Here is a 55767-nt window from a genome sequence, read left to right on the forward strand (position 1 = left end):
ACCCGGTTCAGATACATTGCGAGGATCTGGTCCTTGGTGAACTTATGCTCGAGCCAGAAGGACAGTAGAACCTCCTGCACCTTTCGTTCCAGCGTTCTTTCAGGCGAAAGGAACATGTTCTTGGCGAGCTGCTGGGTCAGCGTCGAACCGCCCTGCACCATGCGGCCCGAAACGAGATTGGTGGCGATGGCGCGCGCAAGGCCGAGTGGATCGATGCCGTAATGGGAATAGAAACGTCGGTCCTCGATGGCGATGACGGCCTGAGGTATGAAGGGCGACATGTCCTCGAGCGCCAACGCCTCGCCCCCGGTCGCGCCGCGATTGGCAATCACCGTGCCCTCGACGGAGACGATCTTGATGTTCGGCGGACGCTCGGGGATCGACCAGGAACTCGCGCTCGGCATGCGTGCGCCGTAGTAGAACACGATGCCGGCGACCCCGATCGCGCCCCAGATGCCGAGCACGATGCACCAGTAAACCATCCGGCTGATGAACCCGGTCAGTCCGCCACCGCTCGAACGCTGTTTTTCCTTGCGTCTGCCCCGGGGGTCGCGCGGCGATGCTTCGGCCCTGCTCGCGGGAGCCTTCGTGCGCTTGCCGCCTCTTGCACCGATCCGGTCGCCAGCGTCGATGCGAATCTCGCTCTCGTCCTCGTCGCTTCCTCCGAAGCTGGGTTCGACACGTTCGCGGGATTTGCCTTTGCTTGCCATCGGCGGCGATCTTGCTCCAGAACCTTTTGCGCCCTCGATGCTCGATCTTGCCGAGCCCGTTCCGCGCGGTGAATGACAGCCGCATGACAAGCGGAAGATGCGACTGAAGCACTGAACATTAATTGAGGCGATTTAAAGGGGGGTTAAGATGCGGTAAACGCCTGTATCCACACCCGGAATGCAACTGCTGCGCCGCCCGTTACTGGCAGAGGTCGGCCCACTCCGCATCCGTCAGTTCCGCCAGCCGTCCGGGCGCGATCCGCACCGCCGAATTGGTGGCGCCGGCGGCGGGCACGACTTCATCGAAGGGCTTGAGCGAGATATCGCAGTAGATCTTGAGGTCGGACGGCAGGCCGAAAGGGCAGACGCCGCCAACCGGATGGCTTGTCGCCTCGACCACTTCCTCGGCGCCGAGCATGCGTGGCTTGACCCCGAAGCGATCCTTGAATTTGCGGTTGTCGAGACGCTTCGTGCCGGCTGCAACGACAAGCACGACCTCTTCGCCGATCCTTAGGCAGATCGTCTTGGCGATCTGGTCGGGCTCGACGCCATGGGCCTCGGCTGCAAGCGCGACCGTCGCGGAACTCGCTTCCGTGACGATGACGGAGATGTCGGGGGCATTTTCGGAAAAGAAGGTGCGGACGGATTCGAGGCTCATGGCATCATCTAAACGGATCGGCGGAAGCCGGGCAAGGGCAAATGCTGTCGGGATCGGCCGGCCCCCGGGGGGGGACGCCTTTCCAGCCAGAGGGCTGCGCTGCCGGACTTGAAGATGCAGGAAAGGCCACCCATATGGAGATCAACCAGTGCAGCGGCGCCTTCAAATGGCTGCCGCAACATTTCGGGGCAAAGGGATCAGCGGCGTTAAGCTGCTGTTAAGCACTTCGCGCGATCCTCTTTGTCGAAGGGTGATGTGAATGGCCACAGGGCCGTGATCGCACACTTGGAAATGCGCATTGCCCGTTTCCGCCCCTGACCACGGATGTACTGGCAGGGGCGTTGAAACGGGAGACGAAAGGTCGGGCTTGCCCGGCCTTTTTGTTTTTTGGCTCATCCGCGCGCCGAAAGGCGGCGCGCGGGTCCCTCTCTTGCCTCAGCCTGCGGCGAGAGCATCCAGAATGCGGATCCATGAGCGGATGCCTTTGTGGAAGGACTGCAGTTCGTACTTCTCGTTTGGCGAATGGATGCGGTCGTCGGTCAGTCCGAAGCCGACCAGCAACGAATCCATGCCGAGCATCTTCTGGAAGTCACCGACGATCGGGATCGAGCCGCCCATGCCGATGACGACGGCGGGTTTCGGCCATTCCTCGGAAAGTGCATTCTTCGCCTTGGTCAGCACCGGAGAGTCGTAGGAGAGCTGGATGGCCGGGGAGCCGCCATGCGGGTGGAACTCGACCGAGCAGTCCGCCGGAAGCTTCGAGCGCACATAGGCATGAAAGCTCTCGCGGATCTTCGCCGGATCCTGATCGCCGACGAGGCGGAAGGAAACCTTCGCGGAGGCCTGTGCCGCAATGACGGTCTTGAAACCCTCGCCGGTATAGCCGCCGGTAATCCCGTTGACCTCCGCGGTCGGCCGCGCCCAAGTGAGTTCGAGCACGGAGCGGCCCTTTTCTCCAGAGGGAACTGAGAGGCCGACCTCGCCGAGAAAGCTCTCCGCCGTCCGGCCGAGCGTCTCCCAGGAGGCCTTGATGTTAGCCGGCGTCTCCTCGACGCCTTCGTAGAAACCGGGAAGCGTGATGCGACCGGTCTCGTCATGCAGGCCCGCGAGAATGTCGACCAGAATATGGATCGGGTTTGCCGCAGCGCCACCGAAGAGACCGGAATGCAGGTCGCGGTCGGCGGCCTTGATGACGATTTCCTCGCCAACGAGCCCGCGCAGGGCGGCCGCGATCGCCGGCGTTTCCCGGTCCCACATGCCGGTGTCACAAACGAGGGCGAAATCGGCCTTCAATTCCTTCTCGTTTGCGGTGAGGAAGGGTTTGAGCGATGGAGAACCCGATTCTTCTTCACCTTCGAACAGGATGGTGATGTTGATCGGCAGACTGCCATGCACGTCCTTGTAGGCGCGGCATGCCTCGACGAAGGTCATGAGCTGGCCCTTGTCGTCGGCGGTGCCGCGGCCGGTAATGACCTTGCGGCCGGGCTCGATCTCCTTGATCGCCGGGGCGAAGGGGTCGTTTTCCCAGAGGTTCAGTGGATCGACCGGCTGCACGTCGTAATGGCCGTAGAACAGGGCATGCGGCGCACCGGCGCTTGCGGCGGGATGGTGGGCGACCACCATCGGATGGCCGGGCGTGTCGCGCACCGAGGCCGTAAAGCCGATCGAAACGAGATCCGCCACCAGCCATTCCGCAGCATTGCGGCATTCGGCCTTGTAGGCGGGGTCGGTGGAGATCGAACGAATTTTCACGAGATCGAAAAGGCGGTCCAGGCTCTGCGGAAGTGCCTTGTCGGCGCTGGCGAGAACGGCTGAAATATCGGTCATGGCATAGATCCTGCGCGGTTCAAATCGGCGGGACGATAGATCAAAGGCGCGCCGGTTTCGACCCCGCGGAAACGGATATTTTAAGGTTCGAGCTTGCGGGCGGTGTCGATGGCCCAGCGGATATATTCCAGCATCAGTTCCTTTTCGAACCGGCGGAAGCCCACAAAAAGCGCTTCGTCCGCTTCGCTTGCCGCATCAAGCGCTTCCTTCCTGAGACCACGCGCCTTGTCCGTCAGGAAGATCAGTTGGGCCCGTCTGTCCTGCGGATGCGGCCTGCGCTCGATCAGGCCGTCCCGCTCCATCCTGGCGAGCGTGTTGGCCATCGTCGCCTGTTCGACGTCGACCCGATCGAGGAGCTGCCTCTGGGTGAGACCTTCCTCGTTCCAGAGTTCGAGAAGAATGGGGAACTGGCCGGCGGAAAAACCGAGCTTCGTCGCCCGGCTCTGCAGGGCGCGGGCGAAACCGCGGGCAAGCTGAGCGGTGAGGTAGGTGGCAGAATCTGAACGATCGAAAGCCATAACGAATCGATAGGCGCGTTTTGCCGTCCCCTCAAGATAAATCGCAGGCGATCTATGCGTTCGGCCGATGTTTTCGGGTGATGCAGGGGCGTTCGAAAAGGGGCTAAAACGAAGAGGCCGCCGTGGCTGGAGGCGGATGCCACGGCGGCTTCTTCAAAAGAGGGACAAAGGCCCGGAGAGGGGGGATAAGGCCTTTGTCCAAGTCTGAAGCGGCGGGGGACGGGCCTCTTTCAGACTGCGGCGTGATCAGGCGCCGGTGACTATGAAATGAGAGGCCGATTGTGGTTTTTCAAGGGAAGACGTGATTACAATTTCGTAACGTTTCCGTGTTTGCCGCTTGCCGGCGTTACAGAACTTTATATGGACGCACTGGCCGCCCCGCGCTATCCATGCCCCATGAAAAAAGGCGATCATCTCTTCCTCATCGACGGCTCGGGTTTCATCTTCCGGGCGTTCCACGCATTGCCGCCGCTGACCCGCAAGTCGGATGGTCTGCCGGTCGGCGCTGTCTCGGGTTTCTGCAACATGCTGTGGAAGCTTCTGACCGATGCGCGCGATACAAGCGTTGGTGTGACGCCAACCCATCTGGCGGTCATTTTCGACTATTCATCGAAGACGTTCCGCAAGGAGCTCTACCCGGAATACAAGGCAAACCGTCAGGCTCCGCCGGAAGAACTGGTCCCCCAGTTCGGCCTTATCCGCGAGGCGACCCGCGCCTTCAACCTGCCCTGCATCGAGACCGAAGGTTTCGAGGCCGACGACATCATCGCAACTTATGCCCGCGCGGCCGAGGCGATCGGTGCCGACGTCACCATCGTTTCCTCCGACAAGGACCTGATGCAACTCGTTACGCCGAACGTCCACATGTACGACAGCATGAAGGACAAACAGATCGGCATCCCCGATGTCATTGAGAAATGGGGCGTGCCGCCGGAAAAGATGATCGACCTGCAGGCGCTGACCGGCGATTCGACCGACAACGTGCCGGGCATTCCGGGCATCGGCCCGAAGACGGCGGCGCAATTGCTGGAGGAATTCGGCGATCTGGATACGCTTCTCGCCCGCGCTGAGGAAATCAAGCAGGTCAAGCGCCGTGAGAATATCGTCGCCAATGCCGACCGTGCTCGCCTTTCGCGTCAACTGGTGACGCTGAAGACCGACGTGCCGCTCGAACTGCCGCTCGATGCGCTGGTGCTCGAAAAGCAGGACGGGCCGAAGCTGATCGGCTTCCTGAAGGCGATGGAATTCACCACGCTCACCCGCCGCGTCGCCGAAGCCTGCGACTGCGATGCCGGCGCGATCGAGGCCGCGGTTGTGAAGGTCGAGCGGGGCGAGACTGCTCATGGTCCGGACGTCGATAAGCGGGAACCAGCGGTGTCAGGCGAAGCTGGTGCCGTCGCATCGTCTTCCGTAGCGACTCCGACGACTGTTGCCGCCTCTGCGGGAGATCCGACCCCCGCCGATCTTGCCGCCGCTCGTGCCGCTGCCTTTGCCGCACAGAAGATCGACCACTCCGCCTATGAAACGATCCGCGATCTGGCGACGCTGGAGCGCTGGATTGCCGCCGCCGGCGAAACCGGCCTTGTCGCCTTCGACACGGAAACCACGTCGCTCGACCCGATGCAGGCTGAATTCGTCGGCTTCTCGCTGGCGATCGCCGATAACACCCGTGCTCCCGGTTCGACCGATATCCGCGCGGCTTACGTGCCTCTCGGCCACCGGACCGGCGGGGAGGATCTGTTCAGCGACGGGCTGAAGCTTGCCGAAGGCCAGATCCCGATGCCGGACGCGCTTGCCGCCCTGAAAAGGCTGCTGGAGGATCCCTCCATTCTCAAGGTCGCGCAGAACCTCAAATACGATTACCTGCTGATGAAGCGCTACGGCATCGTGATCGAAGGTTTCGACGACACCATGCTCATTTCCTACGTGCTCGACGCCGGCAAGTCGAACCACGGGATGGATGGGCTTTCGGAACGTTGGCTCGGCCACACGCCGATTGCCTACAAGGACGTTGCCGGCAGCGGCAAGTCATCGGTGACCTTCGATCGCGTGGCGATCGACAAGGCGACGGCCTACGCGGCTGAGGATGCCGATGTCACGCTTCGGCTCTGGATGGTACTGAAACCACGTCTCGTCGCAGAAAAGCTGACGCGCATCTACGAGCGGCTGGAGCGGCCGCTGGTGCCGGTTCTCGCTCGCATGGAGGAACGCGGCATCACCATCGACCGGCAGATCCTGTCGCGTCTCTCGGGCGAACTCGCCCAGAAGGCGGCCGCTTTCGAAGACGAGATCTACGAACTCGCCGGTGAACGTTTCAACATCGGCTCGCCCAAGCAGCTCGGCGACATCCTGTTCGGCAAGATGGGCCTGCCGGGCGGCTCCAAGACCAAGACCGGCCAGTGGTCCACCTCGGCTCAGGTGCTCGAGGATCTCGCCGCCGAAGGTGCGCCGCTGCCGCGCAAGATCGTCGACTGGCGCCAACTCACCAAGCTGAAATCCACCTACACGGATGCGCTCCCCGGTTACGTCCATCCGGAAACGAAGCGCGTTCACACCAGCTATTCGCTGGCGGCGACGACCACCGGCCGTCTTTCTTCCTCCGAGCCCAACCTGCAGAACATTCCGGTCCGCACGGCCGAGGGCCGCAAGATCAGAACCGCCTTCATTGCCTCGCAGGGACACAAGCTCCTTTCGGCCGATTACAGCCAGATCGAGCTTCGCGTGCTCGCCCATGTCGCGGAGATCCCGCAACTGCGTCAGGCGTTTGCGGATGGCATCGACATTCACGCAATGACGGCTTCCGAAATGTTCGGCGTGCCGGTCGAGGGCATGCCGTCCGAGGTTCGTCGTCGCGCCAAGGCGATCAACTTCGGCATCATCTACGGCATCTCCGCCTTCGGTCTCGCCAATCAGCTCGGCATCGAGCGGTCGGAGGCCGGCGACTACATCAAGAAGTATTTCGAACGCTTCCCCGGCATCCGGGATTACATGGAAAGCACCAAGGCGTTTGCCCGCGAAAACGGCTATGTCGAGACGATCTTCGGCCGCCGTGCCCATTATCCCGAGATCAAGTCGTCCAACCCGTCCATGCGGGCCTTCAACGAACGAGCGGCGATCAACGCTCCGATCCAGGGCTCGGCCGCGGATATCATCCGCCGGGCGATGATTAAGATCGAGCCGGTGCTGGCGGAGGCCGGGCTCAACGAAAAGGTCCGCATGTTGCTGCAGGTGCATGACGAACTCATCTTCGAGGTGGAGGACGAAGCGGTCGAGTCCGCAATGCCGATCATCGTCCAGACCATGGAGCATGCCGCCATGCCGGCGGTTGCGATGCGTGTACCGCTCAAGGTCGATGCCCGCGCCGCGATGAACTGGGATGAGGCCCACTAGCCGGCGGTCGGCCGTACGGTAGTTCGGCAACCGGGTGTATTCAGGATTCGGCGCTGCGCTTCAACACTCCCTCGAGGGTTTCGAGCAGTTGCCGTCCGGCATCGGCGAGGTCGCCGCTGTTGTCGATCGTCACGCAATCGAAGTTCGGCGGGATCTCCAGCGATCCCCGGCTGAGCCGGGCAAGGATATCCTCGTGGGTCTCCCGGCCGCGCTGTTCCAGCCGTTGCGCCAGCACGTCGGGCCGGGCGGTGACATTGATGACGAGCAGCGGTGAGAACGCCAGCGCGAAACGGTCGAGTACCGAGCGCGAGCCGTTGGCGACGACCAGATGGCCGAGCGCCAGCTTCTCGTGGACGGCCGCCGGAATGCCGTAACTCAGGCCATGGGCATCCCAGTCCACCGCGAAGGCGCCCTTTTCCCTGAGGGTGTCGAATTCGTCGGCCGACACATCCTTGTGTGCCTCGCCACCGGCGTCCGCCGGCCGGGTAATCACCCGCTGAACGAAATGCACGTCCGCGCGGCCGGCGAAATGGTCCATGGCGATCTGGATGAGGCTGTCCTTGCCGGCGCCGCTCGGCCCCACCACGACAACCATGGTGCCGGTGGCTGCATTGGGGTGAAGCGCTGCGGTGCGTCCGTCCATCACGCGACCCTGTTTCCCTCGCGCCAGACCGAACGCACCACGGGCACATCCTTCTGGCGACGTACCCGAACCAGATCGGCGCGCAAGCCGGGCGCGATCCGGCCTCGGTCGTCAAGACCCACGGTGCGTGCGGGTGTCGACGTTACCATGGCGATCGCCTGGGGCAGCGAGATGTCCTCGAAATCGTCGGCCAGCACGAAAGGCGCATGCAGCAGGCTGAGCGGCACGTAGTCCGACGACAGCACATCGAGCACGCCGCGGGCGGCGAGGTCGCGTGCCGCGATATTGCCGGAATGCGATTTGCCGCGCACGATATTCGGCGCCCCCATCAGAACGCTCATGCCCGCCTTGTGCGAGGCCTCGGCGGCATCGAAGCTGGTCGGGAATTCGGCGAGCTTCACCCCGTGGCCCTTGGCTTCCTCCACATGCGCGAGCGTGGCGTCGTCATGGCTTGCGACGGTAATGCCCCGTTCGGCGCAGATCCTGGCCAAGGCATCGCGATGAGGCCTTGAATACTTGGTCGAAAGCGCAAGCCGCTTCTCGACGAAACGGGCGAAGGCTTCGTCGGAGAGCCCGCGTTTGGTTTTGTAGTAAAGCGTGTACTGTTCCATCGTCTGGAACTGGCGCTGGCCCGGCGAATGGTCCATCAGCGAGACGAGCCGCACATGCGGGTCATTCTCGAAATCGGCGAAGTGGTCGAGCACGTTGTCCGAGGCGACCTCGCAGCGCAGGTGGATGAGATGGGTGGCGCGCAGCCGGTCTTCCCTTTCGGCGGCCTGAATGGCGTCGGCCATCTCGCGCATTTCGCCATGTTCGAAGCCGCCATCCTCGTCCGCCCCCATGCGAAGGCAGTCGAAGACGGTGGTGATGCCGGAAGTGACGACCTGCGCATCATGCGCCTGGATCGCCGATGTCTTGTTCCAACGCACGCCCGGGCGGGGCGAATAGTGCGATTCCAGATGGTCAGTGTGAAGTTCGACGAGGCCGGCAATCAGATAGTCGCCACCGAAGTCTTCGCCCATTCGGATCGATCCCTCCGAAATATCGGCGATATGTCCGTTGCGGATCAGGACGGAGCCGGAGACGATCTGGTCTTCCAGGACGATGAGGGCATTGCTGAGAACGGTTTCGGCGGACATTTTCCAAGGCTTTCAAAAGGGTCAGGCGGCCGCGAGCGGCTGCCAGTCGTGGACGATGAAGGGCGCGCCGCGTTCGGGTTCCATGAAGAGGGCGAGCCCGGAGATGCGCAAGGGGCGCCGGATGAAATCGGAAAAGCGGAGCTCCAGCACCGCGTTCATGGCCTGGGCCTGTTCTTCAGGGACCGGGCCGGTCAACGTCATGTGGAAGCGGAACTCCTCCATGACATAGGGATAGCCCCAGCGCGTCAAATAGGCGCGCTGGGCCTCGTTCAGCCGCTCCGGTCGCCGCCGCGCGATGTCGGCCTCACCAAGCGGTGCGCGAAATTCATCGAACGTTTCGACGACCGAGGCGGCAAAGGCCTGTAGCGGCGGGTGAAGCTCTGCCGGCACGAGTGCGAAAAAGGGACCGATGCGGGCTATCGTCGTTGACGGAATGTCGAAGGCTGCATTCGTCGCGCAGAAGTCTCTGAAACGTTCGATCAGCGCCCTCTCACTGACGCCGTCCGCAAGCGCGAAAGGAGCCTTGAGCGTGGCGTGGAAGCCGTAGCGACGAGGGTCCGCAGTAAGTTCCGCGCGTTCTTCCTGCGAAAAGTCTCCGACCGGCTGTAAAGCGCCGTCAATGCCGCTGAAAGCGTTGCGCCCGAGCCAGTCCGCCGCTGCAAGCGTCAACGGGTGATCGGCTTCCGGAGTGAAATAGACGGCATAGCGCAAGAGAGCATTCCTCGGATCGACGGACGGGCCGCCACCATGGGCTGCTTCGCCGTCCAAAGGCAAGATCGGCTGGCTAGCCGATCCGCGTGACAGTTTGATGATGCCGAACCCCGTTCGGCAGAATTTCATTCAGCGTTTCGTCCCCATCAGCCGCGAGCGCAGAGCGTTTGAAATGGAATCGAAGATGAAGACGACGAGCAGGATCAGCAGCACCATGTAGGCCACGTTCTCCCAGTCGGAATTTGTCCGCATCGCTTCCCAGAGCTTCAGGCCGATGCCGCCTGCGCCGACGGCGCCGATGATGGTTGCCGAGCGCGTGTTCGATTCCCAGAAATAGAGTGCCTGCGATGCGAAAACCGGCAGCACCTGCGGCAGGATGCCGAAGCGATGCACCGCGACCGGCGCCGCTCCCACCGACTTGACGCCCTCACGCTGCTTGTCGTCGATGTTCTCCAGCGCTTCCGAATAGAGTTTGCCGAGTGTGCCGGTATCTGTGAAGAAAATCGCGGAAATGCCGGCGAGCGGTCCGGGGCCGAAGGCGCGGGTGAAGAACAGCGCCCAGATGAACATGTCGACCGACCGCTGGAAATCGAAGAAACGTTTGGTGGCCTGGTTCAGCACGCCGTTTCTGGTGATGTTGCGCGCCGCGATGAAGGAGAGCGGGAAGGCAACGACCATGGCGAAGAGCGTGCCGACGAAAGCCATGACAATCGTCTGCAGAAGTTTGGTCCAGACGTCCAGATGCTGCCAGGACGGGTTGTAGAGGATGTCGTTGATCGCGAGCGACAGATTGCTGCGCGACGGGTCGAGCCGTTCGCCGGACGCAATCAGGCTGGCAACTTCGCTGAACGATTTGCCGAAGAAAGCGGAATTCGTGTCGAAGATGAAGTTCGCCCAGCCGAGGAAACGCTTGTGGATTTTGACCACGTCGTCCCGGATTTCGGCCCATCCGGAAAACCCGAAGGCAAGCACGATCTTCTCGCCGGGCGCTCGCTGGCTCGCCCATGTCGGCAGGGGGGCGTCGGCAATGACGCCACCTTCTGCCCGAAGCGTGGCCGAAAGGGTCTCGCCTCCGCGAACGACCTCGACGCGTTCCGGCGTCACTTCGATCCGGTCGGTCGAATTCATCTTAACGGTTGCCCGGGTCACGACTTCTTCGGTGCGGGTTTCGCTACGGGCGGCGTTGCCGTCCTGACCGTTGCCGGTCGCAGCGTTCGGCGCGAGGAAGGAGAAGGAGGATGTCGGTTTGGCAATGGTCGGCTGTTCTGCCGCCGGAACCTCGATCCTGCGGGTCACCATCTTGCGTTCGGCAACCAGCCAGTCCGGGTTCGGATTGGGGCCGATCGGGTCGAAACGCGGGTAGGAAATCTTCATGTGGCCGTCGGCTTCGACTTCGATGTCCGGGCGGATTTCATAGGAAACCCAGTCGGCGAGATAGGTTCCGGCAATGCCCCAGTTGGCGGTTGCAAGCGTCTGACCAATGGCGAAGAACCACCAGCAGAAGATGAAATAGACAGCGACGCCGGCGCCGATGATCGGGAAGCGAAAACGCATCCAGAAGCTCGGTCTGAGCAGGTTGCCGTGACGGGCGGCTATGGCGTCCATTTCGGCCGGATTGAGCGTATTCATCGGCGGCTCCTCACACGACGGCCTGGAATGCATGGTCGCCGACCAGTTTGCGGCGCAGCCACGCCGAGAACTGGTCCACGGCGATGATGGTCACGAACAGCAGAAGCACGATCGCCAGCGTCTTGGCCTCGTGCCCGCGGCTGATCGAAAGACGGAGCTGCTCGCCGATGCCGCCGCCGCCGACGGCGCCGATGATGGTCGAGGCGCGCACGTTGATTTCCATGCGCAGCAGGAAATAGCTCACGAAATTCGGCATCACCTGCGGCACCATACCGAACCAGGCGCGCTCCACCCAGTTGGCGCCGACCGCCTTCAGACCCTCGTCGGGCTTCATGTCGGCGTTTTCGATGACCTCGAAGAAAAGCTTGCCGAGCGCGCCGATGGTGTGGATCGAGACCGCGATGATTGCGGGAATGGGGCCGAGAGAAAGGATGGCGAGGAAGAAGCCGGCAAGCACGATTTCCGGAAAGGCGCGCAGGACTTCCATGAAGCGCCGGACGGCTCCGCGCATCAGCGGATTGCGCGTCATGTTCTTGGCGGCGAAGAAGGAAAGCACACCGCCGAAGATGAAACCGATCAGGGTCGACAGGATGGCGATGTTAAGCGTTTCCGCCATCTTGTAGAAATATTCGGGAATGTAGAGCGTATCGGTAACGTAGTAGCGGCCTTCCGTGTAGTCGTATTGGAGACTGCCGTCGTAATAGGGTGAGGGCAGGTCGAACATCGCCCGCCAGATCTCCATCCCGTCCCGCGGCAGAAGATCGCCGACGAAATCGAACAGATGCGGCAACCGGTCGATGAATTTACCCGAATTGGTTTCGTTGGCGAACCAGAGCGAGGCCGCAAGCGCGGCCATGAGCACGACGATGCTGATGGTCGTATAGAGGCGCCGGCCGCGGGCAAGTTCCTGCCAGTGACGCTCGACGATGGCGCCGCGTTCGCTGAGGCCTGACTGCAACAGGGTGGAGTTCATGAAAACCGCCTTTTGAGGCCGCGGGATCGGAAGGATACGTCCAAGTGAAACGCCGCCGGATACAGCCCGTATCCGGCGGCGCACGAAAATGGCTTATCAGCCGCCGATCGTTGCCTTGCGGGCGTCGATGATCGGCTTGTAGAAGTCGACGTTGACTTCGGTGAAGCTCTTGAAGTCACCGCCCTGTACGGCCGAGAAGCAGGCCGGATCGTTGGTCGGCATGTCCATCATGAACTTCTTGAACTTGGCCTTCATGTCGTCGTTCATCGAGGTACGGACAACGACCGGACCGTTCGGGATCAGTGGGGACTTCCAGAGTTCTACGAGGTCGTCCATGTTGAGGACGCCCTTGTCGACCATCTTCCTCAGGTTGCCGGAGGTGTAGCCGTCCTTGAAGTCGCCGACGCCGGAACCGAAGGTCGTGCCGGCATCGAAGGTGCCCTTCAGGACTTCGAGAACGAGGTTTTCGTGGCCGCCGCCGAAGCCGGTCTCGGCAACGAATTCCTTGACCGGCACGCCGCCGAGGGCTTCCGGCAGGGTAACCGTCGGGATCAGGTAGCCGGAAGTCGAGTCCGGATCGGCGAAGCCGAGCTTCTTGCCCTTGATGTCGGTGACCTTGGTCATGCCGGAATCCTTGCGGGCAACCATGATCGAGTAATAGCCCATCGAACCGTCGGTCTGGACCGTGGTCAGGATCGGCTCGACGGCCTTGGGATCGGTGAGGTAGATCTTGGCGAAGCCGGAAGCGCCGAGTTCGGCATAGTCGAGCGTGCCGCCGAGCAGGCCCTGGATGACGCCGTCATAGTCGGCCGCCGGGAACAGCGAAACCTTTTCCACGCCGAGAACGGCGGGAAGCTTGTCGACCATGCACTGGTAGTTGCGCAGGCGGTCGGCTTCGTTTTCGCCACCAAGGATACCGATGCGGAATTCCTTGAGGTCTTCGGCATGAGCCGCGCCGACGAGCGAAACGAGCGCAACGGCGGCAAGAAGGGTCTTCTTCAACATGTTCATCTCCTGTTTTTCCGGGCGTGCGGAAAGCGTTCTGATGGATTGCCCTTCACGCGGGCGAACGATCGTCGCGGTTTCAGGCTTCGGCGACCGCCAAAGTGCCGACACCGGCTGATGGGGTTGCGCTCGCCAGGGGCTTCGCGCTGGCAATGTTGATGCTGGTCGATGTCATGCTTTCGTCGATGCCGGCGCCGTCCCTGTCGGAGCCGTAGATGGCGTGCACGGCTTCGGCCGTCAGTTCGTTCGGCGGTCCGTCGAAAACAACGCGGCCGCGCGCCATGCCGACGATGCGTTCGCAGTAGTTGCGCGCGGTGTCGAGCGTGTGCAGGTTGGTGATGACCGTGATGCCTTCCCGCTCGTTGATGTCCTTCAGCGCATCCATGACGATCTTGGCGTTCAGCGGATCGAGCGAAGCGATCGGCTCGTCGGCGAGCACCATCTTGGGCGACTGCATGAGTGCGCGTGCGATCGCCACGCGCTGCTGCTGGCCGCCGGAAAGCGTGCCGGCCGGCTGTAGCGCCGCCTGTTCGATGCCGAGGCGCTCCAGCGCGGCAATCGCCATGATGCGCTCTTCGCGGGTGAAGATGTTGAGAATGCTGAGCGCCGTCGAACGATGATTGAGCCTGCCGAGCAGTACGTTGGTCAGGACATCGAGACGCGGCACCAGATTGAACTGCTGAAAGATCATCGCGCAGTCGCGCTGCCAGTTGCGCAGACCCTGGCCGCGCAGAGCGGAAACCTCGGTGTCGCCGAAATGGATGGAGCCGGAGGAAGGATCGACCAGCCGGTTGATCATGCGCAACAGGGTCGACTTGCCGGCACCCGAACGCCCGATGACGCCAACCATCTGTCCGGCCGGAATTTCGAGAGTGACGGAATCGACGGCGACATGCTGTCCGAATTGCCGCGTTACGTTTTTCAGGTGAAATCTCATATCCGCTCTTTCGACATCATGTCCTACCGGGTCGGCACTGCTCTAGCGTCCCTTGATGAAGTGCGAATGTCAGTAATATGTAGGAAATATTATAAGTGCTATAATATTGATATTAATAGATAATTACGTGTATTTCGCGACGAATTCGTTCGCCGGAAGGGCGCGGAAGTCGCCAAGCGCAGCAAACAGCCGGTCATGATCCCAGTCCCACCAGGCAAGCTTTTCCATGCCGGCTGCGGTTTGCGCATCGAAACGCTCGCGGATCAGTTTCGCAGGCACGCCGCCGACGATCGTGTAGGGCGCGACATCCTTCGAGACGACGGCTCCAGCGCCGATCACCGCCCCGTTGCCGATGGTCACGCCCGTGAGGACGGTGGCCCCGTGTCCGATCCAGGTATCATGCCCGATGGTCACGACCTTGCTGCGCCTAGCGGCAAAATATTCGGCCTCTTCCGGTTCCTGATCGGCCCAGTAGTCACCCGGTCTATAGGTGAAGTGATGCAGCGTCGCGCGCTCGACGGGATGGTTGGTGGCATTGACGCGCACAAAAGCCGCGATGTTGGAGAACTTGCCGATCTTGGTGTTCCAGAGATGGCCATGCTCCATGATGTAGGAATAGTCGCCGATCTCGCATTCCCGGATGCGGCATAGTTCAGTCACCTTGGTGTAGCGGCCAAGCGTGGTCGCCTCCACCAGAGCCGTCTCGTGGATCATTGGCGTTTCAGACAAGAGGCGGGTCATGCTGCAGCCTTTCGCGGTGAAAACTGGGAAACGTCCAGAATGCGGTCCGCGACGAGTTCGCGCACCTCCTCGTCGTGGAATATGCCGAGCAAGGCAACGCCGTCTTTCTTCTTGGCGCGGATCATCTCGACGACGACGGCACGGTTGGTTGCGTCGAGCGAGGCTGTCGGCTCGTCCAGCAGCAGGACGTTGTGATTGGTGATGAAGCCGCGTGCGATGTTCACGCGCTGCTGCTCGCCGCCGGAAAATGTGGCGGGCGGCAGTTGCCAGTGTTCCTTCGGCAGGTTGAGCCTCGACAGCAGCTCCGCCGCTTTGTCACGCGCTTCCACGGCTGGGACGCCGCGAGCGACGAGCGGTTCGGCGACCACGTCGAGGGTGGAAACGCGGGGGACTGTTCTGAGGAACTGGCTGACATAGCCGAGCGTCGAGCGGCGAACGTCAAGCACCGCGCGCGGATCGGCGGTCGCGATGTCGATGATGCGGCCGAGGTGATCGATCAGGATCTGCCCGGAATCGACGGCATAATTGCCGTAGAGCATCTTCAGGATCGAGCTCTTGCCGATGCCCGACGGGCCGCCGAGCACGACGCATTCGCCGCCGGCAACCGAAAACGAAACATTGGAGACGACCGGCAGCCTGAGGCCGCCGCGCAGATGCATGGTGAAGCTCTTCGAGACTTCGGAAACGACGAGAGGCGTGGCCATGGTTTTTCCTGTTCTCAGACCTGCAGGATCGAGGAGACGAGCAGTTGGGTGTAGGGTTCGCGCGGGTCGTCCAGCACCCGGTCGGTCAGGCCGTGCTCGATCACATGTCCATCCTTCATCACCATCATGCGATGGGAAAGAAGGCGGGCGACGGCGAGGTCATGGGTGACGACGATGGCTGCAAGGCCGAGATCGTTGACGAGACCGCGCACGAGGTCGAGCAGGCGCGCCTGTACGGAAACGTCGAGGCCCCCGGTCGGCTCGTCCATGAAGACCAGCCGCGGGCCGGTCACGAGATTGCGGGCAATCTGCAGGCGCTGGCGCATGCCGCCCGAAAAGGCGCGCGGCTGGTCGTCGATGCGGTCCGTGGAAATTTCAACGCGCTCCAGCCACTCCGACGCCGTCTGGCGAATGCGGCCGTAGTGCCGGTCGCCGACCGCCATCAGCCGCTCGCCGACATTGGCGCCGGCGGACACCGTCATGCGTAGGCCGTCGGCCGGGTTCTGGTGCACGAAGCCCCAGTCGGTGCGCATGAGGAAGCGGCGCTCGGCCTCGTTCATGTGGTAGAGGTCGCGGTATTGGCCGTCGCGCATGTGATATTCAACGCTGCCGGTCGTCGGCATCAGCCGGGTCGAGATGCAGTTGAGCAGGGTGGTTTTGCCCGAACCGGACTCGCCGACGATGGCTAGAACCTCTCCCGGCCAGAGTTCGAAGGCGACATTGCTGCAGCCGATGCGGCTGCCGTAGAATTTCGACAGGTTTCGAACCTTGAGAAGCGGTTGGTCGGTCATTGCGAAACGTTCCTTACATTGTGACGGAAGACCCCCTCTGGGCTGCCGCCCATCTCCCCCACAAGGGGGGAGAACACCGGTGGCGATGCCTCTGTCCCATTCCGACGCGGGTGCGGCAGATTAAGCCCCTCCCCCCTGTGGGGAGGGGTTGGGGAAGGGGCTTTATCGGGAATGAAGTTCATTCCGCCGCCTCCTTGTCCGGTGCGAGCAGATGGCCGGCATGGCCGTGTTCCCGGCGTTCCTCGCAATGGTCGGTGTCGGAGCAGACGAACATGCGTCCGCCCTTGTCGTCGAGAATGACCTCGTCGAGATAGACGTTCTCTGCGCCGCAGAGCGCGCAGGGCTTGTCGAAACGCTGGATCTCGAAGGGATGGTCCTCGAAATCCAGGCTGACGACTTCGGTAAAGGGCGGAATGGCGTAGATGCGCTTCTCGCGGCCGGCGCCGAAAAGCTGGAGCGCTTCCGACATGTGCATCTTCGGATTGTCGAATTTCGGCGTCGGCGAGGGGTCCATCACGTAGCGTCCCGCGACCTTGACCGGATAGGCATAGGTGGTGGCGATCCGGCCGTTGCGGGCGATATCCTCGTAGAGCTTCACATGCATGAGCCCGTATTCCTCAAGCGCATGCATCTTGCGCGTTTCCGTCTCGCGCGGTTCGAGGAAGCGCAGCGGTTCCGGGATCGGAACCTGATAGACGAGCACATGGTTCTCGTTGAGTGTCTCTTCCGGAATGCGGTGGCGGGTCTGGATGATCGTCGCCTCGCGGGTGTGGGTGGTGACCGCGACATTGGCCACCTTCTGGAAGAAGGCCCGGATCGAAACGGCATTGGTCGTATCGTCGGCGCCCTGGTCTATCACCTTCAGCACGTCCTCGGGTCCGAGGACCGAGGCCGTGACCTGCACCCCGCCCGTTCCCCAGCCATAGGGCATGGGCATTTCGCGGGATGCGAAAGGCACCTGATAGCCGGGTATCGCGATGGCTTTCAGGATCGCGCGGCGGATCATCCGCTTGGTCTGTTCGTCGAGATAAGCGAAATTATAACTCGCCAGGTCGCCATACTGCGAAACTTCTTGCGTCATCGGGCGTTGTCCTTGCTCTGAAGGAGGTGCTGGGTATGGAAGTCAGCGTGATACTTACGATCATCATCGCGACCATGATCGCCGCGACCGTTGTCAGCGCATACTGGTTCCAGGAGGAAAGGGACTAGGCTGACGCGCGTCATTCCGCAGCCTCGGCGCGGGCGTTGGCGTCCGTTTCGCCGCGTGCGGCGTCGAAGTCGCGGCGCATGCGGCGGACGAGATCGAGTTCGGCCTGGAAGTCGACGTAATGCGGCAGCTTGAGGTGTTCCACGAAGCCGGTCGCCTGCACGTTGTCGGAATGGGATATGACGAATTCCTCGTCCTGCGCCGGAGCGACGATGTCCTCGCCGAGTTCGCTCGCACGAAGTGCGCGATCGACCAGCGACATCGCCATGGCCTTGCGTTCGCTCTGGCCGAACACGAGCCCGTAACCGCGGGTGAATTGCGGCGGAGCCTTGGCCGAACCCTTGAACTGGTTCACCATCTGGCATTCGGTTACGCGGATAGGGCCAAGCGATACGGCAAAGCCCAGTTCCGGGACCTCGATCTCCACATCCACTTCTCCGATCCGGATTTCGCCGGCAAAGGGGTGGGTGCGGCCATAGCCGCGCTGTGTCGAGTAGGCGAGCGCTAACAGAAAGCCCTCGTCGCCGCGCGCAAGTGCCTGAAGGCGCAGGTCGCGCGCCATGGGAAACTCGATCGGCTCGCGGGTAATGTCGCCCGCGATATGATCCTCCGGCATGTCGCCGTCAGCCTCGACAAGGCCTTCCTGAGCGAGAATGTCGGAAACGCGCATGACCTTTTCATCGCTGGCCGGGCGAAGAGCGGGCTCTTCCACATCCGCATCCTCGAGCATGGAGACATCGAGAAGCCGATGGGTGTAGTCGAAGGTCGGCCCGAGCAGCTGTCCGCCCGGCAGGTCCTTGTAGGTCGCAGAAATACGCCGCTCCACGCGCATGCGGCCGGTGTCGATCGGGACGGAATAGCCGAAGCGCGGTAATGTCGTGCGATAGGCGCGGAGCAGAAAGATCGCCTCGATCATGTCGCCCCGCGCCTGCTTGACGGAGAGGGCGGCAAGCGCCCGGTCATGCAGCGACGCCTCGGCCATGACGCGGTCGACCGCGAGGCCGAGTTGTTCGACGATTTGCTCGATCGTGAGCGAGGGCAGCGAACGGTCGCCTCGGCGCCGGTCGGCGAGCAGGCGGTGAGCGTTTGCGATGGCCGCCTCGCCACCCTTTACGGCAACATACATGGTCTCACATCTCCCTTGCGGTGATCTTGCATGTCCGCGGCAGGCCGAGCATTTCGCTGCCCGCCGTCAGCACGACGTCGACGCCGCGCGGGAAAAGCGCCCGGTTGTCGGCCCATTGCCTCAGAAACATCTCCGGCAGGCCCTTTGGCGCGATATGCGTTGTTTCCCTGATGCCCGGACCGGTGAGCGCGAGACCCGGTCCGCCATCGAGGCTTGCGACTTCGATGACGATGGTCGTCGAACGGTCCGGATATTCCTGGGTCCCGGAAGAAAAGAGGCCGAAGGAGGCGAGTGTCGTGCCGGCTTCCGCAAAAGCGAAGCGGGCTTCGACCTTTTCGCGGGTCAGCGGAGCGCCGGTGTGGAAGGCGATCCAGTCGCCGACTGGCGATTTTGAAAGCCCGGCCGTGAGCCAGACCGGGGTATCGTGGTCGCAAAGGGTCAACGCAATCGCTCCTGCGGCCGGGCCGAGGGGCGGCGGCGGGCTGACCTGTGGCGCGACGGTACGGATGCTGCCCGGGCGCGCCATGCAGTCCATCAGGGTGCGAAAGACGCTCTGGGCATGGAAAACCGGTTCGGTGAAGCCGCCGGTCAGGGCATCGGTTTTCGGGTCCATCAGTCCTCTCCCCTTACCATGGTGAAGAAATCGACGCGGGTCGCCGCCGTCTCTTCCGCCTTGCTGCGTTCCGCGGCTTCGATGCGGGCGGCGACCGGCTGGAGCAACTGCGCTTCGATGAAAGGCCGGTGTTCGACCTCCTGCCACAGCGCATCGAAGATCGCGGCAAGCCGGGCCCGGCTGCGGTCGGTGCCGAGTACATGTCCGTGGCCGACGGTTCCGGATGAAAGCCGGACCGCTGCCCTGCTGACGGTTGCCTCGCCGAGATTAAAGGCCGCGCCGCCGCCGCCGATGCGTCCGCGCACCATGACGAGGCCGGTCTCCGGTCCGCGCAGCGCCTCGACAGCGGGTTGCGGTTCCAGGGCCTCCCAAACGGTTTTCAGTTCGGTGACAGTCGCCCTGGCCAGCAGGTCCGTCACCCTCTTTCGCTGCGGCGAACCGGTCGCCCTGTCTTGTTCTGCGGTGTCCATTGCCAAACCTCGAAATGTCTATTAATATAGACAACCATACAAGTTAAATTATAGCTACCAATCGAGCGTGACAAGCGTGTGACATGACGGACGTGGCAACGGTTCAGAGGCAGAAGGGCGTGGCGCTTTGGCGCCAGATCGCCGACAAGATCAGGGCGAATATCTCTGCGGGCGAATATGACTCGACCGGCATGGTGCCGCCGGAAACAGTGCTGGCCGAGCAGTTCGGCGTGAATCGCCATACGATCCGCAGCGCGTTGGCGGCGCTCGGGCAGGAGGGCATCGTTCGCGCCATGCAAGGCCGCGGAACGATGATCGAGGTGAAGGACCGCTTCAATTTCCCGATTTCCAGGCGAACACGCTTCACCCAGGGCATAGGTCGCCAGGCGCGTGATATCGAGGGATTTCTCCTGTCATCGGCGCGCGAGATTGCCACGGCCGAGGTCGCCCGCTGGCTGAAGCTTGCGCCCGGAACCGAGGTTATCAGGCTAGAAGCGGTGCGCAAGGCTGACGGCCGCGCTCTTTCGCGGGCAACGACCTGGTTTCCCGCGGCCCGCTTCGAGGGCATTGCGGAAGTCTTCGCTAAGACGGGTTCGGTGACAAAGGCGTTGTCGGAGTTCGGCGTCGGCGACTACCTGCGGGATAAGACCGAAATCACTGCCCGGCACGCGGAACCGGATGACGTCGCCACGCTGGAGTTGACGCCGGGCGCGATCGTTCTCGTCACCCGTGCACTCAATACCGACCCCGACGGTGAACCCATCCAGTATTCGATCACGCGCTTTCCTGCGGATCGCGTCCAGTTCACCATCGGTGGCTGATCGGGAGATAGCCTGCCCGGCGGGAAGAGGGCGCGCCGGTCTCCGGCGCGCCTCGAATTTCTCAGTGGGCGCCGGACATGTCGCCGAGCACTTCCTTGGAAGCGACGGTTGAGTCGGCCTTGAGCTTGTAGACCATCGGAACCCCGGTCGCGAGGTTGAGCTTGAGGATCTCTTCCTTGGAGAGGCGGTCGAGCACCATGACGAGGGCGCGCAGAGAATTGCCGTGGGCGGCAACCAGCACCGTTTCGCCCCTGAGGACGCGCGGCAGGATTTCCGTCATGTAATAGGGCCAGACGCGGGCGCCGGTGTCGCGCAGGCTTTCGCCGCCCGGCGGCGGAACGTCGTAGGAGCGGCGCCAGATATGCACCTGCTCCTCGCCCCATTTGGCGCGGGCATCGTCCTTGTTGAGGCCGGAGAGATCGCCGTAGTCACGCTCGTTCAGTGCCTCGTCGCGGATGGTCTCGAGGTTGGGCTGGCCGACATTGTCGAGCACGATCTGGCAGGTCTTCTGGGCGCGGCTGAGTGCCGATGTATAGGCGACGTCGAACTTGATGCCGTAGTCGGCAAGCGCCTTGCCGCCGGCATTGGCTTCCTGCACGCCAAGCTCGGTCAGGTCCGGATCGCGCCAGCCGGTGAAAAGGTTTTTGAGGTTCCATTCGCTCTGGCCGTGACGTACGAGCACGAGGGTACCAGTCATTGCAAAAATCCTCCGAGGCAGAGTTATTTGGTGGGATTGAGCCCGAGCACGTCGAGCATGGAATAGAGACCGGGCTTCTGGCCATAGGCCCATAGCGCTGCCTTGACCGCGCCGCGCGCGAAGATCGTGCGGTCGCCGGCGCTGTGGGAAAGCGTCACCAACTCGCCTTCGCCGGCGAGGATGACCGAATGTTCTCCGACGACGGAGCCGCCGCGTAGCGTGGCAAAGCCGATGGAGCCGGCCTCCCGGGGGCCGGTGTGGCCGTCGCGCACGCGCACCGAATGGCCGGCAAGGTCAATATCGCGGCCCTTGGCGGCTGCCTCGCCGAGCAGCAGCGCCGTTCCCGAGGGAGCGTCCACCTTGTGCTTGTGGTGCATTTCCAGGACCTCGATGTCCCATCCGGCCGCGTCGAGCGCGCGGGCCGCCTGCTGCACGAGCACCGAGAGCAGGTTGACGCCGAGGCTCATATTGCCGGATTTGACGATCCGCGCATGGCGGGCGGCGGCCTCGATCTTCGCTTCGTGTTCCGGCTGACAGCCAGTGGTGCCGATCACATGGACGATGCGGGCCTGTGCGGCCAGCGCGGCAAATTCCATTGTAGTCGCGGGAGAGGTGAAGTCGATCACCCCGTGGGCGTCGAGGAAGGCCGCCAGCGGATCGTCGGTTACCGCAACGCCGATCGGGCCGAGGCCTGCGATCTCGCCGGCATCCTTGCCAACCAGCGGCGAGCCCGAGCGCACCACGGCGGCATGAAGGGTGACGCCTTCGGTCGCGTGAATGATGCGGATGAGCGCCTGGCCCATGCGCCCACCGGCACCGACGACGACGAGCTTCATTGCATCCTTCATGATTTCACGCTGTCCCTAGCTGAGATCGTTTTGTGCGGCGGGTTGCAGGTTGTTGAGGCGAGCGTAGAGCCCGTCCGGACGCTGTGCAAGGCTCTCATGCGTGCCTTCCTCGGCGATCCGTCCCTCATGCATGACGATGATCTTGTCGGCCTTGATGACGGTCGACAGACGATGGGCGATCACCACCACCGTGCGGCCGTGCATGGCCTGGTCGAGCGCCTTCTGCACGGCTGCCTCGGATTCGGTGTCGAGCGCGGAGGTCGCCTCGTCGAGCAGCAGGATCGGCGCATTGCGCACAAGAGCACGGGCAATCGAAAGCCGCTGCCGCTGGCCGCCGGAAAGGGTTACGCCGTTTTCCCCGACCGGGGTGTCGTAGCCGAGCGGCTGTGCGGTGATGAAGTCGTGGGCATAGGCGAGCCGCGCGGCATCCTCGATTTCCGCATCCGTCGCATCCGGTCGACCGTAGCGGATGTTGTCGCGGATCGTGCCTTCGAAGAGGTAGGGCTGCTGCGAGACATAGGCGATATGCTTGCGCAGCGATGCCTTGGTCACGTCGGCGATATTCTGCCCGTCAATCAGGATTTCGCCGCTTGACGGATCGTAGAAGCGCGGGATCAGCGTGATGACGGTCGACTTGCCCGCGCCGGAGGGACCGACCAGCGCCGTCGTCTTGCCGCCCTCGGCGACGAAGTCGATGCCTTTCAGCACCTTTTCTCCATCCCCATAGGCAAAGGTCACGCCACGGAACTCGATGGATGCATCGGTGACCGCGAGATCGGCCGCACCCGGCTTTTCCCGCTGATGTGGCTGCATGTCGAGGATTTCATAGATCATCCGGGCATTGACCACGGCCCGCTCCATCTGCACCTGCAGCTTGGCGAGCCGTTTGGCGGGTTCATAGGCCATCAGCAGTGCCGCGACGAAGGAGAAGAAGGCGCCCGGCAGCATGTCGCCATAGATCGAGCGGAAGGCGGCATAGGCCAGCACGCTGGAAATGGCGAGGCCGGCGAATGTTTCGGTGAGCGGCGAGGTGCGCTCGGAGAGTCGTGCGATCCTGTTCGAACGTTTTTCCGCAGCGTCTATGGTGGTGCCGACCTTGCGCTCGAGTTGCTCCTCCATGGTGAAGGCCTTGACGATCGCGATGCCCTGCACGGTTTCCTGCATTGCCCCCAGCACGTGGCTGTTGAAGATGATCGCTTCCTTCGTCGCCGCCCGCAGGCGCTTGGAAATGTAGCGCAGCGCATAGAGAAGCGGCGGCGCGACCACGAAGACGATCAGCGTCAGCATCGGGTCCTTGAAGATCATCACGCCGATCAGTGCGATGAGGCTCAAGAGGTCGCGCGCCGTCGAGGTGACCGTCAGGTTGAGCACGTCGCGGATGCCGTTGATGTTCTGGCTGATCTGGGCGGCGAGATGGGCCGAGCGGGATTCGGTGAAATAGCCGAGCGACAGCGTCATCAGATGGGCGAAGAGCCGCCGCTGGTAGCGCGCCACGATATTGTTGCCGATTTTGGAAAGAGTCACGGCCTGACCGTAACTCGCAAGCCCGCGCAGCACGAAAGCAGCGAGAATGGAGCCGCAGATCAGCCAGACGAGGTCGGCGCGCTTGTTGGCGAAGGCCTCGTTGACCACGGATTCCATGATCCAGGCGGTAAACGCCGTCGTCAGGGCCACGGTCGCCAGACAGATGATGGCGAAGATGTATCCGCGGATGTGGTCGCGGCCGTTTTCGGCGATGATGCGTTTGAGGACTGCTGTCACGCTGTTCGAGCTGATAGCTGTCGTCTGTGTCCTGGAGGCGTCCAAAATGAAGCCAATCCCCCGTGAAACTGGGTGGTTGCGGGCATCATGCCCTATTTCTGCGCGCTCTATAGCCAGTGAAGGGCCGTTTGGCCATAGCCAATTGCTGCGCGGACGAAAGGCGAAATCAGCGGCGCCAGCGGCGGCCCTCGGTCGCAAGCCCGAAACTGCCGGGCGTCCGGGCATAGGTGGCAAGTCCCGAAAGTGCTGCCAGCGGATGGGTGACGACGAAGGTCGGAATGGTCTTCATCAGATGGCTGTGGGGCGCCTTATCCTCGAAAGCCTGCCGGAACTCCGGTCTCTTCAGCGCCGGAATGATCTTCTGGGAAATGCCGCCGGCGAGGAAGACGCCACCACGCGCCATGAAGATCAGCGCCATGTCGCCGGCGACCCGCCCGAGATAGGTCACGAAGAGTGATATGGTTTCAACGGCGGCCGGGTCGGCGCCGGAGAGCGCATTCGTGGTCACCTCGGCCGGATCCTTGTAGACCGGCTCGATGCCGCTTGCGGCGCAGACGGCGCCGTAGATGTTGAGAATGCCCCGGCCGCTCACCAATTGCTCGGCCGAAATCCGTCCTTCGATCGGCGTCAGATGCGGGAAGATCTCATAGTCGCGCTCGCTGCGCGGACCGACATCCACGTGCCCGCCCTCGCCGGGAACGGGAAACCACATGTGCTGGGCATGCACGAGACCGGCGACGCCAAGTCCGGTGCCGGGACCGAGAACGACGCGCGAGGCAAGTGAGGTGTCCCCCTGTTCGCCGATCGGTTCGCGATATTGATCGGCGAGCGAGGCGATCGCCAGCGCCTGCGCCTCGAAGTCGTTGACAACGAGAACGTCGGAAAATCCGAGATCGGAGATCATCGCCTTGGGACGCACCACCCAGTCGCAATTGGTCAGCGGTATCTCGTCGTCGTTGATCGGGCCGGCAATCGCCAGGATCGCCGAGCGCGGCTGTACCGAGGTCTTGTCGAGAACCGTGACCTGGATCGCCTCGTCGATGGTTGCGAAATCCGCGGTATGCACGTTCGGAAACTGCTTCGGCTCGGCATAGGCGTCGATCAGGATTGAGAAGCGCGCATTCGTGCCCCCGATGTCGCCGATCAGGATGGGGAACGTGAGCTGTTCGTTTTCGAGGGACTTGGGCATGGCGGGTTCCGTGTCGGGCCTTTGGGGGCTCAGGCGTTCTGGGCCCCTGGGGTCAGGAGGATTTCTGCGGTGGCACGGTTCAGGGCCATCGGAATGTCATAGACCGTTGCAAGCCGCATCAGCGCTTTTACATCGACATCATGAGGCATGGATGTCAAAGGGTCGACGAAGAAGATCAGCATATCGACCTCTCCGGTCGCGATCATCGCGCCGATCTGCTGATCGCCGCCAAGCGGACCGCTTTTCAGTCGCGTGACGTCAAGCGAGGGACAGGCCTCCTTGATGCGCCCGCCGGTCGTGCCGGTCGCCACGATGCGTTGCTTTGCAAGCTCGGCCTCGTGCTGGCGGGCAAATTCCGCCATATCGTCCTTCTTCTGGTCATGGGCAATCAGGGCGATACATTTTTGAGCGGTCACGAAGCGCCTCGGTCCGGATTTTCAATCGATTTGAACGCCTTCTATCGCAGCCGGAAGCGGTTGAAAAGCCCGGCCTTGAGGCAAGCCGGGCCTGTGCGAGCTCAGTTGCCGGCAGGACGGGGCAACGGAACCGGAACATCGGCTGGTGCATTGTCCGGCATCTGGGCTGCAATGGCCGCGCCTGCAGCCGCCGGCTCGGGCGTTGCGGCGAGCGCCGAAACGGGGGCTGCACCATTTGCGGAATAGGTCGCTGCCCATTCGCTGTCCACGGAAGGCGCGTTCAGCACCATGGCGCAGGCTTTCGGCAGGTCTGAAAGCTGCATCGGTTTCGGCTTCGGCGCGGGTTTCGCATTGGGGTCTTTCTTCGGCTTCGCCCAAGGCTCGTCGGTAAACCACCATGCGAGAGACTTGTCGCAGCCGTCGCCGGGCGGAATGTCGGCCTGGTCCTTGCAGCCGGCGGCATCGGCGGGGCACTTGATGCGGACGTGGAAATGGTAGTCATGGCCGTAATAGGGCCGCACCTTGCCGAGATCGGTGCGGTCGCCCTTCCAAGTCTCGCACAGCTTCTTCTTGATCGCCGGGTTGACGAAAATGCGCTCTACCTGCGGATAGCTCGCAGCCCGCATGATGACCCGCGCATGCGCCGGCGTCCAGATGTTCGGATCGACGGTCAGGAAGGCATTCTTCTTCAGCATGGAGGTCGCCGAGATATTTTCGCGCTCATTGGCCGACAGCGTGCGCGACGGCATCGGCGTCAGCCAGATGTCCGCATCGAGGCCTATCTGGTGGGAGGCGTGTCCGGAGAGCATCGGTCCGCCGCGCGGCTGGGAGATGTCGCCAAGCAGCAATCCCGGCCAGCCGTCATACTTCGCGGCGTCCTGCGACAGGCGTTCCAGCAGCGAGATCATCTGCGGATGGCCCCAGCGGCGGTTGCGTGAAAGCCGCATCGCCTGCCAGGTGGGCCCGTCGGTCGGAATGGCGACCCCGCCGGCAAGGCAGCCCTTCGAATAAAAGCCGTAGGAACTCGGATCAGCTCGCGTCGGCAGCTTCATTCCGCCGAAAAGCTCCTTGGCGGGCGGGCCGTCTGCCGCCCATCCGTCCGCGATGGCGCCCGCCATGCTTGCCGCAAAGGCCAGCGCAACTGCCAGCCGCCTCGAAACCGCTCTCATCGTCATGCTGTCCGCCGCATTTTCTCAATCCCGCTCCGGCGGGTGATTTGCTTCTACTTTAACCTGAATGCCGATTTTGTTGAATCCGTGATCGTATCGTGATCCCGGCACGGTCTGTTTTTTGCCGAGGTTTGGCCTATGCTGGTCTCAATGAAAAACAACAGGGGTGATTTGCATGGGATTGGCTTTCCTGAGGACAGGTGTCTTCACGTGTGCACTGGCGGCGCTTGCGCCGCAGGCCTTGCAGGCGCAGGAGCCCGAATGGCGGCATGCGATCTCGGTCATCGAGGCGCCGAAATATCCCAAGGATTTCCCCCGGTTCAACTACGTCAATCCCGATGCGCCGAAAGCCGGCGATCTGAAGCTCTCTGCTTCCGGCACCTTCGACACCTTCAACCCCGTGCTCGACAAGGGCGAACTCGCCGCCGGCCTGACGCCGCGCCTCTCGTTGGTAACCGAGACACTGCTGAAGCCGTCGATGGACGAGGTCGATGCGGTCTACGGTCTGCTGGCCGAAGCTGTCGCCTATCCCGAAGATTACGCCTGGGTGAAATTCCGCTTGCGGCCGGAAGCGAAATGGGCGGACGGCCAGCCGGTCACGCCCGAGGATGTCGTCTTCAGCTTCGAGAAGTTCAAGGATCTCAATCCGAAATATACAAGCTATTACCAGCATGTGCTGAAGGCGGAAAAGACCGGAGAGCGCGAAGTCACCTTCACCTTCGACGAGAAGAACAATCGCGAATTGCCGGTCATCGTCGGCGAGATCGACATCGTTCCCATGCACTGGTGGACGGCCAATGGCCCGGACGGCAAGCCGCGCGACATCTCGAAGACCACTCTGGAGCCGATCATGGGCTCAGGCCCTTATCGCATCGCTTCCTTCTCGCCGGGCTCGACGATCCGTTATGAGCTTCGCGACGACTATTGGGGCAGGGATATCAACGTCAACATCGGCTACGACAACTTCCGCAGCCAGACCTACACCTATTTTGCCGACCTCGATGTCGAGTTCGAGGCCTTCCGGTCCGGCAATGTCGATTACTGGGCTGAGAATTCCGCCATGCGCTGGGCGCGCTCCTATGATTTTCCCGCCGTTGCTGACGGCCGCGTCAAGCGCGAGGTGCTCGACAACGAATACAAGACATCGGGCGTTCTCGTCGGTTTCATTCCCAACATGCGCCGCGACAAGTTCAAGGACCCACGTCTGCGCAGAGCCCTGAACTATGCCTTCGACTTCGAGGAACTGAACCGCACGATCTTTTTCGGCCAGTATCAGCGCATCGACAGCTATTTCTACGGCTCCGAACTCGCATCCAGCGGTTTGCCGGAAGGCAAGGAACTGGAAATCCTGAAAGGGTTGGGCGACGGCGTGCCGCCTGAAGTTTTCACGACCGAATACAAGAATCCGGTGGCAGGCGATCCCGCAAAGCTGCGCGACAACCTCCGCACCGCCATATCGCTCTTCCGTGAGGCCGGCTACGAGATCCGCGGTGGCCGGATGACCGATACGAAGAGCGGAACACCGCTTTCCTTCGAAATCCTGCTGAACGGACCGACCATCGAGAGGGTGGCATTGCCGTTCGCGGACAACCTGAAGAAGATCGGCGTCACGGTGTCGGTGAGGACGGTCGATGCCTCCCAATATGCCAACCGCGTCAGAAGCTTTGACTACGATATGATTTATCTCGGCTGGGCTCAGAGCCTCAATCCTGGCAACGAGCAGAAGAACTACTGGGGTTCGCAGTCGGTCGGTCAGGAGGGGTCGCAGAACTATGCCGGCATTTCCAGTCCCGCGGTCGACAAGCTGATTAATCAGATCATCTTCGTCAAGGATCGCGAAACGCTGATCCCGACGGTAAAGGCGCTCGATCGCCTTCTGCTGGCGGGAAGCTACACTGTGCCCTCCTACACCATGCGGTCCTCGCGCATCGCCTATTGGGACAAGTTCGGCCGACCGGCGGAATTGCCGACATACGGTATCGGCTTTCCGTCCATCTGGTGGGCCAAAGGGGCGTCGAAGTGATTGGCGGGGCTTGCGCGCCACATTTGAGCAGCTACCAATAAACCCCACGAATCGCATGGGCCGGCAGGCCGTCTGCCGGCGGGAAAGGACGAACGGATTGAAATCGGGACTTGAGACGGACATCGTGCACCGCGCGGGAGAGACGGCCTGATGGGTGCCTATATCCTTCGGCGTCTCCTGCTGATGATCCCGACCATCGTCGGGATCATGGGCATTTCCTTCCTTGTCATCCAGTTTGCCCCGGGCGGCCCTGTCGAACAGGTCATTGCCCAGCTGACCGGGCAGGGAGACAGCGCCGACCAGCGCCTTTCCGGCGGCGGCGACATGCTCAACCAGCAGTTCGGCAACGACGAGATGAACGCCAAGTATCGGGGCGCTCAGGGGCTCGATCCGGAACTCATCGCCAAGCTCGAGAAGCAGTTCGGCTTCGACAAGCCGCCTCTGACCCGCTTCCTCGAGATGATGTGGAACTATATCCGCTTCGATTTCGGCGAGAGCTTCTTCCGCAACACCACGGTCATCGACCTGATCGTCGAGAAGATGCCGGTGTCGATCTCGCTTGGAGTCTGGATCCTGATCTTCTCCTATGCGATTTCGATCCCGCTCGGCATCAAGAAGGCCGTCGCGGACGGCTCCCCCTTCGATGTCTGGACCTCTGGCGTCATCGTCATCGGCTATGCCGTACCGAGCTTCCTGTTCGGTATCCTGCTGATCGTGCTCTTCGCCGGCGGTTCCTTCTTCGACTGGTTCCCGCTGCGCGGTCTCGTCTCCGACAATTTCGCCCAGCTGTCCTGGTGGGAAAAGATCGTCGACTACTTCTGGCACCTGACCTTGCCGCTGATCGCGCTGTCGCTTTCGGCCTTTGCGACGACGACACTCCTTACCAAGAATTCCTTCATCGACGAGATCAAGAAGCAGTATGTCGTGACCGCCCGCGCTAAAGGCTTGAACGAGCGGCAGGTGCTTTACGGCCATGTGTTCCGCAACGCCATGCTGATCGTGATCGCCGGTATTCCCGGCGCCTTCATCTCGGCCTTCTTCACCGGTTCGCTGTTGATCGAGAACATCTTCTCGCTCGATGGCCTTGGCCGGCTCGGCTATCTTTCGGTGGTCAACCGGGACTATCCTGTCGTCTTTGCCACGCTCTACATCTTCTCGCTGATGGGCCTTTTCGTCGGCCTGATCTCCGACCTGATCTACACCTGGATCGATCCGCGCATCGATTTCGACCGGAGGGATGTCTGACATGTCTTCCGCCGAAACCGCCCGCACCGACGTCTCATCTCCCGTGAAGAAACCCTGGCTTTCTCCGACAAACGTCCGAAGGCTGGAGAACTTCAAGGCCAATCGCCGCGGCTACTGGTCCTTCTGGCTCTTCATGATCCTTTTCGTGCTGTCGCTGTTCGCTGAATTCATCGCCAACGACCGGCCGTTGATCGCCTCCTACAAGGGCGAGATCCTGTTCCCCGTCTTGGTTGACTATCCAGAGGAAAAGTTCGGCGGCTTCCTAGCGGTCACCGACTACCGCTCGCCTTTCATCAGCGACGAGATCAACGCCAACGGCTGGATGGTCTGGCCGCCGATCCGCTATTCCTACCGCACCGTGAATTCGGACATTCCCCATTCCGCGCCGACGGCGCCCTTCTGGCTGATGGACAAGGCGGAGCGCTGCTCGGCCTACCCGCTCAAGGATCAGGACCCGAACTGCAATCTCGGCAATCTCAACTGGCTCGGCACCGACGACCAGGCGCGCGACGTTGCCGCCCGGATGATCTACGGCTTCCGTATCTCGGTGCTGTTTGGCCTCGCGCTCACCATCTGTTCTGCGCTCGTCGGCGTCACCGCCGGTGCGGTGCAAGGCTATTTCGGTGGCTGGACCGATCTTCTGATGCAGCGGTTCATCGAGATCTGGTCCTCGATGCCGGTGCTCTACATCCTGCTCATCATTGCCGCGATCCTGCCGCCGGGCTTCTTCGTGCTGCTCGGCATCATGCTGCTCTTCTCATGGGTCAGTTTCGTCGGCATCGTGCGCGCCGAGTTCCTGCGTGCTCGCAATTTCGAATATGTGAACGCCGCCCGCGCGCTCGGCGTCGGCAACTGGACGATCATGTTCCGGCACCTGCTGCCGAACGCCATGGTCGCAACCCTCACCTTCCTGCCCTTCATTCTCTCCGGCTCGATCACCACGCTGACCTCGCTCGATTTCCTAGGGTTCGGCATGCCGCCGGGCTCGCCCTCGCTTGGCGAACTCATCGCCCAGGGCAAGCGCAACCTGCAGGCTCCGTGGCTCGGCCTCACCGCTTTCTTCACCATGTCGATCATGCTGTCGCTCCTGATCTTCGTCGGCGAAGCCGTGCGTGATGCTTTCGATCCGAGGAAGGCCTTCAGATGACCGCTCCGCTTCTGTCCGTCCGCGATCTCTCGGTCGCCTTCCACCAGGGGGGCAGGGAAACCCTTGCAGTTGACCGCGTCTCCTTCGACATTGCCCCGGGCGAAGTCGTGGCGCTGGTCGGCGAATCCGGCTCCGGCAAGTCCGTCTCGGCGAATTCGGTGCTGCGTCTCCTGCCTTATCCGGCGGCGAGCCATCCTTCGGGAGAGATCCTGTTCGAGGGTCGTGATCTTCTCAAGCTTCCCGAGGCGGAACTTCGTCAAGTGCGCGGCAATGACGTGACGATGATCTTTCAGGAGCCGATGACCTCGCTCAATCCGCTCCACTCCATCGAGAAGCAGATCGGCGAGATACTCGAACTGCATCAGGCGATGAGCGGACCTACAGCGCGCGAACGGACGCTGGAGCTTCTCCGGCAGGTCGGCATCCGCGAACCGGAAAAGCGCCTTTCCGCCTATCCGCACGAGTTGTCCGGCGGCCAGCGCCAGCGCGTGATGATCGCCATGGCGCTTGCCAACCGGCCGAAGCTCTTGATCGCCGACGAGCCGACGACCGCGCTCGATGTGACCGTTCAGGCGCAGATCCTGGCCCTTCTCCGTCAGCTCAAGGCCGATCACGGCATGTCCATGCTGTTCATCACCCATGATCTCGGCATCGTGCGCAAGTTCGCCGACCGGGTTTGCGTCATGACCAAGGGGCGGATTGTCGAAAGCGGGCCGGTGGAGGATATCTTCACTAATCCGCAGCACGACTATACGAAGAAGCTGCTCGCCTCCGAGCCGCGTGGCGAACCTCCGGCGCTCGACGAGACGAAGCCGGTGGTGATGAAGGGCGACGACATTCGCGTCTGGTTCCCGATCAAGGCTGGCTTCCTGCGCAAGGTGGTCGATCATGTGAAGGCCGTCGATGGCGTCGACATGGTGCTGCGCGCCGGCCAGACGCTTGGTGTCGTCGGCGAATCCGGTTCCGGCAAGACGACGCTTGGGCTGGCGCTTGCCCGCCTTATCTCGTCGAAGGGGCGCATCAGCTTCATCGGGCAGGAGATCGCCGGGTTCTCCTATCGCGAGATGCGTCCGCTGCGCGACCGCCTGCAGATCGTCTTCCAGGACCCCTACGGATCGCTCAGCCCCCGCATGTCGGTAGGGGAGATCATTGCGGAAGGCCTGAAGGTTCACGAAAGCGCGCTGTCGGCAGACGAGCGCGATGCCCGTGTCTGCTGGGCTCTGGAGGAGGTCGGCCTCGATACGGCGACCCGCTGGCGTTACCCGCACGAGTTTTCCGGTGGTCAGCGTCAGCGTATCGCGATTGCCCGCGCCATGGTTCTGAAACCCCGGTTCGTCATGCTCGACGAACCGACCTCGGCGCTCGACATGACGGTGCAGGCGCAGGTGGTCGACCTGCTGCGCGACCTGCAGAAGAAGCACGACCTCGCCTATCTCTTCATCAGCCACGACCTGCGCGTGGTGAAGGCGCTCGCCAACGAAGTGATCGTCATGCGCGCCGGCAAGGTTGTGGAGCAGGGGCCGTCGAGCGAGATCTTCACCGCACCGAAGGAAGACTATACCCGCGCCCTGATGGCCGCCGCCTTCAACCTCGAAGCCGTCGAGATCGGCGGCATCAGTCAGTAATATCCGGCTTACCGAAAGAGTGACCATGTCCGACAAGTCTCCCGTCGTCATCGACCTGAAATTCGAACGCGAGAGCGTCGTTGCGGGCCTGAAGAACGCCTTTCCCGGCCGGGAGGTCATCGACATGGCCTTGGCCGAAAATGTTGGCCGCGATCTTTCCGGCATTGCTTATGCGGTCGTCTGGAAGCCGGATCCGGCGCTGTTTTCCCGCATGCCGGATCTCAAGGTCATCTTCTCTGGCGGCGCTGGCGTTGACCATATCCTGAGGGCTTACGAGCTGCCGGATGTGCCGATCGTGCGCTTCGTCGACCGCAGCCTGACCGATCGCATGAGCGAGTGGGTCGTCTTGCAATGTCTGATCCACCTGCGCAGGTCGCTCGCCTATGCGCGCCAGCAGAAGAGCCGCGAATGGCGCGATCTCGATCCGCAGCCGGAGGCCTGCGATGTCACCGTCGGCGTCATGGGGCTCGGCGTCCTCGGTCAGGACGCTGTCCGCAAGCTGAAGGTCATGGGCTTCGATGTTGTCGGCTGGTCGCGCAGCATGAAGGTGATCGAAGGCATCGAGACCTTCGATCAGGCCGGACTCGATACTTTTCTAGCAAGGACGGACATTCTTGTCGGCCTGTTGCCGCTTACCGAGGAGACGCGGGGCATTTATAACGCCTCGCTGTTTGCCAGGCTGCGCCAGGGCGGGGCGCTTGAAAAGCCCGTCTTCGTCAATGCCGGCCGCGGCGGCAGCCAGGTTGAGGCCGATATCGTTGCGGCGCTTGAAGAGGGTGTACTCGGAGCCGCCTCGCTCGATGTGTTCGAAAAGGAGCCGCTCGAACCGGAAAGCCCTCTCTGGGGGTTCGAGAATGTGATCGTCACGCCCCATGTCGCGGCCTCCTCCGATGTCAGGGCCCTTTTCCGTCACGCGGAAAGACAGATGATTCGTCTGGAAGAGGGGACTTCCCTGCAGCATGTGGTCGACCGCGTGGCAGGTTACTGACGCCTTTTTCGGAACCTAATCCCGGCCCCTCTCGTTCCTCTGGTATGTTGGCGCATGCTCTGGCGCCGAAACCAGGGAGATTGTCCATGGATACGCGTTCTGACCCACGTCGCTCGGAGGCCGAACCGGGCATCGAAAACCCGAACGAAAAGCCCTTGTCCCCCAACGAGGCGAGACAGGGTTTTCTGGGAAGGCCGGTGCTGATTATCCTGCTTGCGGGCCTCATCCTGGCGCTGCTGGTCTGGATACCCGTTGAATGGTGGGGCAATGCGATTGCGCCGGAAAACCCGTCCAACCAGCCGGCGCCGCAGGAAACGACGCCGCCTGCGCAGACCAGTCCGCCGCAACAGTAATCCTGCGGGGATATGGACTTTCAGAACCGAATTTCTGATAAGGGACGCCTGAAGCGGCCGGGCTGAATCCGGTCGCGGAGAGCGGTCAAAGCCGGCCGCGGTTTGCAGGACTGTCCGCCGATGACCAAGACCGATATCGCGACACGGGTTTTCAACCACACGTGGAAGCTTGACCCGATCATCCGCAGCCTGATCGATACGGATTTCTACAAACTGCTGATGCTGCAGATGATCTGGAAGCTCTATCCGGATGTCAATGCAACCTTCAGCCTCATCAACCGGACGAAGACGGTTCGGCTGGCGGAAGAGATCGATGAGGCGGAACTCCGCGACCAGCTCGATTTCGCCCGTTCGTTGCGACTGACCAAGAAGGAAGCGATCTGGCTGGCCGGCAACACCTTTTACGGCCGCGCCCAGATCTTCGAACCGGAATTCCTCGCCTGGCTCGCCAACTTCCGCTTGCCCGAATACGAACTGTCGAAGAAGGACGGGCAGTTCAACCTTCACTTCCATGGTAAGTGGATGGAAACCACCATGTGGGAGATCCCGGCGCTTGCCATCATCAATGAACTTCGTTCGCGCGAGGTATCGAAGTCGCTCGGGCTCTTCACGCTGGATGTGCTCTATGCCCGCGCCAAGGCCAAGATGTGGTCCAAGGTCGAGCGCCTGCGGGAGCTGCCGGGTCTCAGGATCTCGGATTTCGGCACGCGCCGCCGCCACAGTTTCCTCTGGCAGCGTTGGTGCGTCGAGGCGTTGAAGGAAGGCATCGGCCCGGCCTTCACGGGCACCAGCAACGTGCTGCTCGCCATGGATTCCGATCTTGAGGCCGTCGGCACCAACGCCCACGAGCTTCCGATGGTGACGGCCGCCCTTGCACGCAATGACGAGGAGCTGGCGACGGCAAACTACAAGGTCATGCAGGACTGGAACCGTCTCTATGGCGGCAATCTGCTGATCGTTTTGCCCGATACTTTCGGGACGGCCGCCTTCCTGCGCAACGCCCCGGACTGGGTCGCGGACTGGACGGGTTTCCGCCCCGACAGCGCCCCACCGATCGAGGGTGGGGAAAAGATCATCGAATGGTGGAAGAAGAAGGGCCGCGATCCACGGCAGAAGCTGTTGATCTTCTCCGATGGGCTCGATGTCGAAGCGATCATCGATACCTATCGCCATTTCGAGGGCCGTGTGCGTATGAGCTTCGGCTGGGGCACCAACCTCACCAATGATTTCGCCGGTTGCGCTCCCCGCGAGATCGAGGGCCTGAAGCCGATTTCGCTTGTCTGCAAGGTGAGCGACGCCAATGGCCGTCCCGCAGTGAAGCTCTCAGACAATCCACGCAAGGCGACCGGCGATCCGGCCGAGGTGGAACGCTATCTGAAGTTCTTCGGCTCCGAGGACCGTATCGAACAGGCCGTGTTCGTCTGACGTCGAACCTCGACGGGCGATGTTCGCTTCTTGCGATCCGTCCCCGTGTCTGTAAGCTGTTGGTCAGGTACTGACGTCTTGCCCGGGGAGGGGCGTGGCGGGCGTATGGTCGGATCGCTTCAGGGAGGAAAGCAGCATGGACATGAGCGGCAGCGAGCGGATCGAAGCTCCGGTGGAAACCGTATGGCGGGCGTTGAACGATCCTGAAATTCTGAGGCAAGCGATACCGGGTTGCGAAAGCCTGGAAAAAACCTCCGATACCGATATGGTCGCCAAGGTGGTGCTGAAGATCGGACCGATCAAGGCGAAATTCGAAGGCGCCGTGGAGTTGCAGAACCTCGATCCGCCGCATTCGTATACCATTTCCGGCGAGGGGAAGGGCGGTATCGCCGGTTTTGCCAAGGGCGGTGCCGATGTGGCGCTTGCTGCCGATGGTCCCGGCGCGACGATCCTCAGCTACACCGTGAAGGCCGAGGTGGGCGGCAAGATCGCCCAGCTCGGCTCGAGGCTGATCGATTCGACGGCCAAAAAACTCGCGGGCGAGTTCTTCTCGAAGTTCGGAGTGCTGGTTGCGACCGGCTCCGGGGAACCTGCCGGCATTCCGGCCTGACGAACCGGCATGAGAGGATGCAGGGATCGCAGCACCCTTTGAACGACCAGGATCGTCTGAAAGCCTTGCGCAAGCCACCGGGGCGACGGTGGCTTGAGGCCGAAATGTGATTCGGCGCGTATAGGATATAAAAATGACGAACGATCCCGATCACTTCTTCGAACAGCAGGACATGGCGGTGCAGATGCTCATCGTCGAAAACAAGGGCGATGAACTGACGGATATTCTCGTTGAAGCCCTGCGCGATGCGCTTTCCCTGCTGCAGGAAGAGCGGGAAGCGACGGTGCATTGAAACGGTCCCTGCAAGAGCGGGAACCTGTTTGATGCTTAGAACCGGTCGGATACCTGGATGCCGGCGGGGCCGAGAATGACGGCGACGAGCACCGGCAGGAAGAACAGGATCATCGGCACCGTAAGCTTTGGCGGCAAGGCCGCGGCCTTCTTTTCAGCTTCGTTCATGCGCTCGTCGCGGCCTTCCTGTGCGAGCACGCGCAGCGCCTGTGCAACGGGCGTGCCGTAGCGTTCTGCCTGAATGAGCGCCTGTGTAACGTTCTTCACGCCCTCAAGCTGCGTGCGCAGACCGAGGTTTTCGAGCGCCGTACGACGATCGGGCAGGAAGGAAAGCTCCGCCGTGGTCAGCACCATTTCCTCGGCGAGTTCCGGTGACTGGATGGCGATTTCATCCGCCACACGCCGCATGGCGGCCTCAATGGAAATTCCCGATTCGACGCAGATCAGCATCAGGTCCAGAGCGTCCGGCCAGGCGCGGCGGATGGATTTCTGCCGCTTCGTCATGCGGTTGGAGACATAGATGTTCGGCAGGTAAAAGCCGACGTAGCCGCCGACGATGGTGGCCAGCAGGCGGATGGGAAGGGGCTTGTCTGCGAGGTTGCCGAGCGCGAAGATCCAGATGGCGGTGATCGCCAGTGTCAGGAACGGCAGGAAGAAGCGCGCGAACAGGAAAATGTTCAAGGCGTTCTGGGAGCGCAGGCCCGCGGCGCGCAGCTTGTCCATCGTCGCGTCATCCACCAGCGCCTGACGCAGGTTCAGGCGCTCAACGATCTGCCTGACCGACTGGTTGTTGGTGGCGCGAAGGCTCGCCTTGCCGCGGGCGGTTTCGGCGTTCATCCGGGCCCGCTCCCGTGCGCGGATCTGCTCGCGCTCGGTCGAGACCGCCTTCATGCGCTTGTCGAGGTCGCTGCGTTCGAGAAAGGGTATGACGATCGTATAGAGCGTTGCGAAGACTGCGATCGCCACGAGCGCGGCGATAATCAGCGAGGGGTTTGTCAGGCGTGCCGCGAGTTCTTCAGTCATCGCCCGTCCCTAGATGTCGAAATTGATCATGTTGCGCATCACGAGGATGCCGATCGACATCCACACCGCCGAGATGCCGAGGATCATATGGCCGCGGGAATCGGTGAACAGGATCATGATGTATTGCGGCGAGGTGAGATAGACGAGCAGCGCAACGATGAAGGGCAGGGCGCCGATGATGGCTGCCGATGCCTTGGCTTCCATCGAAAGAGCGTTGACCTTCGCCTTCATCTTCTTGCGGTCGCGCAGGACGCGCGAAAGATTTGCCAGCGCTTCCGACAGGTTGCCGCCGGCCTGGCTCTGGATGGCGATGACGATCGAGAAGAAGTTGATCTCCTGCAGCGGCATGGTCAGCATCATGCGCTGGCAGGCTTCCGGAATGCTGAGGCCGACCTGCTGGGATTCGATGACCCGGCGGAACTCCGTCTTTACCGGCTCCTGGCTTTCCGACGCGATCAGCCGCAGCGCGTCGTTGAGCGGCAGGCCGGATTTGATGGAGCGGACCATCACATCTAGCGAATTGGGAAACTCGTTGAGGAACTTCTTCTGCCGGCGGCCGATCATAAAGCCGAGAAGCCAGCGCGGCACGCCGAGACCGGCGACGAAAGCGACGCCGAGCACCGCGACGGGCGGCAGGCCGGCCACGAAGGCGAACACCGCGATGACGACGCCGAAGACGGCGCTGAACGTGTAGTACTGGCTCGGAGCGAACGAGAGCCCGGCCTGAGACAGCCGTGATTTGAGGCTGGTGGTCGCTGCTTTCTTCTGGCGCTCATGCTGCTTGCGTTCCAGCTCTTTCAGCGAATCCTGTACCGATTTTCGCCGCTTGGAGATTTCCTGCACGCGGTCACGGGCGGCTTTCACCTTGGCATGATCCGTCTCGGCCGCCTTGACGCGGTTGATGCGGTTGGCGGTCTTTTTCTCGACCTCGATCTGTGAGTACAGGAGACCATAGGCGACGCCGCCGGTCGCGACGGCTGCAAGCGCGACGATGGCCAGTACGATCGGGTCGAAACCGAACATCTTCCTCAGGTCCCCTTGCTTTTTTGTTCCATCGCGTCCAGCGCGGCCGCCAGTCGGCGCTCCTCGTTGTAATAACGTGCCCGGTCCCAGAAATGCGGCTTGCCGATGCCCGTCGAGACGTGCCGGCCGATAATCCGGCCGTTCAGATCCTCTCCTTCGATCTCGTAGCGCAGCAAATCCTGGGTGATGATGACGTCGCCCTCCATGCCGATCACTTCGGTGACATGGGTGATGCGGCGCGAGCCGTCGCGCAGTCGGGCGGCCTGGATAATGACGTCGATGGAGCCCGAGATGATCTCGCGCACGGTTTTGGCCGGCAGCGTAAAGCCGCCCATCGCGATCATCGATTCCATGCGCGACAGGCATTCGCGTGGCGTGTTCGCGTGGATCGTGCCCATCGAGCCGTCATGGCCCGTATTCATCGCCTGCAGGAGGTCGAACACCTCCGGTCCGCGCACTTCGCCGACGATGATGCGTTCGGGACGCATGCGCAGGCAGTTCTTGACGAGGTCGCGCATGGTGATTTCGCCTTCGCCCTCGATGTTCGGCGGGCGGGTTTCCAGACGCACCACATGCGGCTGCTGCAGCTGCAGTTCTGCGGTGTCCTCGCAGGTGATGATGCGCTCGTCGGCATCGATGAAGCCGGTCAGGCAGTTGAGCAGCGTCGTCTTGCCCGAGCCCGTTCCGCCCGAGATGACGACGTTGCAGCGCACGCGGCCTATGATCTGCAGGATCTCGGCGCCCTCCGGCGTGATGGCGCCGAACTTCACGAGCTGGCCGAGATTGAGCTTGTCCTTCTTGAACTTTCGGATGGTCAGAGCGGGACCGTCGATCGCGAGCGGCGGTGCGATGACGTTGACGCGGGAGCCGTCCGGCAGGCGTGCGTCGCAGATCGGGCTCGATTCGTCGACGCGGCGGCCGACCTGGCTCACGATACGCTGGCAGATGGAGAGGAGCTGGGCGTTGTCGCGGAACCGGATATCCGATTCGATCGTCTTGCCGCCCACTTCGATGAAGGTCTGGCCGGCGCCGTTGACCATGATGTCGGCGATGTCGTCGCGTGCGAGCAGCGGCTCCAGCGGGCCGTAGCCCAGCACGTCGTTGCAGATATCGTCGAGCAGTTCCTCCTGCTCGGAAATCGACATCGCGAAATTCTTGATGGTGATGATGTCGTTGACGATGTCGCGGATTTCTTCGCGCGCACTTTCCCCATCAAGCTTGGCGAGCTGCGATAGGTCGATGGTGTCGATCAGCGCCGAGAACACCTGGGATTTGGTGTCGTAATAGTCCTGCGTGCGGGCCGGCCGCTTGCGCGCTCCAGGTTGTTGCTGCGCCTGCAAGGGCGGCGGCGTTACCTGCTGGCGCGGTTCTTCGCGCAGGGGCTCCGGTGCGGCGGCCGCGCTGCGCTGGGGCGGCGCTGCAACAGCCGGCGCGCCTGCAGGCGGCGCCATGCCGACCCCCGACCCGCTCTTGCCAAAACCGTCGCTTCCGCGCTTTCCGAACATCAGCTTTTACCTGTTTCCGTCCTGCCGTTACTTCTTGCCGAGCAGGCTCAGCATCTTGCTGAGGCCCGCTTTCCTGGGCTTCTTGATCGTTGCTCTGCCCGTCACGAGATGGGCGATCTGCGAGAAGGTTTCCGAGGTCGGCGACTTCGCGTCGATTTCAAAGATCATCCGGCCGCTATTGGCGGCGTTGCCGAACAGGGCGGCATCGAAGGGGATGATCGCGACAGGTTCGATTTCCAGCGGCTCGAAGAAATCCTGCGGCGAGATTTCCGGACGCTTGGGCATGCCGACCTGATTGAGAACGAGATGCGGTGTTTTGTCGTTGGGCCTGATCTTCTTCAGGGCGTCCAGCATGTTCTTCGCATTGCGCAGGTTGGCGAGATCCGGGGTGCAGGTGATGACGATCTCGTCGACCTCGCCAAGGACGGTGCGGGTCCAGTCGGACCAGACATGCGGCACGTCTAGTACGGTCACCGGTGCGCTGCGTTGCAGGAGTTCCAGGATTGGCTGGAAGGCGCCTGGGTCGTAGTCGTAGGCGCGGTCGAGCAGCGAGGGAGCCGCCAGCAACGAAAGATGCTGCGAACATGTGGTCAGCAGGCGGTCGAGGAAGACTTCGTCCAGCCGCTCAGGCGAAAAGACCGCTTCCGCCATGCCCTGGGCAGGGTCCTGGTCGAAGTCGATATTGGCGGTCCCGAAGGGAAGGTCGAGATCGGCGAGAATGGTTTCCGTCGAAAACAGGCTCGAAATGCCGAATGCGCAGTTGTGCGCGATGGTCGACGAGCCGACGCCGCCCTTTGCGCCGATGAAGGCGATGCTGCGACCGAGCGGTTCGGCTTCGGGGTCGACGAAAATGGCGGCGACCGCCGTCATGACGTCGGCCATCGAAAGAGGCGCGACGATGTATTCGGAAATGCCGTTACGCATCAGTTCGCGATAGAGCGCGATGTCGTTCTGGCGTCCGATGATGATGACCCGCGTCGCGGGATCGCAGACTTCGGCGAGAGGCGAAAGTTCCGCCATCAGATTGGCGGCAGTGGCATCCGTTTCCAGAATAATCAGGTTGGGCGTCGGCGTCGAGGCGAACATGCTCGCCGCCGCCGCGATATTGCCGCTGGTGATCCTGAGGCTTGCCCGCGACATGCGCCGATCCTGGGCACATTGCTCCATGACGCGCCGCACCGCATCGGAGATGCAGAAGGCATGCACCGAAATGCGCGGCAGCGGGCGCACGCTGTCGAGATCGCCGGTCGCAGGCGTCTCGTCCGTCGGACGGCCGGCAATGCTCCCGGTGTCAATGTCGTAATCGATCGCACTCATGCTCTCTTCCTGACTTCGGACATCGCTGCCCTGCTAGTTCGTCGACGTGTCGCTGCCTTCGCGGTAGAGACCGATGACCGTGGACCTGCGGGTCGCGTCGATCGGTGCCGTTGCACGCGGCGTCACGAGATCCATCGGATTGGCCACCTGGGCGGCGAGGTTCGCCTGTGTCGCGCAGCCGAAATTATACCAGTTCTTGTTAGCATAGGTGTTGTTCTGCAAGTCCTCCGGCCATTGGCCGCACTGGTCGGTGACGGCGGTGACCGCGACATAGCTCAACCGAACCGGTGCGGCATCGCCCGTTGCCCCTGCCTGGTAGCTGGTTTCAACGATGCGGGGCGCCGGAACGCCGTTGCCGGCCAGCACTGAGCGGATCTCTTTCCGCATATGGGCAGCCGCAACCGAGTTCGGCGAGCCCTGCGGCAGCAGGATCTGCAGATTGCCCTTGGATTTCGAAGCATAGTCACCGGCAAAACCCGCAATGGCATCGCGCGTGCCCGTCGTCAGGCTGCGGTCTCCCGATGCGATCGGAATATCGAGGGTATGCTCCACTTCCGTCAGCGTGATCGGGTGGCGGGTGCGGTAGTCGTCGGGGATCGCTCCTGTCGACATTCCGTCCTTGTTCATGCTGCCGCAGCTTGCGAGCATGGTTGCCGCACCAAGAACGAGCAAGGTGGCTGCGAGACGTCCGCGGCGGGATTTACGTTCGGCCATGGCGGTCCGGCTTTCCGTTCCTGCGAGCTGTGTCGTTGGCGTCGTCATGTCGGCCTCCGGGCTCATTTGTAGATAAATCCGACGGCGCCGTGGTACTGGCCCGCGGTACCGGCCTGACGGCGGCCATAGACCTTGTTCACCTTGTTCAGGAAGAAGGTGGCGCCGTCGTTTTCCGGGTTGAAGTTGTCATCGGGGCGGGCAAGCTGGTTGCGCGCCACCGGTCGCACGAGATAGGGCGTGGCGATGATAACGAGCTCGGTCTCGTTGCGCTGGAAGTCCTTGCTTCGAAACAGCGTGCCGAGGATCGGGATCTTGGCAAGGCCGGGCAGGCCGGTCATCGCCTGGCGGATATTGTCCTGCACCAGACCGGCGATTACGATCGAGCCACCCGAAGGCAGTTCGACGGTGGTCGATGCCTCGCGCTTGCGGATCGAAAGATAGGTGGAACCGGGGATGCCGCTCTGGGTATTGCCGGTGACATCGGAACCTTCCCAGGTGGGTTCTGAGACGTTGGTCTCGATGGCGAGGCTGATACGGCCGGGAGCGAGAACCACGGGACGGAAGTTGAGTTCGATCCCGTATTCGACCGTTTCGGTGGTGCGCGAAAGCGTCGTCTCTCCGGTTTCGGAATCGGTGTCGACTTCCTGCTCTGCGGCCATCCTGTATTCGCCACCCACGTAGAACTTCGCCTGCTCGCCGGAGATCGCCGTCAGGCTGGGCTCGGCGAGCGTGCGCATGACGCCGGCCTGCTCCATGGCGTTGATATAGGTGCTGAGGCCGAAGCCCGAACTGCCGAGCGTTGCGGTGATCTTGCCCACGCCTGTCGGATCGATGGCGTTGCCGAGATTGGCCGGATTGGCATAGCCGATACCGCTTGTGCCATCCGAGATGGAGCCGCTGAAACCGAGCTGCTTCAGCACCGATCGGCTGACTTCCGCGACCGTGACCTTGAGCGAAACCTGGTCTTCGCCCTCGATCGTCAGAAGATTGACGATCTGGGAAACCTGGCGGTCTTCGGCAAAGATCGCAACCGCCGCATCGCCGCTTTCGCTTGAGGCCGTCGCCGTCTCGTTTCGGGTGGTTGCCTCGCCGCCCTTCAGGAAGGCGGTGGCAAGGCTCTCGGCCCGTGACGCATCCTGGGGTGTGCGCACCGTTCCGGTCAGCACGATATTGTCCGAAACGATCTCGACCTTGATGTCGGACTCGGGAATGAAACGCCGAAGGTTGTTCTCCAGCCCTGCAATATCGCGCTCAATCTCGACATCGATGCTCACGACTTCCTCTCCGTTCGCGCCGAAGATGAAGATGTTCGTCTGGCCGACCGCCTTGCCGAAGAGATAGATACGCCGCGAAGTGCGGGTAACGGCATCCGCCATCGAGGGATCTGCAACCAGAATATCGTGCGCATCCTGCGGCAGGTCGATCACCAGCGCCTTGTTGAGGCCGAGCTTGACGGTGCGCCGGGCGCCGGGACCCGTTTCGTTGATGCGGATGACGCTCTGGGCTGCCGCTTCCGCCACCGGCACATCGAATATGTGGGGGGCGAAATTGCCGGGCACGCCCGAAAGCGCCACCGAGAATGCCAGTCCTGCGGCCAGCGAAGTGCGGATCTTCCGTTTCAAGTTCAGCACGGCGGCATCCTCGATCATTGTGTTTGGCCTTCCGACGCCCCGGCTTTCACCACTTCACCGGATTTGATGACCTGAATGGAGGGAGCGCCCGACCCGCCGCTCAACAGGTAGTCTGCGGCCGAGGTGTCCTCCTCCTGTGCGTCGGCAACTGAACGGAGCGCCAGAGACAGCCGATCGGCCATCTGCTGCGCAACGGTAATCACCCTGGCCTGGTCGGGCGTCAGTTCGAGCGTCGCGGTTGTACCGATCACGGATTTGCTCCCGTCTTCCTTCTCCTCGACCTGCTGGTCGATAGCCAGCACGCGGATGTTGGAAAGGACGGTTTCTGTCAGGTAGTTGTTCTCGGTCCCCTTGCGGACCATAATGATGTCGACGCGATCGTTGGGCAGGATGAAGCCGCCGGCGCCGGTCGCGACGGAAATCTCGGTTGCAACGGCCCGCTTTCCGGAAGGCAGCAGCGAAGACATGATGCGTGTCGATGAATCGACGATCTTTTCGCGCCTGAGCGGTTCTCCTTCGAACATCGGCAGGCGCACAACGACGCCCGAAAGCTCGGTGATCGCATCCGGCCGGTCGGTTCTGGTGATGAAACCCGGAACGATGCTGCTTTCGGGCCAGGTCATCCAGCGCATCGACTTGTCGTTCAGGCGCGCGCCGACCGGCAGGTTCTCGGCGGAGACGAGGACATCGACTGTCGGCTCCTTTTTAACCTCGCCGCTCACCTGCTGCATCACGACCTGTTTCGTGCCGCCGAGGCGCATGGCGAGGAGCCCTGCCATTCCGGCCGCCACGACGGCGACTGTGAGGATGATGATGCGCGCGGGTTTCATGATCTTTCCTTGAGCGGCACAAAGCACTGTGCCCCGCAGAATGATCAGCAATTGGTGTAATTATGGTTAATAAGACACTTACGGGCTTGGTTAACGATAACTTTCCGCCGCCGGATGCCGGCGTCTAGCGGATCTGCTCCAGCGCTGCGAGCACAAGCGGCGATTGGGGAAACGTGACGAGCCCGCCGACGCCGATGGCAATCGCATAGGGAATTTTCTTCGCGGTCAGGATCGAATGCGGGACCCGGAGGCCGAGCGCCATGACGGTATTGGCGCGGGCACGCACCAGCAGGATCAGGATCGTCAGCAGACCGCCGCCATAGGCAACATAGATCAGGAAATGGAGAAGGGACGGGGTGAAGCCGTACCATACGGCTGCTGCCGTCAGGAGCTTTGCATCGCCGCCGCCCATGACGTTGAGGGCGAAAAGGCCGAAGACAACGGCGAATACGGCGATGCCGGCAGCGATATGCCAGCCGAAATCGCCAAGGCCGAGACCGGAAAAAGGCGCAAGCAGGAGGAAGGAGGCAAGAAGGATCGCCGGAATGCGGTTCGGGACCGTCATCTCGAACAGGTCTGTGAAGGCCGCGACCACGAGGCACAGCGGGAAAATCACGAAAACCGCAGCTTCATACATGGCTGTTTTCCTGTCCGTTTGATCGCTGGACTATGCCTGCAAAGGCTTACGAAATCGCAAAGCCGCGTTGCGCTGGTTTATCCAGCCGGAAACGAGCGTGGCCACCTCTGCGAAGGGAGGTGGCCACGCCGAAAACTCAGGAATGCAAGCAAACTTATCAGTACTTGCCGTTCGCGGTGTCCATCTTGGTCGACAGATCAGAGAACTGCGTGTTCAGGGCGTTGCCGAGGGTCGTGGCGCCGGTGATGAGGGCGACGGAGATGAGGGCTGCGATCAGGCCGTATTCGATAGCGGTGGCGCCGGACTCATCCTTCAGGAAACGTGCGAAAATCTTGGTCATGGTACTCTCCTACTCCACAATAGTTGTTCAGCACTGCCGGCAACTGTTTGCCGTTGCTCGGATGAGAGGAAACTACACACCCGCCCATTGCCATCGACTTAAGAAAGACGGTTACCAAGCTCTAAAAGCTAAAATGACGGCAGCTTGGTAAATGCATGCGAAGGACGACCGCGCATATTTTATCGATTTTCCCGCCAGTCGAGGTAAAGCTGTTTTAAATCAGCTTGTTGGCTGATCGTGGCCGACACCGCTCCTGTCGCTGGAGCCTCGATCTTTGTCAGCCCGCCCGACGGCTAACCGGGCATGGCGTGGTTGAGCGTGACCGGTTTTGGGAATAATGCCTGCCGATCCGCCGCATCGGGGCCCATTTTTGACAAAAGAGAAGTTCTGCGGGCGGCGCTTCTGGCACGCATTCCATCGTTTTCGCGGATCGGCCGCCTCCCGCGCCCGCATGCCCCTGGCTGAAGTGTGCCTGCTTTAACCGTCCGTTCACCAATCCGCATCATCCTGCTTTCTGGATCCATGTATTGAATGCTTCGGAAGGCTGGCACGCATGTTGTTTCGCAGCGGTTTCAAACCACTTGCCGTCGCTTGTACGCTTGCATGCGCGCTCGCCGCACCGCTTTCCGCATCGGCGGAAGACGACGATGCGGGCCTGCTGCGCGTCTATATGAACAATGCGCGCGTCCTGAAACTCGATCGGCCGGTCAGCAAGGTGATCGTCGGCAACTCCGATGTCGCCGACGCCACGGTCGCCGACGCCAAGACCATTGTCCTGACCGGCAGGGCTTTCGGCACGACCAATCTCGTTCTTCTGGATGCTGACGGGAACGCGATCGTCGACGAGCGTATCCTTGTCTCGATTGACGAGGGCAATACGGTACGTGTCTTCAAGGCGACCAGCCGCACCGTACTGTCCTGTACGCCCAACTGCGAGGAACATGCCGCAACCGGCTCCAGCTCGGGTTCGAAGTAAGCCGGCGAAGGAGCCTTTTCTTCGGCAGGCGCCCCGGATCGGGAAAAACGTAAAGAAACCGGAAACGGAATTTCAACACTTCGCCCCTAGTGTCCTGGCGAACCCGCATTCGGTCACAGGCGATGAGCGCATTCGAACATCAGGGCAGTGTCAAACGTCGCAGCTGGCGACCGCGCTTCTCGTTGTGGCGTAGGCTGAGGCGCTCCAAGGACGGTGCGGCGGCGATTGAGTTCGCCATCCTCGCCGTCCCGTATTTCATCATCATTTTCGCGATCCTCGAAACCTTTGCCGCCTATATCGCGGAACAGTTGGTGACGAACGCCGTGAACACCATGGCGCGCGAACTGAGGACGGGCAACATCACCTATAAGCTCGGACGTTCGACGGACATGAACACGGCGGAAGCGTTCCGTGCGGCATTCTGCGACGAAATCTCCATCATGATCGCCTGTTCGGCGAGTGAGATTTCGACGCCGCAAAAACTGTATCTGGATGTGGAAACGCTTTCGAGTTTTGGAGCTATTGCGGACAAGGTGGGCATTCCCCGTATCGGCGGCGACTACTCCGATCTCGATACCTCTGCCTTCCATTATTCGCCCGGCGGGCCGGACACGATCAATCTGCTGCGCGCCTATTACCGCTGGGATATCACGTTCGATCTCATCCGATCGATCACCCATATCCGGCCCGACAGCCAGACGCAGCAGTTTCTCATTATCGCCACCACCGCGTTTCGTAACGAGGACTACCCGTGAGGCGCTTCGATATCGATCGTAGTCAGGCAGGTTCGGATGCGACCGGCGTTCGTCGCGGTGCTGCAGCATTGTTGCGGCGCTTCATGTCCGACCGGCGGGGTATCGGCGGGGTCGAATTCGCCCTGCTGGCCCCCATGCTGATCGTGCTCTATCTGTGCGCCTTCGAGTTGATGATGGGTCTGAGCGTGTCGAAAAAGGTGACGATGGCGGCGAGCACTGTCGCGGATCTGGTCACGCGCGCGGATACATCGGTCAAGAAGAGCGATCTTGCCGGAATGGTGGATGTGACGGACGCCATTTTCGTTCCCTATGCCGTCAACGATCTTTCCCTCAAGATTTCGGGGGTCAAGATCGACAGCAACAAGCAGGCAACGATAGCGTGGTCCTGGTCAAACACCGGCGCTGCTCCCTATGCCGTCGGCTCATCCGTATCGGTGCCCTCGGATATGTTGATCGCCGATACCTTTCTCGTTCACTCGGAACTCAGTGTCGGCCACGAATTGCTGATGTATCTTCCGGGGCTCACAGGTCATGAACTGAAGGATATCACCATCCGGCGGGAGTTCTATTTCCGTCAGCGTGTCGGCAACGGCATCACGTGCAGCGATTGCTAGCATCTGCCGCCGGGGGGATCGGCACCGCATCGTTGATATCTCCCCCAGGTTTGCCAAGTCTTCGACATGGCGCTAAACATCGGCTCGTATAGACGCAGGAGAGACATCGGCCATGACGGCCACGATCCTGCGCTTCGGGTGGATCATGGCACGTGCATTTCTCTTCGTTCTCGATTCCTTCGGCATAGGCGGCGCGCCGGATGCGGTCCGTTATGGCGACGAGGGCGCCGATACGCTCGGTCACATCGCCGAATTCTGCGCCGCCGGCATCGGCGACCGCAAGGGATTGCGTTCGGGACCGCTGTCGCTGCCCAACATGTCGGCGCTCGGCCTCGTCGAGATTGCGCGGCTGGCGTCCGGTCGCTTTCCGGCGGGCATGCCGGTTCCAGAGCGCGTTTTCGGGCTGCATGGCGCCGCCAGCGAAGTGTCTCACGGCAAGGATACGCCCTCCGGGCATTGGGAGATCGCCGGAACGCCCGTCATGTTCGACTGGGGCTATTTCCCCGCCGAAGGCGATGCTTTTTCTCCCGAATTGGTCGAGGCGATCTGTCGCGAGGCGAACCTTGCCGGCATTCTCGGCAATTGCCATGCATCCGGCACCGAGATCATCGCGAAGCTCGGCGAGGAGCATATCCGGACCGGCAAGCCGATCTGCTACACCTCTTCGGATTCCGTTTTCCAGATCGCGGCGCACGAGGTTCATTTCGGCCTGGAACGCCTGCTTTCTCTCTGCGAGATCGTTCGCAAGCTCGTCGATCCCCTGAATATCGGCCGGGTCATCGCCAGACCGTTTGTCGGAGAGACGCCGGCCACCTTCCAGCGGACGGGAAATCGGCGCGATTATTCCGTGCTGCCGCCGGAGCCGACGCTGCTCGACAGGCTGGTCGAGGCCGGCCGCCATGTGCATGCCGTCGGCAAGATCGGCGATATCTTCGCCCATCAGGGCGTTTCGCGTGTTCTAAAAGGCAACGGCAACATGGCGCTGATGGATGTCACCCTTCAGGCCATGGACGAGGCGGGGGACGGCGATCTCGTCTTCACCAACTTCGTCGATTTCGACATGCTTTACGGCCATCGCCGCGATGTGCCGGGCTATGCCGCGGCCCTCGAAGCCTTCGACCTGCGCCTCCCCGAGGTTCATCGCAAGCTCCGGCCCGGCGACATGGTGCTTCTGACCGCCGATCACGGCTGCGACCCCACCTGGCGGGGCACCGACCACACCCGCGAGCGCGTGCCGATCATGGCCTTCGGCCCCGGCATCAAGTCGCGCGCCGTCGGCATCCGCAATACCTACGCCGATATCGGCGAAACGATCGCGGCCCATCTCGGCATTCCCGCCGGGCCGCATGGACGGAGTTTTCTTTGACATCCCATCTCAGGAAAGCCGAACTGCACTGTCACGTCGAAGGTGCGGCCCCGCCGGCTTTGACGCTTGCCCAGGCCGAGAAGTACGGCATTGACTCCTCAGCCTTCGTGCGTGACGGGGTCTATGTGTGGAAGGATTTCACCAGCTTCATCGGGTGCTACGATTTCGTCGCCTCCGTCTTCCGCACCGCGGAGGATTATGCCGCCCTTGCCGAGGCCTATCTCGGCGAACTCGCCGCCGCGAACACGATCTATAGCGAACTGTTCGTTTCGCCTGACCATGGCGAGGCCGTAGGACTTTCTCCCGATGACTATATCGGCGGCCTGGCGGCAGGTATTATCGCGGCCAGGGAAAAGACCGGCATCGAATGCCGCATGATTATCGTCGGCGAGCGCCATCTGGGGCCGGAAAGTGTGCTGCGCAGGGCCGAATGGGCGGCAGAATTCGAGCACCCGCTCGTCACCGGCTTCAACATGGCGGGCGAGGAACGCTTGCACCGTGTTTCAGATTACGCGCGCGCTTTTGACATCGTGCGCGAAGCGGGCCTCGGCATCACCATCCACGCCGGCGAGCTGTGCGGCGCCTTTTCCGTTGCCGATGCGCTGGATCTGGTGCGGCCGAGCCGCATCGGCCATGGCGTGCGGGCGATCGAGGACCCCGATCTCGTCAGGCGGCTCGCCGATCTCGGCACCGTGCTCGAGGTCTGCCCCGGCTCGAACATCGCGCTGAAAGTCTTTCCCGATTTTGAAAGCCATCCCTTGCGCCGCTTCGTTGAGGCGGGTGTCAAGGTGACGCTGAACTCCGACGACCCGCCTTTCTTCCACACCTCGCTGGCGCAGGAATACGAGACCGCGTCGAAGGTTTTCGACTTCTCGGATGCGGAGATAAACGCCATGACGCGCACCGCGATCGAGGCGGCCTTTGTCGATGAGACGACCCGAAAGACGCTGCTGGCGAAGTTGCAGGCTACCGATTGGGGATGAGCGCACAAATTTGCGGCCTGCTCTTGCGGGCCGCCGCGCGAATGTGGAAGAACAATTTCATCTGCGAAAAATAGAAGAAGGCTATCCCCATGCACGGCGTCACAGTCATCGATCATCCGCTCGTACAGCACAAGCTCACGATCATGCGCCGCAAGGAGACCTCCACGTCGAGCTTCCGCCGGCTTCTCAGGGAAATCTCGACGCTTCTCTGCTACGAGGTCACCCGTGATCTCGAACTCACCATGGAGACGATCGAAACCCCGCTCACCGAGATGCAGTCGCCCGTTCTGGAGGGCAAGAAGCTGGTGTTCGCGTCCATCCTTCGCGCCGGAAACGGCCTTCTCGAGGGTATGCTGGAATTGGTGCCGGCCGCCCGTGTTTCGCATATCGGGGTCTACCGTGACCATGACACGCTTCAGCCGGTCGAATATTACTTCAAGGCGCCTGATGCGCTCGACGAGCGTCTCGTCATCGTCGTCGATCCGATGCTTGCCACCGGCAATTCCTCGATTGCCGCAATCGACAAGCTGAAGGAGCGGGGTGCGAAGAACATCCGCTTCCTCTGCCTGCTTGCCGCGCCCGAAGGCATCAAGCATTTCTGTGAGGCTCATCCCGACGTGCCGGTTTTCACCGCCGCCATCGACAGCCATCTGAACGAGAAGGGTTATATCGTGCCCGGTCTCGGCGATGCCGGCGACCGCATGTACGGCACGAAATGAAGTCTTAACCACCACGACAGGAAAGCGGCCCGCAAATGCCCTTTGCGGGCCGCTTTCCGTTTGGGTTAGCGGCTTTTCAGGGGGTGTCGTGCTACGCCGGCGTTCTTCGTCATCCCGGGGATTGCCCATGTTGGTGCGCACGCTTGTCTTCGTTTCCGTGGCCGTCGTTCTTGCTACGCAGGTGCCGCGCTTTATCCAGAGCGAAGGCGGGATCGCACCGGCCGCGCCGGCAGTCGAGGCTGCGCCGACGCCGGTCGGTCTTCCGGGCGGTGTGGCGCTGCTGAAAGCGGACGGACGCGGTCACTATGCCGGCAGTTTCAAACTCAACGGCAAGCCCGTCGAGGGCCTCATCGATACGGGCGCCTCGCTGGTTGCGATCAATGAAACCACGGCTCGGCGGCTCGGCATCAGCATTGCCGGTCTCGATTTCAAGTATCCGATTTCCACCGCCAACGGCCGCACGGGCGCCGCGCTCGTCACGCTGCAGCGGGTTGAGATCGGCACGGTCAGGGTCGATAAGGTCGAGGCTTTCGTATTTCGAGACAAGGCGCTGTCGACCACGCTCATCGGCATGAGTTTCCTCAAGCGTCTCGATGCCTATGCGGTCGAAGGCGATACCATGCGTCTCACCCGCTGAGGCGGAGGCAGTCTGCCGCCTCAGGCGATCCGCTTGCCGATCGTCGGCGAAAGAACGGGCGCGGCTGCCCCGATCGTATAGGCCGTCGAAACCATTTCGGCCGCGCGGCTGCCGCTTGCCTCGTCATTGGCATGCACGAAGGCGATGACATCGCCTTTCGAGACGGCCGTTCCGAGCGGCAGGAAGCCGGTGAGCCCCACCTTGTGGTCGACGGCATCGCTCGGACGCTGCCGTCCGCCGCCGAGCGCCACGACACAGAGGCCGAGGCCGCGCGTGTCGCAGGCTGAAAGCCAGCCGTCGGTGGCGGCCAGGACCGGGATCCGCACCGGAGCCTTCGGCAGGTATCTCTCGGCATGCTCCATGAAGTCGAGAGGACCGCCGAGTGCATGGACCATCCGTCCGAAATAGTCCGCCGCTCTTCCGGAGGAAAGTGCATCCCGGCAGCGTGAGAGGGCGGCGTCGATGTCCGCCACGATGCCGGCATTGACCAGCATTTCCGCCGAAAGCGCCAGCGTCACCTCTTCAAGCCGCGTGCCGCTCTTTTGCCCTTTCAGGAAATCGACGGCATTCTGCACCTCGACCGCATTGCCGGCGCAGTCGGCGAGCGGCTGGTTCATGTCGGTGAGCAGCGCGGTAGTCTTCACGCCCGCGCCATTGGCAACCGTCACGAGTGAACGGGCCAGCGCTTCTGCGTCCTGAGCATTGCTCATGAAAGCGCCGTTGCCGGTCTTGACGTCGAGGACGAGGCTTTCGAGCCCGGCGGCGAGCTTCTTGGAAAGGATCGACGCGGTAATCAGCGGGATGGATTCCACCGTCGCGGTCACGTCGCGGATCGCATAGAGGCGCTTGTCGGCGGGAGCGAGGTCGCCCGTCTGGCCGATGATCGCGCAACCTGCATCGTCCACCGTCCGGCGGAAGATCTCCGGCGAGGGCATGACCTCATAGCCCGGAATGGACTGCAGTTTGTCCAGCGTGCCGCCCGTGTGGCCGAGCCCCCGGCCGGAAATCATCGGCACCGCCAGTCCGCAGGCCGCAACGATGGGCGCCAGCATCAGCGAGACATTGTCGCCCACGCCGCCGGTCGAATGCTTGTCGGCGATCGGCTTGCCGACGCCCTGCCAGGAAAGCACTTCGCCGGAATCGCGCATGGCAAGCGTCAGCGCCACGATCTCTTCCGGCGTCATGCCGCGGAAGAAAACGGCCATGGCGAAGGCCGCGACTTGGCCCTCCGAGATCGTTTCCTTGCTCAGCCCCTCGATGAAACCGGCGATCTCGGCGGCGGTCAGTGTGCCGCCGTCGCGTTTCTTGCGGATGATTTCCTGTGGCAGCATGTCTGACTGTCCGGAGTTCAGTAATCGGAATTGTCGGTGACCGCGCGCCCGCCGCCAAGCACGGACAGAATGTCGTCGAGCAGGCCGGACGCGCCGAAGCGGAACGTCGACGGTATCGCCCAGTCCTCGCCCATGATCGTGTCTGCAAGCCGAAGATAGAGGGCAGCGTCCGCCACGGTGGAGATACCGCCCGCCGGCTTGAAGCCCACCTTCTTGCGGCTGTCGCGGATCGCCTGCAGCATGGTGTCGGCCGCTTCCAGCGTGGCGTTGACGGCGACCTTGCCGGTCGAGGTCTTGATGAAATCCGCGCCCGCTTCGATCGCCAGTTCCGAGGCGCGTCGAACCAGGGCCATGTCCTTGATTTCGCCTGTCTCCAGAATCGTTTTGAGCGTAATGGCCGGGCCGCAGGCGGCCTTCACACCGGCAACCATGTCGCTGACGGCCTGTTCGTCGCCGGAAAGCAGCGCGCGATAGGGGACGACCACGTCGATCTCGTCAGCCCCGTCGGCAATCGCGTCGCGGGTTTCGGCAACCACGTCCTCGACCTTCATCTCCCCGGAAGGAAAGTTGACGACCGTCGCGATCCGGACAGGTGTTTCCGCCCCGAACAGCGCGCGCGCCTGGGGCACGAAGCGCGGCCATATGCAGATCGCTGCCGTATGGCCGTAAGGCGTCAGCGCCCGTTCGCACAGCGCCTCGATGGCCGCCGGCGTGCAGTCGTCCTTGAGATTGGTCAGGTCGAGCAGCGACAAGGCACGGGCGGCTGTCGCCCGCAGTTCATGCGTGTCCATGGGTCGTCCCTCCGCCGGCAATCATCCTTTTGAGGATGGCGGCAAGTCGTTTTCCGCCGATGGGAGCCATGTCCTTAGTCTCTTCGTGACTGAGTTCAGCACCCGTCATGCCGGCTCCGTAATTGGTAATAACCGATGCGGCGGCGACGCGCAGCCCAAAAAAGCGCGCCAGGATCACTTCCGGAACGGTCGACATGCCGACCGCGTCGGCGCCGAGAACGCGCGCCATGCGGATCTCGGCCGGCGTTTCGAAGCTTGGGCCGGAGAACCACATGTAGACACCGGAGGAAAGCGGAATGCCTTCTTCTTCCGCCGCGCGGCGCATTGCGGCGGAAAGTTCCGCGTCATAGGCCGCCGTCATGCCGACGAAGCGCCTGTCGCTGTCCTGGCCGATCAGCGGGTTGTGGCCGGAGAAATTGATGTGGTCCGAGATCAGCATCACCGAGCCCGGAGGCATGTCCTCGCGCAGCGATCCGGCCGAATTGGTGAGGATCAGCGACTGCACGCCGAGCCCCATCAGCACCTGGATCGGCAGGCGCATCGCATTCGGGTCGCCGTGCTCGTAGTAATGGATGCGACCGGCGAGCATGATGACCGGCACATTGCCGAGCAGGCCAGCCACCACGGCGCCGGCATGACCCGATACGCCGCTCACCGGAAAGCCCGGCAGTTCGGTATAGGGAATGCGGATCGGGTTGCGGATTTCATCGACGAGCGAGCCGAGACCCGAGCCGAGAACGATGCCATGACGCGGCACCAGCCCGTTCAGCCGGTCGACGAGAAGATCGATCACTTCCCTCATCCGAGGATGTCCGTCTCGAAGCTGAAGGGCAGGAGTTCTGCCATGGTCATGGTTTTCTGCACGCCGACTTCGTCGCACAGATAGATCTTCGTGCCGGCATCCGCGAATTCGGAGATCTTCTGCCGGCACCCGCCGCAAGGCGGGCAAAGCGCCAGCTTCTCGGCGATCACGGCCATTTCGACGATCTTCCTGCCCCCGCCCATGACCATGCAGCCAATGGCCGTCGGTTCGGCGCACCAGCCCTGCGGGAAGGAGAGGTTCTCGATATTGGCGCCGGTATAGACCTTGCCGTCATCGGCGCGGATGGCCGCGCCGACAGGGAACTTGGAATAGGGCACATGGGCGAACTTCATCGCGCCGCGTGCGGCTTCGAAGAGATCGTGCGACATGGTTCAGCGCTCCTTCACATAGGGTACGCCGCCGGCTTTCGGCGGGTTTGCCGCGCCGATGAAGCCGGCGAGCAGGATGCAGGTCAGAATGTAGGGCAGTGCCTGGAAGATCTGGACAGGCACTTCGCCGATCAGCGGCACGGACTTGCCCTGCATGAAATTGGCGAGCGCATCGAGGAAGCCGAAGAGCAGGCAGGCGAGCAGCACCGGCACCGGCTTCCACTTGGCGAAGATCAGCGCGGCGAGCGCGATATAGCCCTTGCCGGCCGACATGTCCTTGATGAAGGCCGCCGACTGGGCGATTGCCAGATAGGTGCCCGAGAAGCCGCAGAGAAAGCCCGCGACCAGCACGGCCCGGTAGCGCAGCCATGTCACCGAGATGCCGGCGGTATCGACTGCGCCGGGGTTTTCGCCGACCGCGCGAAGTCTGAGGCCGAAGCGCGTACGGTAAAGCACCCACCACGAAAGCGGCACCGCCAGGAAGGCGAGATAGGTGAGCAGGTTGTTGCCGGAGATCACGTTGGCATAGAGCGGGCCGATCACCGGCACGTCGCGCATCGCCTCCGCCCCCGGCAGCGTGATCGGCGAGAAGCGTGCGCTGCCCGCGAGCTGCGGCGTGCGGCCGCCCTGGCCGAACCAGGCCTGTCCCAGAACGACGGTGAGGCCGGCCGCCACGAAGTTGATCGCGACGCCCGAGACGATCTGGTTGCCGCGATTGGTGATCGATGCAAAGCCGTGCACCAGCGAGAAGGCGAGTGAAACGCCGATACCCGACGCAAGGCCGATCCATGGCGATCCCGTCATGTAGGCTGCCGATGCCGCTGCGAAGGCTGCTGCCAGCATCTTGCCTTCGAGCCCGATGTCGAAGATGCCGGAGCGTTCGGAAAAGAGGCCTGCAAGGGCGGTGAAGATCAGCGGGATCGACAGGCGGATGGTCGATCCCAGAATGCTGATGAGGATATCGAAGAAATCCATCGTCTTGCC

Annotated in this window: 56 protein-coding genes (1 of these 56 only partly in view); 18 read left to right on the top strand and 38 right to left on the bottom strand. The window is 62.1% G+C overall.

Annotated elements, in window-relative coordinates; genetic code table 11:
- The 4 genes from ACLBKR_RS19170 to ACLBKR_RS19185 form a co-directional block, all read right to left on the bottom strand.
- Positions 1-710, bottom strand: the start of a protein-coding gene (locus ACLBKR_RS19170; protein WP_113486584.1) for a PBP1A family penicillin-binding protein. The gene continues 1588 nt to the left of window position 1, outside the view; the window shows 710 of its 2298 coding nt (coding positions 1-710); the start codon lies at positions 708-710; its stop codon lies beyond the left edge, outside the window.
- 199 nt (positions 711-909) lie between these two features.
- A complete protein-coding gene (locus ACLBKR_RS19175; RefSeq protein ID WP_112829921.1) occupies positions 910-1368 on the bottom strand; it encodes a YbaK/EbsC family protein in 459 nt (152 codons plus the stop codon).
- A 435-nt stretch (positions 1369-1803) separates the two neighbouring features.
- Positions 1804-3195, bottom strand: coding sequence for a M20/M25/M40 family metallo-hydrolase (locus ACLBKR_RS19180; RefSeq protein WP_113486582.1), 1392 nt, complete (start codon positions 3193-3195; stop codon positions 1804-1806).
- Between the two features lie 80 nt (positions 3196-3275).
- A complete protein-coding gene (locus ACLBKR_RS19185) occupies positions 3276-3713 on the bottom strand; it encodes a MarR family transcriptional regulator (RefSeq protein ID WP_113486580.1) in 438 nt (145 codons plus the stop codon).
- Positions 3714-4109: 396 nt separating this feature from the next.
- Between ACLBKR_RS19185 and polA the strand changes: the two genes are divergently transcribed.
- Positions 4110-7103: a DNA polymerase I gene (polA, locus tag ACLBKR_RS19190; protein ID WP_113486612.1), complete on the top strand. Its 2994-nt coding sequence runs from the start codon at positions 4110-4112 to the stop codon at positions 7101-7103.
- A 40-nt stretch (positions 7104-7143) separates the two neighbouring features.
- Here polA and phnN read toward each other — a convergent pair whose 3' ends face one another.
- The 14 genes from phnN to phnG form a co-directional block, all read right to left on the bottom strand.
- Positions 7144-7746, bottom strand: a complete 603-nt coding sequence (gene phnN / locus ACLBKR_RS19195) for a phosphonate metabolism protein/1,5-bisphosphokinase (PRPP-forming) PhnN (RefSeq protein ID WP_414900033.1) — start codon at positions 7744-7746, stop codon at positions 7144-7146.
- Positions 7746-8885, bottom strand: coding sequence for an alpha-D-ribose 1-methylphosphonate 5-triphosphate diphosphatase (locus ACLBKR_RS19200; protein WP_113447084.1), 1140 nt, complete (start codon positions 8883-8885; stop codon positions 7746-7748). The genes phnN and ACLBKR_RS19200 overlap by 1 nt, the downstream gene beginning before the upstream one ends.
- 21 nt (positions 8886-8906) lie before the next feature.
- Positions 8907-9596 carry a DUF1045 domain-containing protein gene (locus ACLBKR_RS19205; RefSeq protein ID WP_113447134.1) on the bottom strand — a complete coding sequence of 230 codons (690 nt, stop codon included), beginning with the start codon at positions 9594-9596 and terminating at the stop codon, positions 8907-8909.
- A gap of 129 nt (positions 9597-9725) precedes the next feature.
- Positions 9726-11225 carry a phosphonate ABC transporter, permease protein PhnE gene (gene phnE, locus ACLBKR_RS19210; protein WP_113447083.1) on the bottom strand — a complete coding sequence of 500 codons (1500 nt, stop codon included), beginning with the start codon at positions 11223-11225 and terminating at the stop codon, positions 9726-9728.
- 10 nt (positions 11226-11235) lie between these two features.
- The gene (phnE, locus tag ACLBKR_RS19215) at positions 11236-12198 is read right to left on the bottom strand and encodes a phosphonate ABC transporter, permease protein PhnE (RefSeq protein WP_113447082.1); all 963 of its coding nucleotides are present in this window, start codon (positions 12196-12198) and stop codon (positions 11236-11238) included.
- A 96-nt stretch (positions 12199-12294) separates the two neighbouring features.
- On the bottom strand, positions 12295-13203 hold the full coding sequence (gene phnD / locus ACLBKR_RS19220; RefSeq protein ID WP_112830011.1) for a phosphonate ABC transporter substrate-binding protein: 909 nt from the start codon (positions 13201-13203) through the stop codon (positions 12295-12297).
- Positions 13204-13282: 79 nt separating this feature from the next.
- On the bottom strand, positions 13283-14140 hold the full coding sequence (phnC, locus tag ACLBKR_RS19225; RefSeq protein WP_112829915.1) for a phosphonate ABC transporter ATP-binding protein: 858 nt from the start codon (positions 14138-14140) through the stop codon (positions 13283-13285).
- Positions 14141-14263: 123 nt separating this feature from the next.
- A complete protein-coding gene (locus ACLBKR_RS19230; RefSeq protein ID WP_113447081.1) occupies positions 14264-14881 on the bottom strand; it encodes a DapH/DapD/GlmU-related protein in 618 nt (205 codons plus the stop codon).
- On the bottom strand, positions 14878-15585 hold the full coding sequence (phnL, locus tag ACLBKR_RS19235) for a phosphonate C-P lyase system protein PhnL (protein ID WP_113447080.1): 708 nt from the start codon (positions 15583-15585) through the stop codon (positions 14878-14880). Before phnL ends, ACLBKR_RS19230 begins: the two co-directional genes overlap by 4 nt.
- A 14-nt stretch (positions 15586-15599) precedes the next feature.
- On the bottom strand, positions 15600-16376 hold the full coding sequence (phnK, locus tag ACLBKR_RS19240; protein ID WP_112829912.1) for a phosphonate C-P lyase system protein PhnK: 777 nt from the start codon (positions 16374-16376) through the stop codon (positions 15600-15602).
- Positions 16377-16554: 178 nt separating this feature from the next.
- Entirely contained in the window at positions 16555-17457 is a 903-nt protein-coding gene (locus tag ACLBKR_RS19245) for an alpha-D-ribose 1-methylphosphonate 5-phosphate C-P-lyase PhnJ (RefSeq protein WP_113447079.1), read from the bottom strand.
- A 139-nt stretch (positions 17458-17596) separates the two neighbouring features.
- Positions 17597-18709, bottom strand: a complete 1113-nt coding sequence (locus tag ACLBKR_RS19250) for a carbon-phosphorus lyase complex subunit PhnI (RefSeq protein WP_113447078.1) — start codon at positions 18707-18709, stop codon at positions 17597-17599.
- Between the two features lie 4 nt (positions 18710-18713).
- The gene (gene phnH / locus ACLBKR_RS19255; RefSeq protein WP_113447077.1) at positions 18714-19322 is read right to left on the bottom strand and encodes a phosphonate C-P lyase system protein PhnH; all 609 of its coding nucleotides are present in this window, start codon (positions 19320-19322) and stop codon (positions 18714-18716) included.
- Entirely contained in the window at positions 19322-19792 is a 471-nt protein-coding gene (gene phnG, locus ACLBKR_RS19260) for a phosphonate C-P lyase system protein PhnG (protein ID WP_113338551.1), read from the bottom strand. Before phnG ends, phnH begins: the two co-directional genes overlap by 1 nt.
- 83 nt (positions 19793-19875) lie before the next feature.
- Between phnG and phnF the strand changes: the two genes are divergently transcribed.
- Positions 19876-20613 (top strand): phosphonate metabolism transcriptional regulator PhnF, encoded by a 738-nt coding sequence (phnF, locus tag ACLBKR_RS19265; RefSeq protein WP_113447076.1) that lies wholly within the window; start codon positions 19876-19878, stop codon positions 20611-20613.
- Positions 20614-20674: 61 nt separating this feature from the next.
- Here the strand turns inward: phnF and ACLBKR_RS19270 are convergent, their stop codons facing one another.
- The 6 genes from ACLBKR_RS19270 to mepA all read right to left on the bottom strand — a co-directional run bounded on the left by ACLBKR_RS19270 (position 20675) and on the right by mepA (position 26693).
- On the bottom strand, positions 20675-21310 hold the full coding sequence (locus ACLBKR_RS19270; protein ID WP_112827497.1) for a 2,3-bisphosphoglycerate-dependent phosphoglycerate mutase: 636 nt from the start codon (positions 21308-21310) through the stop codon (positions 20675-20677).
- 23 nt (positions 21311-21333) lie between these two features.
- A complete protein-coding gene (gene dapB, locus ACLBKR_RS19275) occupies positions 21334-22158 on the bottom strand; it encodes a 4-hydroxy-tetrahydrodipicolinate reductase (RefSeq protein WP_113447075.1) in 825 nt (274 codons plus the stop codon).
- A 15-nt stretch (positions 22159-22173) separates the two neighbouring features.
- A complete protein-coding gene (locus tag ACLBKR_RS19280; RefSeq protein ID WP_113447074.1) occupies positions 22174-23964 on the bottom strand; it encodes an ABC transporter ATP-binding protein in 1791 nt (596 codons plus the stop codon).
- Positions 23965-24085: 121 nt separating this feature from the next.
- Positions 24086-25108, bottom strand: a complete 1023-nt coding sequence (locus tag ACLBKR_RS19285) for a glucokinase (RefSeq protein WP_113447073.1) — start codon at positions 25106-25108, stop codon at positions 24086-24088.
- A 29-nt stretch (positions 25109-25137) separates the two neighbouring features.
- On the bottom strand, positions 25138-25470 hold the full coding sequence (locus ACLBKR_RS19290; RefSeq protein ID WP_414901839.1) for a methylglyoxal synthase: 333 nt from the start codon (positions 25468-25470) through the stop codon (positions 25138-25140).
- A 155-nt stretch (positions 25471-25625) separates the two neighbouring features.
- Positions 25626-26693 carry a penicillin-insensitive murein endopeptidase gene (gene mepA / locus ACLBKR_RS19295; protein ID WP_162757794.1) on the bottom strand — a complete coding sequence of 356 codons (1068 nt, stop codon included), beginning with the start codon at positions 26691-26693 and terminating at the stop codon, positions 25626-25628.
- Between the two features lie 175 nt (positions 26694-26868).
- Here mepA and ACLBKR_RS19300 point away from each other — a divergent pair, with 175 nt between their 5' ends.
- From ACLBKR_RS19300 to ACLBKR_RS19340, 9 genes are all read left to right on the top strand, one after another.
- Complete coding sequence (locus ACLBKR_RS19300; protein WP_113447071.1) at positions 26869-28716, top strand: extracellular solute-binding protein; 1848 nt, start codon at positions 26869-26871, stop codon at positions 28714-28716.
- Between the two features lie 150 nt (positions 28717-28866).
- On the top strand, positions 28867-29961 hold the full coding sequence (locus ACLBKR_RS19305; protein WP_113443943.1) for a microcin C ABC transporter permease YejB: 1095 nt from the start codon (positions 28867-28869) through the stop codon (positions 29959-29961).
- A 1-nt stretch (position 29962) separates the two neighbouring features.
- The gene (locus ACLBKR_RS19310; protein ID WP_113447070.1) at positions 29963-31108 is read left to right on the top strand and encodes an ABC transporter permease; all 1146 of its coding nucleotides are present in this window, start codon (positions 29963-29965) and stop codon (positions 31106-31108) included.
- Positions 31105-32733, top strand: a complete 1629-nt coding sequence (locus tag ACLBKR_RS19315) for an ABC transporter ATP-binding protein (protein WP_113447069.1) — start codon at positions 31105-31107, stop codon at positions 32731-32733. The genes ACLBKR_RS19310 and ACLBKR_RS19315 overlap by 4 nt, the downstream gene beginning before the upstream one ends.
- 25 nt (positions 32734-32758) lie before the next feature.
- A complete protein-coding gene (locus ACLBKR_RS19320; RefSeq protein WP_112827507.1) occupies positions 32759-33721 on the top strand; it encodes a 2-hydroxyacid dehydrogenase in 963 nt (320 codons plus the stop codon).
- Positions 33722-33807: 86 nt separating this feature from the next.
- The gene (locus ACLBKR_RS19325) at positions 33808-34074 is read left to right on the top strand and encodes a hypothetical protein (protein WP_414900044.1); all 267 of its coding nucleotides are present in this window, start codon (positions 33808-33810) and stop codon (positions 34072-34074) included.
- A gap of 120 nt (positions 34075-34194) precedes the next feature.
- Complete coding sequence (gene pncB, locus ACLBKR_RS19330) at positions 34195-35499, top strand: nicotinate phosphoribosyltransferase (protein WP_112827508.1); 1305 nt, start codon at positions 34195-34197, stop codon at positions 35497-35499.
- Positions 35500-35635: 136 nt separating this feature from the next.
- Positions 35636-36109 carry an SRPBCC family protein gene (locus tag ACLBKR_RS19335; RefSeq protein WP_112827509.1) on the top strand — a complete coding sequence of 158 codons (474 nt, stop codon included), beginning with the start codon at positions 35636-35638 and terminating at the stop codon, positions 36107-36109.
- 133 nt (positions 36110-36242) lie between these two features.
- Positions 36243-36401, top strand: coding sequence for a hypothetical protein (locus tag ACLBKR_RS19340; protein WP_414900046.1), 159 nt, complete (start codon positions 36243-36245; stop codon positions 36399-36401).
- A 35-nt stretch (positions 36402-36436) separates the two neighbouring features.
- On the opposite strand, the gene ACLBKR_RS19345 is transcribed toward ACLBKR_RS19340, so the two are convergent.
- The 9 genes from ACLBKR_RS19345 to ACLBKR_RS19385 all read right to left on the bottom strand — a co-directional run bounded on the left by ACLBKR_RS19345 (position 36437) and on the right by ACLBKR_RS19385 (position 45420).
- The gene (locus tag ACLBKR_RS19345; RefSeq protein WP_112827510.1) at positions 36437-37423 is read right to left on the bottom strand and encodes a type II secretion system F family protein; all 987 of its coding nucleotides are present in this window, start codon (positions 37421-37423) and stop codon (positions 36437-36439) included.
- Between the two features lie 9 nt (positions 37424-37432).
- Positions 37433-38446, bottom strand: coding sequence for a type II secretion system F family protein (locus ACLBKR_RS19350; RefSeq protein WP_112827511.1), 1014 nt, complete (start codon positions 38444-38446; stop codon positions 37433-37435).
- 5 nt (positions 38447-38451) lie between these two features.
- The gene (locus ACLBKR_RS19355; RefSeq protein WP_112827512.1) at positions 38452-39951 is read right to left on the bottom strand and encodes a CpaF family protein; all 1500 of its coding nucleotides are present in this window, start codon (positions 39949-39951) and stop codon (positions 38452-38454) included.
- Positions 39952-39978: 27 nt separating this feature from the next.
- A complete protein-coding gene (locus ACLBKR_RS19360; RefSeq protein WP_112827513.1) occupies positions 39979-41268 on the bottom strand; it encodes an AAA family ATPase in 1290 nt (429 codons plus the stop codon).
- A 33-nt stretch (positions 41269-41301) separates the two neighbouring features.
- Positions 41302-41982 (bottom strand): CpaD family pilus assembly protein, encoded by a 681-nt coding sequence (locus ACLBKR_RS19365; RefSeq protein ID WP_113486604.1) that lies wholly within the window; start codon positions 41980-41982, stop codon positions 41302-41304.
- Positions 41983-42044: 62 nt separating this feature from the next.
- The gene (locus tag ACLBKR_RS19370; RefSeq protein WP_162759182.1) at positions 42045-43631 is read right to left on the bottom strand and encodes a type II and III secretion system protein family protein; all 1587 of its coding nucleotides are present in this window, start codon (positions 43629-43631) and stop codon (positions 42045-42047) included.
- Positions 43628-44443, bottom strand: coding sequence for a Flp pilus assembly protein CpaB (gene cpaB / locus ACLBKR_RS19375; protein WP_112827514.1), 816 nt, complete (start codon positions 44441-44443; stop codon positions 43628-43630). The genes ACLBKR_RS19370 and cpaB overlap by 4 nt, the downstream gene beginning before the upstream one ends.
- 124 nt (positions 44444-44567) lie before the next feature.
- A complete protein-coding gene (locus ACLBKR_RS19380) occupies positions 44568-45080 on the bottom strand; it encodes a prepilin peptidase (RefSeq protein WP_112827515.1) in 513 nt (170 codons plus the stop codon).
- Positions 45081-45237: 157 nt separating this feature from the next.
- Positions 45238-45420 (bottom strand): Flp family type IVb pilin, encoded by a 183-nt coding sequence (locus ACLBKR_RS19385; RefSeq protein WP_112827516.1) that lies wholly within the window; start codon positions 45418-45420, stop codon positions 45238-45240.
- 553 nt (positions 45421-45973) lie between these two features.
- Here ACLBKR_RS19385 and ACLBKR_RS19390 point away from each other — a divergent pair.
- The 7 genes from ACLBKR_RS19390 to ACLBKR_RS19420 all read left to right on the top strand — a co-directional run bounded on the left by ACLBKR_RS19390 (position 45974) and on the right by ACLBKR_RS19420 (position 51470).
- Positions 45974-46396 carry a pilus assembly protein N-terminal domain-containing protein gene (locus ACLBKR_RS19390; protein ID WP_113338533.1) on the top strand — a complete coding sequence of 141 codons (423 nt, stop codon included), beginning with the start codon at positions 45974-45976 and terminating at the stop codon, positions 46394-46396.
- 122 nt (positions 46397-46518) lie between these two features.
- The gene (locus ACLBKR_RS19395; protein ID WP_414900051.1) at positions 46519-47151 is read left to right on the top strand and encodes a TadE/TadG family type IV pilus assembly protein; all 633 of its coding nucleotides are present in this window, start codon (positions 46519-46521) and stop codon (positions 47149-47151) included.
- Entirely contained in the window at positions 47148-47765 is a 618-nt protein-coding gene (locus ACLBKR_RS19400) for a TadE/TadG family type IV pilus assembly protein (RefSeq protein WP_414900053.1), read from the top strand. Before ACLBKR_RS19395 ends, ACLBKR_RS19400 begins: the two co-directional genes overlap by 4 nt.
- Before the next feature lie 145 nt (positions 47766-47910).
- Entirely contained in the window at positions 47911-49131 is a 1221-nt protein-coding gene (locus ACLBKR_RS19405) for a phosphopentomutase (RefSeq protein ID WP_113338612.1), read from the top strand.
- Complete coding sequence (locus ACLBKR_RS19410) at positions 49128-50114, top strand: adenosine deaminase (RefSeq protein WP_414900055.1); 987 nt, start codon at positions 49128-49130, stop codon at positions 50112-50114. Before ACLBKR_RS19405 ends, ACLBKR_RS19410 begins: the two co-directional genes overlap by 4 nt.
- Before the next feature lie 89 nt (positions 50115-50203).
- Entirely contained in the window at positions 50204-50833 is a 630-nt protein-coding gene (upp, locus tag ACLBKR_RS19415; protein WP_112827521.1) for a uracil phosphoribosyltransferase, read from the top strand.
- A 127-nt stretch (positions 50834-50960) separates the two neighbouring features.
- Positions 50961-51470, top strand: a complete 510-nt coding sequence (locus tag ACLBKR_RS19420) for a TIGR02281 family clan AA aspartic protease (RefSeq protein ID WP_113338530.1) — start codon at positions 50961-50963, stop codon at positions 51468-51470.
- Between the two features lie 20 nt (positions 51471-51490).
- On the opposite strand, the gene deoA is transcribed toward ACLBKR_RS19420, so the two are convergent.
- Genes deoA through ACLBKR_RS19445 form a run of 5 tightly spaced genes read right to left on the bottom strand, consistent with a single transcriptional unit; the run spans position 51491 to position 55758 of the window.
- Complete coding sequence (deoA, locus tag ACLBKR_RS19425) at positions 51491-52801, bottom strand: thymidine phosphorylase (RefSeq protein WP_414900058.1); 1311 nt, start codon at positions 52799-52801, stop codon at positions 51491-51493.
- Positions 52802-52818: 17 nt separating this feature from the next.
- On the bottom strand, positions 52819-53592 hold the full coding sequence (gene deoC, locus ACLBKR_RS19430) for a deoxyribose-phosphate aldolase (protein ID WP_113447063.1): 774 nt from the start codon (positions 53590-53592) through the stop codon (positions 52819-52821).
- A complete protein-coding gene (locus tag ACLBKR_RS19435) occupies positions 53579-54394 on the bottom strand; it encodes a purine-nucleoside phosphorylase (RefSeq protein WP_113447062.1) in 816 nt (271 codons plus the stop codon). The genes deoC and ACLBKR_RS19435 overlap by 14 nt, the downstream gene beginning before the upstream one ends.
- Complete coding sequence (locus ACLBKR_RS19440; RefSeq protein WP_112827526.1) at positions 54391-54783, bottom strand: cytidine deaminase; 393 nt, start codon at positions 54781-54783, stop codon at positions 54391-54393. The genes ACLBKR_RS19435 and ACLBKR_RS19440 overlap by 4 nt, the downstream gene beginning before the upstream one ends.
- A gap of 3 nt (positions 54784-54786) precedes the next feature.
- Entirely contained in the window at positions 54787-55758 is a 972-nt protein-coding gene (locus tag ACLBKR_RS19445; RefSeq protein WP_113437302.1) for an ABC transporter permease, read from the bottom strand.
- Positions 55759-55767: the final 9 nt, after the last annotated feature.

It is taken from the genome of Paenirhizobium cremeum, from assembly GCF_047553425.1.
GTDB classification, from domain to species: Bacteria; Pseudomonadota; Alphaproteobacteria; order Rhizobiales; family Rhizobiaceae; genus Allorhizobium; species Allorhizobium cremeum.

Bases quoted from the DNA above. Each gene is read 5' to 3' on its own strand.
- deoC (WP_113447063.1), bottom strand. From the start codon at position 53,592: ATGGACACGCATGAACTGCGGGCGACAGCCGCCCGTGCCTTGTCGCTG.
- ACLBKR_RS19360 (WP_112827513.1), bottom strand. From the start codon at position 41,268: ATGAGTGCGATCGATTACGACATTGACACCGGGAGCATTGCCGGCCGT.
- ACLBKR_RS19380 (WP_112827515.1), bottom strand. From the start codon at position 45,080: ATGTATGAAGCTGCGGTTTTCGTGATTTTCCCGCTGTGCCTCGTGGTC.
- ACLBKR_RS19350 (WP_112827511.1), bottom strand. From the start codon at position 38,446: ATGTTCGGTTTCGACCCGATCGTACTGGCCATCGTCGCGCTTGCAGCC.
- ACLBKR_RS19180 (WP_113486582.1), bottom strand. From the start codon at position 3,195: ATGACCGATATTTCAGCCGTTCTCGCCAGCGCCGACAAGGCACTTCCG.
- cpaB (WP_112827514.1), bottom strand. From the start codon at position 44,443: ATGAAACCCGCGCGCATCATCATCCTCACAGTCGCCGTCGTGGCGGCC.
- ACLBKR_RS19445 (WP_113437302.1), bottom strand. From the start codon at position 55,758: ATGGATTTCTTCGATATCCTCATCAGCATTCTGGGATCGACCATCCGC.
- ACLBKR_RS19250 (WP_113447078.1), bottom strand. From the start codon at position 18,709: ATGTATGTTGCCGTAAAGGGTGGCGAGGCGGCCATCGCAAACGCTCAC.
- ACLBKR_RS19270 (WP_112827497.1), bottom strand. From the start codon at position 21,310: ATGACTGGTACCCTCGTGCTCGTACGTCACGGCCAGAGCGAATGGAAC.
- ACLBKR_RS19230 (WP_113447081.1), bottom strand. From the start codon at position 14,881: ATGACCCGCCTCTTGTCTGAAACGCCAATGATCCACGAGACGGCTCTG.
- ACLBKR_RS19370 (WP_162759182.1), bottom strand. From the start codon at position 43,631: ATGATCGAGGATGCCGCCGTGCTGAACTTGAAACGGAAGATCCGCACT.
- ACLBKR_RS19300 (WP_113447071.1), top strand. From the start codon at position 26,869: ATGGGATTGGCTTTCCTGAGGACAGGTGTCTTCACGTGTGCACTGGCG.
- ACLBKR_RS19345 (WP_112827510.1), bottom strand. From the start codon at position 37,423: ATGACTGAAGAACTCGCGGCACGCCTGACAAACCCCTCGCTGATTATC.
- phnN (WP_414900033.1), bottom strand. From the start codon at position 7,746: ATGGACGGACGCACCGCAGCGCTTCACCCCAATGCAGCCACCGGCACC.
- ACLBKR_RS19200 (WP_113447084.1), bottom strand. From the start codon at position 8,885: ATGTCCGCCGAAACCGTTCTCAGCAATGCCCTCATCGTCCTGGAAGAC.
- ACLBKR_RS19335 (WP_112827509.1), top strand. From the start codon at position 35,636: ATGGACATGAGCGGCAGCGAGCGGATCGAAGCTCCGGTGGAAACCGTA.
- ACLBKR_RS19440 (WP_112827526.1), bottom strand. From the start codon at position 54,783: ATGTCGCACGATCTCTTCGAAGCCGCACGCGGCGCGATGAAGTTCGCC.
- phnE (WP_113447082.1), bottom strand. From the start codon at position 12,198: ATGAACTCCACCCTGTTGCAGTCAGGCCTCAGCGAACGCGGCGCCATC.
- ACLBKR_RS19310 (WP_113447070.1), top strand. From the start codon at position 29,963: ATGTCTTCCGCCGAAACCGCCCGCACCGACGTCTCATCTCCCGTGAAG.
- ACLBKR_RS19290 (WP_414901839.1), bottom strand. From the start codon at position 25,470: ATGGCGGAATTTGCCCGCCAGCACGAGGCCGAGCTTGCAAAGCAACGC.
- dapB (WP_113447075.1), bottom strand. From the start codon at position 22,158: ATGAAGGATGCAATGAAGCTCGTCGTCGTCGGTGCCGGTGGGCGCATG.
- ACLBKR_RS19320 (WP_112827507.1), top strand. From the start codon at position 32,759: ATGTCCGACAAGTCTCCCGTCGTCATCGACCTGAAATTCGAACGCGAG.
- ACLBKR_RS19385 (WP_112827516.1), bottom strand. From the start codon at position 45,420: ATGACCAAGATTTTCGCACGTTTCCTGAAGGATGAGTCCGGCGCCACC.
- phnG (WP_113338551.1), bottom strand. From the start codon at position 19,792: ATGGACACCGCAGAACAAGACAGGGCGACCGGTTCGCCGCAGCGAAAG.
- ACLBKR_RS19365 (WP_113486604.1), bottom strand. From the start codon at position 41,982: ATGGCCGAACGTAAATCCCGCCGCGGACGTCTCGCAGCCACCTTGCTC.
- pncB (WP_112827508.1), top strand. From the start codon at position 34,195: ATGACCAAGACCGATATCGCGACACGGGTTTTCAACCACACGTGGAAG.
- polA (WP_113486612.1), top strand. From the start codon at position 4,110: ATGAAAAAAGGCGATCATCTCTTCCTCATCGACGGCTCGGGTTTCATC.
- ACLBKR_RS19185 (WP_113486580.1), bottom strand. From the start codon at position 3,713: ATGGCTTTCGATCGTTCAGATTCTGCCACCTACCTCACCGCTCAGCTT.
- mepA (WP_162757794.1), bottom strand. From the start codon at position 26,693: ATGAGAGCGGTTTCGAGGCGGCTGGCAGTTGCGCTGGCCTTTGCGGCA.
- ACLBKR_RS19405 (WP_113338612.1), top strand. From the start codon at position 47,911: ATGGCACGTGCATTTCTCTTCGTTCTCGATTCCTTCGGCATAGGCGGC.
- phnD (WP_112830011.1), bottom strand. From the start codon at position 13,203: ATGTTGAAGAAGACCCTTCTTGCCGCCGTTGCGCTCGTTTCGCTCGTC.
- phnK (WP_112829912.1), bottom strand. From the start codon at position 16,376: ATGACCGACCAACCGCTTCTCAAGGTTCGAAACCTGTCGAAATTCTAC.
- ACLBKR_RS19245 (WP_113447079.1), bottom strand. From the start codon at position 17,457: ATGACGCAAGAAGTTTCGCAGTATGGCGACCTGGCGAGTTATAATTTC.
- upp (WP_112827521.1), top strand. From the start codon at position 50,204: ATGCACGGCGTCACAGTCATCGATCATCCGCTCGTACAGCACAAGCTC.
- ACLBKR_RS19390 (WP_113338533.1), top strand. From the start codon at position 45,974: ATGTTGTTTCGCAGCGGTTTCAAACCACTTGCCGTCGCTTGTACGCTT.
- ACLBKR_RS19435 (WP_113447062.1), bottom strand. From the start codon at position 54,394: ATGAGGGAAGTGATCGATCTTCTCGTCGACCGGCTGAACGGGCTGGTG.
- ACLBKR_RS19315 (WP_113447069.1), top strand. From the start codon at position 31,105: ATGACCGCTCCGCTTCTGTCCGTCCGCGATCTCTCGGTCGCCTTCCAC.
- phnF (WP_113447076.1), top strand. From the start codon at position 19,876: ATGACGGACGTGGCAACGGTTCAGAGGCAGAAGGGCGTGGCGCTTTGG.
- ACLBKR_RS19175 (WP_112829921.1), bottom strand. From the start codon at position 1,368: ATGAGCCTCGAATCCGTCCGCACCTTCTTTTCCGAAAATGCCCCCGAC.
- ACLBKR_RS19340 (WP_414900046.1), top strand. From the start codon at position 36,243: ATGACGAACGATCCCGATCACTTCTTCGAACAGCAGGACATGGCGGTG.
- ACLBKR_RS19285 (WP_113447073.1), bottom strand. From the start codon at position 25,108: ATGCCCAAGTCCCTCGAAAACGAACAGCTCACGTTCCCCATCCTGATC.
- deoA (WP_414900058.1), bottom strand. From the start codon at position 52,801: ATGCTGCCACAGGAAATCATCCGCAAGAAACGCGACGGCGGCACACTG.
- ACLBKR_RS19420 (WP_113338530.1), top strand. From the start codon at position 50,961: ATGTTGGTGCGCACGCTTGTCTTCGTTTCCGTGGCCGTCGTTCTTGCT.
- ACLBKR_RS19325 (WP_414900044.1), top strand. From the start codon at position 33,808: ATGGATACGCGTTCTGACCCACGTCGCTCGGAGGCCGAACCGGGCATC.
- ACLBKR_RS19395 (WP_414900051.1), top strand. From the start codon at position 46,519: ATGAGCGCATTCGAACATCAGGGCAGTGTCAAACGTCGCAGCTGGCGA.
- phnH (WP_113447077.1), bottom strand. From the start codon at position 19,322: ATGGACCCGAAAACCGATGCCCTGACCGGCGGCTTCACCGAACCGGTT.
- ACLBKR_RS19305 (WP_113443943.1), top strand. From the start codon at position 28,867: ATGGGTGCCTATATCCTTCGGCGTCTCCTGCTGATGATCCCGACCATC.
- ACLBKR_RS19355 (WP_112827512.1), bottom strand. From the start codon at position 39,951: ATGTTCGGAAAGCGCGGAAGCGACGGTTTTGGCAAGAGCGGGTCGGGG.
- phnE (WP_113447083.1), bottom strand. From the start codon at position 11,225: ATGAATACGCTCAATCCGGCCGAAATGGACGCCATAGCCGCCCGTCAC.
- phnC (WP_112829915.1), bottom strand. From the start codon at position 14,140: ATGAGATTTCACCTGAAAAACGTAACGCGGCAATTCGGACAGCATGTC.
- phnL (WP_113447080.1), bottom strand. From the start codon at position 15,585: ATGGCCACGCCTCTCGTCGTTTCCGAAGTCTCGAAGAGCTTCACCATG.